The sequence below is a fragment of the Roseibium aggregatum genome (genome assembly GCF_014692675.1).
In the GTDB taxonomy this organism is placed as follows: domain Bacteria; phylum Pseudomonadota; class Alphaproteobacteria; order Rhizobiales; family Stappiaceae; genus Roseibium; species Roseibium aggregatum_C.
In genome coordinates this window covers 57,672-115,342 of record NZ_JABFCZ010000001.1, presented here as the reverse complement: position 1 = coordinate 115,342, position 57,671 = coordinate 57,672, and the positions used below count along the sequence as shown (strand labels likewise).

General features: G+C 64.7%; 16 protein-coding genes (2 of these 16 cut by a window edge). 13 read left to right on the top strand and 3 right to left on the bottom strand.

Going from position 1 to position 57,671, the window contains the following annotated elements; translation table 11 throughout:
• On the top strand, window positions 1-98 hold the 3' portion of the coding sequence (locus HK439_RS00305; protein WP_190289370.1) for a 4'-phosphopantetheinyl transferase family protein. The gene continues 712 nt to the left of window position 1, outside the view; 98 of the gene's 810 nt are visible here — the last part of the coding sequence; its start codon lies beyond the left edge, outside the window; it ends in the stop codon at window positions 96-98.
• Here the strand turns inward: HK439_RS00305 and HK439_RS00300 are convergent.
• Window positions 71-928: a metallophosphoesterase family protein gene (locus HK439_RS00300; protein ID WP_190289369.1), complete on the bottom strand. Its 858-nt coding sequence runs from the start codon at window positions 926-928 to the stop codon at window positions 71-73. The genes HK439_RS00305 and HK439_RS00300 overlap by 28 nt on opposite strands.
• A 125-nt stretch (window positions 929-1,053) precedes the next feature.
• Between HK439_RS00300 and HK439_RS00295 the strand changes: the two genes are divergently transcribed.
• From HK439_RS00295 to HK439_RS00275, 5 genes are all read left to right on the top strand, one after another.
• Window positions 1,054-2,307 (top strand): cytochrome P450, encoded by a 1,254-nt coding sequence (locus HK439_RS00295; RefSeq protein WP_190289368.1) that lies wholly within the window; start codon window positions 1,054-1,056, stop codon window positions 2,305-2,307.
• Entirely contained in the window at window positions 2,304-3,560 is a 1,257-nt protein-coding gene (locus HK439_RS00290; protein WP_190289367.1) for a hydroxymethylglutaryl-CoA synthase family protein, read from the top strand. The genes HK439_RS00295 and HK439_RS00290 overlap by 4 nt, the downstream gene beginning before the upstream one ends.
• Window positions 3,561-3,790: 230 nt before the next feature.
• The gene (locus HK439_RS00285) at window positions 3,791-4,036 is read left to right on the top strand and encodes an acyl carrier protein (protein ID WP_190289366.1); all 246 of its coding nucleotides are present in this window, start codon (window positions 3,791-3,793) and stop codon (window positions 4,034-4,036) included.
• A gap of 4 nt (window positions 4,037-4,040) precedes the next feature.
• Entirely contained in the window at window positions 4,041-5,267 is a 1,227-nt protein-coding gene (locus HK439_RS00280; protein ID WP_190289365.1) for a beta-ketoacyl synthase N-terminal-like domain-containing protein, read from the top strand.
• Entirely contained in the window at window positions 5,264-6,034 is a 771-nt protein-coding gene (locus tag HK439_RS00275; RefSeq protein ID WP_190289364.1) for an enoyl-CoA hydratase/isomerase, read from the top strand. Before HK439_RS00280 ends, HK439_RS00275 begins: the two co-directional genes overlap by 4 nt.
• On the opposite strand, the gene asnB is transcribed toward HK439_RS00275, so the two are convergent.
• Window positions 6,003-7,997, bottom strand: coding sequence for an asparagine synthase (glutamine-hydrolyzing) (gene asnB, locus HK439_RS00270; RefSeq protein ID WP_190289363.1), 1,995 nt, complete (start codon window positions 7,995-7,997; stop codon window positions 6,003-6,005). The two genes, HK439_RS00275 and asnB, sit on opposite strands and share 32 nt — an antisense overlap.
• A gap of 21 nt (window positions 7,998-8,018) precedes the next feature.
• Entirely contained in the window at window positions 8,019-8,297 is a 279-nt protein-coding gene (locus HK439_RS00265; protein ID WP_190289362.1) for an acyl carrier protein, read from the bottom strand.
• A gap of 485 nt (window positions 8,298-8,782) precedes the next feature.
• Here HK439_RS00265 and HK439_RS00260 point away from each other — a divergent pair, with 485 nt between their 5' ends.
• The 7 genes from HK439_RS00260 to HK439_RS00230 form a co-directional block, all read left to right on the top strand.
• Window positions 8,783-10,417, top strand: coding sequence for a cyclic peptide export ABC transporter (locus HK439_RS00260; RefSeq protein ID WP_190289361.1), 1,635 nt, complete (start codon window positions 8,783-8,785; stop codon window positions 10,415-10,417).
• Window positions 10,418-10,419: 2 nt separating this feature from the next.
• Window positions 10,420-12,066, top strand: coding sequence for an ATP-binding cassette domain-containing protein (locus HK439_RS00255; RefSeq protein WP_190289360.1), 1,647 nt, complete (start codon window positions 10,420-10,422; stop codon window positions 12,064-12,066).
• Window positions 12,066-14,420, top strand: a complete 2,355-nt coding sequence (fabD, locus tag HK439_RS00250) for an ACP S-malonyltransferase (protein WP_190289359.1) — start codon at window positions 12,066-12,068, stop codon at window positions 14,418-14,420. Before HK439_RS00255 ends, fabD begins: the two co-directional genes overlap by 1 nt.
• Window positions 14,421-14,433: 13 nt before the next feature.
• Window positions 14,434-35,244, top strand: a complete 20,811-nt coding sequence (locus tag HK439_RS00245; RefSeq protein WP_190289358.1) for an SDR family NAD(P)-dependent oxidoreductase — start codon at window positions 14,434-14,436, stop codon at window positions 35,242-35,244.
• The gene (locus tag HK439_RS00240) at window positions 35,241-36,575 is read left to right on the top strand and encodes a flavin-containing monooxygenase (protein WP_190289357.1); all 1,335 of its coding nucleotides are present in this window, start codon (window positions 35,241-35,243) and stop codon (window positions 36,573-36,575) included. The genes HK439_RS00245 and HK439_RS00240 overlap by 4 nt, the downstream gene beginning before the upstream one ends.
• The gene (locus tag HK439_RS00235) at window positions 36,572-57,127 is read left to right on the top strand and encodes a non-ribosomal peptide synthetase (RefSeq protein WP_190289356.1); all 20,556 of its coding nucleotides are present in this window, start codon (window positions 36,572-36,574) and stop codon (window positions 57,125-57,127) included. The genes HK439_RS00240 and HK439_RS00235 overlap by 4 nt, the downstream gene beginning before the upstream one ends.
• A 96-nt stretch (window positions 57,128-57,223) precedes the next feature.
• On the top strand, window positions 57,224-57,671 hold the 5' portion of the coding sequence (locus HK439_RS00230) for a prohibitin family protein (protein WP_190289355.1). Its footprint extends 419 nt past the window's final position; 448 of the gene's 867 nt are visible here — the first part of the coding sequence; its start codon is at window positions 57,224-57,226; its stop codon lies off the right edge, out of view.

Below are 57,671 nucleotides of genomic sequence, written 5' to 3'. Positions count from 1 at the left end.
TGATGGCGCTCGCCATCCGCCATCCGGAGCCGGCGGCTCTGGCCGTGGACACCGTTCCGGCACCGCTTGATTATCTTCTGGAACTGGCCGCTTCCTGAACGGTCTCTTCTTCCGGCAGGATATCGCGCAGATAAGGGGCAATGCCTCGGCTCTGGTCCCACTGGCGCGGATAGCCGAGTGAGACTTCCTCAAACCGCGTGCCGTCGCGCCAGTCGGTGCGGCGCGTATGCAGATGGCCGGAAATCACCACCCGAGCGTTGAAACGAATATGCCAGTCCTCGGTCCGCCGCGTGCCGCACCAGGGCGTGAACCGCGGCGCGCGCGGAATGTGGATCAGGTCGCTGCGCATCGGGAAATGGTTGATCAGGATCGTCGGCATGCCGTCGGGGATTTCGGCAAGTCTCCGTTCCGTTTCCGCGCACCGCCGCTCGCACCAGTGGTCGCGGCTTTCAAAGGGCGAATGGTTCAGGAACATCTCGTCGGCGCAGACCGCCCCTTCTTCCCGCGCCCAGGCCACCACTTCGTCGCGGCTCACGTGATCGGGGCGGAAGCTGTAGTCGTAGAGCAGGAACAGCGGCGCGACGACAATGGGTCCGCCGGGGCCGGTCCAGGTCTCGTAAGGATCTTCCGGGGTGACGATGCCGTGGTCGCAGGCGCATTTGACCATTGCCTGATAGCGTTCCTCACCGGCCAGCGCCGGCGTGTTTCGCTCCTCCGGGATCGCCCAGAGATCGTGGTTTCCCGGCACCCAGAACACCTTGGCGAATTTCCGGGTCAGCGTCGCGAAAGCAAGCTGCATGTGCTCGAACCGTTCGGCCACGTCGCCGGCGACGATCAGCCAGTCGTCTCCGAAGTCTGGCAGTTCGAGCAGGGCGTCGCGGTTGGCCGCGCTCGCCAGGTGAAGGTCGCTGATGGCTTTTATTGTCATTGTGTTGGAGATCGGGGTCTCGTTCCTTGACGGTATCGTGCACTTGGGGAACACTTCACCCAACTCTCGTCCTTGTCCACCCCGAACCGGCCGGTTTCCTGATCAATCCGGTAAAAGAGCAGGTTATGTCCGAGGTTCAGATCGAAAACGGCGGCGACATCGACTGGTGGTCGATTCTCTCAGACCAGACCTTTCTTGAAAATCCCTATCCCGAGTTGCACCGCTTGCAGGCGCTGGGCCCGGTTCACCTGGACAGGTCCAACGGGATCTATTTCATCCTCGGTCACAAGGCGTTTTCCAAAGCGGCGAAATCGTCGGCGCTCGGCCGGGACACCCGCAACTGGACCAACGGCTGGAACACGGAGGATTACCGCGCGCACGATCCGGTCGGCTACCGGCTTTTCAGCGAATTCCAGCCGCAGATGATCAACAATGACGGCGACATTCACCGGCGCATGCGCAAGGTCTATGAGCCGGCCTTCCGTGCCCAGGCGATGACGTCCATGGTGTCCCTGATCGAGGAGGAGGCCGGCGCCCTCTTGAAAGCGATGCCCGACCGGGGCGAGGTCGACTTCATCGAGGCCTTTGCCGGACCGCTGCCGCTGCGCGTCCTGTGCAAGCTGTTCGACATTCCTGAAAGCCTGGACGAGACCATTGCCCGCTGGAGCGCGTCGCTGATCCGGATCGGCGACATCCTGATGACGCCGGAGCAGAAGGTCGAGGCCATGGAGGCGCTCGGCGAATTCAAGACGTTCCTGCGCGAGCAGATTTCGACGCGCAAGAATCGTGACGAAGACAATCTCATGGGCCTTGCGATCGAGGCTCACAAGGACGGGACGCTGGACGAGGAAGAAACCCTGACCAACCTGGTCTCCATGCTGGTTGCCGGTCACGAGACTACGGTCACCCTGATCGGAAACGGCATGCTGCTCCTGATGCGCAATCCGGACGAAATGGCCCGGTTGCGCAAGGACCCGGAGCTGATGCGCACCGCGATCGAGGAGTTCCTGCGCGTGGAGCCCGGCGGCAACATGATCCTGCGCATCGCGCTGGAGGACGTCGAGGTCGAGGGCACGCTGATCCCGAAGGGCTCCCCGGTCATCGGCCTGATCGGCGCCATCAACCGGGACCCGGTCCGGTTTGAGCGGCCGGACGAGCTGGATATCGGCCGGCCTGCGAATGCCCAGTTCACCTTCGGTGGTGGCGCGCATTTCTGCATCGGCGCACCGCTCGCCCGGCTTGAGGCCCAGATCGCCTTTTCCGCGGTCCTGGATAAATACGGTACAATCGAGCTTGCCGGTAAGCCCGAGTGGCGGCTCGACCGGATGAATGCGCGCGGCCTCGGCCATCTGCCGCTGCGCGTGGAGCGAGCTGCATGAACCGTCCCGTCGGTATCGAGGCCATGAACGTCTTCGGCGGCATGGCCTATCTGGATGTGCGCGAGCTGTGCGATCACCGCGGCCTGGACATGCCCCGGTTTGAAAACCTGCTGATGCAGGAAAAGACCGTGGCGCTGCCTTACGAAGATCCGGTCACCTTCGCCGTCAACGCGGCAAAGCCTGTTGTCGACAGCCTGACGGCGGAAGAGCGCGGCCGGATCGAGATGGTCGTGACCTGTACGGAATCCGGCATCGACTTCGGCAAGTCGCTCAGCACCTATCTGCACCGCTATCTGGACCTGCCGTCGAACTGCCGCCTGTTCGAGATCAAGCAGGCCTGTTACTCCGGCTCGGCCGGTCTGCAGATGGCGGTGAATTTTGTGCTGTCCCAGACCTCGCCCGGCGGCAAGGCGCTTGTGGTGACCACCGATATCTCAAGGTTTGCGCTCGCTGACGCCAACGCGGTCCAGGAATGGGCCTATTCGGAACCCAGTTCCGGCGCGGGCGCGGTGGCGATGCTCGTCTCCGACACCCCGCATATCCTGCAGATCGATCCGGGCGCCTACGGCAACCATGCCTTCGAGGTCATGGACACCTGCCGTCCCGGCCCCGACACCGAGGCGGGTGACGCGGACCTGTCCCTGATGGCCTATCTGGATTGCTGCGCCGGGGCCTATGACGATTACGCCCGCAGGGTCGACGGGGTCGATTTCCGCGACACCTTTAGCCAGCTTTGTTTCCATACGCCCTTCGGCGGCATGGTGAAGGGCGCGCACCGGCACCTGATGCGCAAGCTCTACAAGGCGAAGCCGGCGGAGATCGCCGAGGATTTCGAAACCCGTCTCGGCCCGAGCCTCGCCTACGGCAAGCGGGTCGGCAACACCGCCGGCGGATCCGTCTTCGTTGCCCTGGCCGGCACCATCGACGCAATTGACCTGAGCGAGCCGCAGCGTATCGGCCTGTTTTCCTACGGCTCCGGCTGCTGCTCGGAATTCTTCAGCGGCGTTGTCGGTCCGGACGGCGCGGAGCGGCTGAAATCCATGGGGATTTCGAAGGCCCTAGACGATCGCTATCGCCTGTCCATCGCAGACTACGAAAAGCTGCTTTCCGGCGATGCGGTCGTCCGCTTCGGAACGAAGGATGCCGAACTCGACCATGATATCATTCCAGGCGCCTGGCCCGTCGCCGGCAAGGGCGACCGGCTTGTCCTCGACACCGTGGCGGGGTACCACCGGAACTACATATGGGTTTGAGATTGATGACAAAGCCCGATTTCGTCATCCCGGGCGAACGTCAGTGAGACCCGGGACCGGCGAGCCGAGGTCTAGCCGGCTCAACTCTGTCGAATTCGCGAGGCTTCTGCCTCCCCGGCCCCGGCTCGCGCTGTTGCCTGGCCGGGGTGACGATGGAGAGAATGAGACTTTGGCTGCAGTCTGTGGGTCCGAATGTTTTTTGCAAATTGGCCCGGTCAGGGGGAATTAAGTTGGACAGCGATCAAATCGTCGAGATCATCATTGCGGAGATCCGCGAGACCGTGCCCGAGCTGGCGGAACAGGCGATCGGGCGGGACGATTCCATGGCGGATCTGGGCGTCGATTCCATCGAGCGCAGCGAAATCATCCTTGCGGCCATGGAACAGCTGGGGCTGAAGATCCCGATGGTCCAGCTTCACGGACCCCGCAATATCGGCGAGCTCGCGGACCTGCTCCTGGCCAAGAGCAGCGGATGACCCTGTGACGATCGCGGTCATCGGAATAGGCGTTGCCTGCGGGTTGGGCCACGGCAAGGAAGCCTTCCGACAGGGGCTGTTCGAAGCACCCAATGTGTTTTCCCATCTGAAACGGGAAGGCCGCGAGCCGCCAGAGGGCGAGATCCCCTTCATCGGCGTCGAAATGCCGGATCCGCCTTCCATTTTGCCGGCACGCCTGGCGCGAACCGCGACTTTGAGCAGCCGTGCGGCCATCTCCGTGCTCGATGAAGCCTGGAACGAGGCCGGGCTGGAAACGGTCGATCCGGAACGCATCGGTCTGGTCGTCGGTGGCAGCAACCTGATGACGCGGGAACGGGTGCTTGCCCTTCGGGATTATTCCGAAAGGCTCGCCTACGTGCCGCCGCGCCACGGGCACATGTTCCTCGATACGGATATCTGCGGGCTGTGCACGGCGACGTATCCGATCCGCGGCTTTGCCTATAGCGTCGGGGGCGCCTCGGCGAGCGGATCGGTGGCGATCATTCAGGCGATGGAGGCGATCCGCTCCGGCCGGGTGGATGTCTGTATCGCTCTTGGCGCGCTGCAGGATTTGTCCGCTCACGATCTCCAGGCGATGCGCGCCATGGGGGCCCTGGGCTCGACCCGGTTTGCCGACAGCCCCGCCGACGCCTGCCGGCCGATGGATACCGATCATGACGGCTTCATCTTCGGCGAAGCCTGCGCTGCCCTGGTCCTGTGCCGGGCGGACAAGGTCACTGGCGGCAAACTCTATGGCGAGATCCTGGGCGCAAGCCATGTCGCGGACGGATCCCGCGGCCCGGAACCAAGCTCGGCGGGCCAGGTTCGCGCCGCTAATCTGGCCCTGGCCGAGGCAGAACTAACCGTCTCTGATATCGACACCGTCAACGGCCACGCGACGAGCACGCCGACCGGCGACGACACCGAACTCGAAACCTATCGGACCCTCGGCCTGGAGCACGCCCGGATCAATGCCACCAAGTCCATTCTCGGGCACGGGCTCAGTGCCGCCGGCGCAATCGAAGTTGCGGCCGTGCTGATCCAGATCGAGGAAGGTCGGCTGCATCCGAACCGCAATCTGGAAACGCCGCTCGATCCACGTTTCGGCTGGGTCGGGGCGAAATCCGAAACCCACGATATCCGTCACGCCTTGAAATTTTCCTTCGGATTCGGCGGAGTGGATACGGCCCTGGTGATCGGCGCACCGGGAACGGGGCGGAGGCGGCAATGAGTTTTGAAACGCTCAAGGTGACGACCGGCGACGGCATCTGCCGGATCGTCTTCGATCGCCCTCAGGTCGGCAATGCCATCAACGCGCAGATGATCGAGGACTTCGGCGCGGTGCTGGCGCAGTGCGCCAGTGAAGATACTTCGGACGGCAAGCCGGTGACGGTGGTGGTCATCGAGGGCGGTGAAGACGTGTTTTGTGCCGGTGGCGATTTCGAGGCCGTCACCGAAAACGGCTCGGCCGGCGATCCGGAACCGCTTTACGATGTCTGGCGGATGCTGGCCGAGGGCCCCTTCGTGACGATCAGTCTGGTGAAGGGCAGGGCCAACGCGGGCGGTGTCGGTTTCGTCGCTGCCTCCGACATCGTGATCGCCGGAAAGGGCGCGAGCTTCGGCCTGTCCGAACTGCTTTTCGGGCTGTTCCCGGCCTGCGTGCTGCCGTTCCTGATCCGGCGGATCGTCCGTCAGAAGGCCCATTACATGACCCTGATGACGAAACCGGTGAGCGCCGCCGATGCGCATGAAACCGGTCTCGTGGATGTTCTGGCCGATGATCCCGAAGCGGCCCTCCGTCAGCACCTGGCTCGGCTGAAACATCTCACCCGCCCGGCCATCGCGCGCTACAAGGCCTATATGGCCACCTGCAGCGGCAATCCGGACGCGGACAAGCCAGCGGCCCTTGCTGCCAATCGGGCGGTCTTTTCCGATCCCGATGTGCTTGCCGGCATCCGCCGCTATGTCACCGAGCTGAAGCTTCCCTGGGAGGAGTAGGTCTTTCCCGCTCTTCAACCAGATTGACCGCCTTTTCCAGCGGTGGCAGGACCGGGGTGCGTAAAGTCTCGCGCCGGACGAAGGCTTTGTGCAGCAGACAGATCGACAGCAGGTAGAGGAAGGTCTGGTTTTCCTTGGTGCTGATCTCGCTAGCCGGCTTGGTCAGGACCTTGTTCGCCAGGCGCTGCGCGAATTTCGCATTGAGGAACGGAACCTTTCCAAGTTCGTCCTCGCTCAGCACCAGGTCCAGATAGTCCGGGAGCAGGGCGGCGAAGGCGGCGGCGTCCGGCGCACGGTAGGGGAACTTGCGCTTGTCGATGATCCGGTCCGGCAGCCGGCCCCGGAAAGCCTCACGCAGCAGGCGCTTCTCGGTAAAACCGTCGTCGAATTTCAGGTTCACCGATGTCGCGAGCGCGAACAGGTCCGGGTCGAGGAACGGGCAACGGTTTTCAACCCCGTGGGCCAGGCTCATGCGTTCGCCCTGGGTCGACAGAAGATAGCCGGGCAAGAGCGTCTTGTATTCCAGCCACTGGGCTTTCTCGGTTGGTGACAGTCCGGCGTAATCGGGAGACCCGGCGACCAGGTCCGAGATCGCCTGGAACGGCGCGCCTGCCTCCTTCAGAAGGCGGGCGGAGAACTGGCCGTTCTGGAACCTGAGTTCATGGGAAAACAGGCCGGGCATCTTTTCGTTCGAGAACTGGTGGTAGAGCCCGGTGACCGCGGCGATATCCGCCGGCCCGTAGTGGGCCAGATGCGGATAAAGCTGTTCCAGCCGCGTGCGGCGGACGTCTTCCGGCAGCTTGTCCCAGGCGTCGCGCAGCAGGGTTTCCTTGAAGAGGTCATAGCCGAGGAATGCCTCGTCTGCGCCTTCGCCGCTCAGGATGACCTTGATGCCCTCGTCCTTCGTGCGCTTCGACAGGATGTACATCGGCACGAAGGCGCTGCGGAAGGCCGGCACTTCCGCGTGATAGACCGCATCGGGCGTGGCGTTGGCGATGTCGGCGTGGGTGATGCGCTGTGCATGATGGCGGGTGCCGAGATGCTCCGACACCAGCTTCTGGTCGCCGGATTCGTCGAACTCCGCGTCCTCGAATTCCACGGAGAAGGTGGACAGCGGCTTGCGCGAGATATCCTCGGCAAGGGCTGCGACAATGGCGGAATCGACCCCGCCGCTTAAGTAAACACCGACCTCGACATCGCTGCGCAGGCGCAGTTCCACGCTGCGGGTCAGCCGTTCCCGGACCAGGGCGAGGGTATCGGCTTCGCTCGTCACGTCCGGTCCCTGGTCGAAGCGTAGGTCGGCGTAGGTGTGCATGTTCACAGACCCGTTGCGCCAGGAAAGCCATTGGCCCATGGGAAGGCTCTCGATGCCCTTGAAGCCGGACTGGTCCGGCAGGGGCGTCCATTGGCCCAGGATGGAGGAAATCTGGTCGGGGTCCTGCTCGAAGGCAAAACCCGGAACGGCCAGAAAGGCCTTCATCTCCGACGCGAACAGCAGGCTGTCGCCGTGCCGGGCAAAAAACATCGGCCTCTTGCCGAACCGATCCCGGGCGAGAAACACTTCGCCGGTCGCACTGTCATATAGCGCAAAGGCGAATCCGCCGTTGAACCGCGTCAGGCAGTCCGGGCCCCAGGTGATCCAGGCGTTCAGGACGACTTCCGTGTCGCAATGGGTGTGGAATTGGCAGCCGAGGGCTTCGAGTTCGGCACTCAATTCCAGGTAGTTGTAGATCTCGCCGTTGTAGCAGAGCCAGTAGCGCCCGGTCGGATCGCAAAAGGGCTGCGCGCCCGAGGCCGGATCCATGATCGCCAGCCGGACGGTTCCCATGGCAAAGCCGTCATCGACCACATAGCCTGCCCCGTCGGGACCGCGGTGGCCGATATAGGCCAGCATGCCGCTGATCATGCCGGTCAACGGCTCGGCGGAGAGGGCTGGATTACTGATACCGGCAATGCCGCACATATAGAAACTGCCTGTTCAGGGTCAATCGTCCGAACGTTCAGATACTTGGCGCTCGGATACTGGAAGCTCGGATACTTTTTGCGCCACGGCCTTTTCGATCTGGGTCAGGCTGACCATAACGCCGCTGGTCATTTCCTGTTCGGTGAACTTGATGCCGAATTCCTCTTCCAGAAAGCGGACGAGCTGGATGTAGCCGAAGGAGTCCATCACGCCTTCCTTGAAGAGGTCGGAGCTTTCGGGGAAGGTGTCGTCGAATTCAATCAGAAATTGTTCTTCGATGAAGTCGCGTATCTTACTCATGATCTCCGACTGCGTCTGACGAAGGGCTTTGCCCGGTAAGGAGCCGGTCGAGTGCGAAGTCTCGCAACTTGCCCGGCCTTGAATTTACGGTAGCCAATTGAAACGCGGAGCAACAGCCTGAAGGAGCGGAATTTTCCCCTGACAACAGAAAAAATCATTGGAAAAAATAACCTAGGGTAAGCATTTCGTGAGCAGGAGACGGCAGAGGCCATTGCGATGCGGTAACGCCCGGATTTTTAAAGTGATGTTTTTGCCCGATATTCAATGGATGTAGGCCCGATCTGGCTTGCGTGGACCCTGTGAGGTGAATAGCATTGGCCGTCTCAATCGGCGGCGGGCCAGCCTGGAAATACGACGGTGCCCGGTGCGCCTTGCAGTTGGTCCCTGCAGGGCGGACGATGACGGTTTATCGGGACTGTGCAGTGACAAGGCGGGACGCCCGCGCAGGCGCCGGTCGGGGGACACGCCAAAATGGTAGGTTTTGCATGAATATCCTCCGCCTGCTCAAAGGTGGGCCGCCCGCAAGCCGCCGTTTTATCTTCACCATCACCAGCCTGTCGGGTCTCGGCAACGCCGGGCTGGTCGGCCTGATCAACCAGGCGGCGGAACAGACGCTCGTCGGCCAGAAGGTCGGGCTGCAGCTGATTGTCGTCTATCTTCTGACGCTGACCTTCTTCCTTCTGTCCAACCGCTCCTCCCTGCATCAGGCTAACCGTTTCGTGCAGTCGCGCCTTGAGGCCACGCGCCGACGGATCGTGAACAAGATCCGGAAGGCCGATCTCCGGTCCCTGGAGCGGCTGGGCCACGGCGATATCTACGTGACCGTGGCGCAGGAGACGGACCATCTGTCCCAAAGCCTGCCGCTGATGATCGGCGCGGCCCAGAGCGCATTCCTGCTGGTGTTCCTGCTTCTGTACATCGCGACCATTTCGCTCATCTCCTTCATTGTGGTCGGCGGTTTCTTTGCTCTGGGGCTCTATTTCTTTCTGGCGCGGCAGAAGGCGCTGACGGCGTCGATTGCGCAGGTGCATTACCGCGAGGCGGAAATGCTCGATACCCTGTCGCATTTTACCCTCGGTTTTCAGGAAATCCGCCTGAACGCGGACAAGAACGAGGCCCTGTTCAGCCACTTTTCCGATGTTTCCGACCGTTTGAGGGACGTGGTCATCGGGCTGGGCGGGCGATGGGTCGCGCTTCTGCAGTTCAGCAATGCCTTTTTCTACATGCTGATCGGTATCGTGGTGTTCGTGCTGCCCCTGTTTTTCGAAGGCTATACGGACACGATCTACAAGATCACGGCGGCCTCCGTCTTTTCGCTCGGCCCGATGGCGGCGATCACATCGGTCGTGCGCCTCGTCGGGCGCGCGGAATCCGGTCTGGGGCACGTTTACGCGCTGGAAAAGCGCCTGGACGAGCATGCACCGCCGCCGGCCGGGCCGTCGCCGCGGGAACGGTCGCCGTTCCGCTCGTTTTCCTCCATAGAGCTCGCCGGAGCCGTCTTCCGCTATGTGGACAGCGAAGGCGTCAGCACCTTTTCGGCCGGTCCGTTGAACCTGTCCCTGCAAAGGGGCGAGATCGTCTTCATGACCGGGGGCAACGGCAGCGGCAAATCGACCGCGCTCAAGCTGCTTTGCGGCCTCTATACGCCTGACGAGGGACGGATCCTGTGCGACGGCGTCGAAATCGGCGAGGAAAACCGGCAGGAATACCGGGAGATCTTTTCCAGCATCTTCACCGACTTTCATCTGTTCGACCGGCTCTACGGCATCGACGATGCGGAGCCTGAAGATGTGGAGCGGCTGATTGCGCGCATGGAGCTGAGCGACAAGGTCGGGTTCGAGAACGGGCGCTTCACCACCAGCGACCTGTCGACCGGCCAGCGCAAGCGGCTTGCCATGATCGTCGCCATGCTCGAGGACCGGGAAATCTATCTCTTCGACGAATGGGCGGCCGACCAGGACAGTCATTTCCGGGATATTTTCTACAGGGAAATCCTTCCGGACTTCAAAGCCCGCGGCAAGACGGTGCTCGCCGTGACCCATGACGATCACTACTGGGATTGCTGCGACCGCCGCGTGACGCTGGATCTCGGCATGATCCTCCCGCCCGGGGAGGTGTAACCATGGCTCTGATTGACTTCATCAAGGGCGCGGACGCCCGCCAGCTGCGGATCATGCTCGCCCTGACGCTGGTCGCGGGGCTTGCCAATGCCTCGCTGATCGTCGTGATCACGAAGGTCGCGGAAGAGGTCGCCAAGGCAGGGCGTCCCGGCACCATCGCCTGGGTCGTCTTCTTCGGCGCGTTCGCACTTTACTACCTCGCCAACCAGTTCGCCCTGGTCCGGTCCCAGGCGATCATCGAGGACCTGCTCAACCGCAAGCGTCTGGAAATCGCCGACAAGCTGCGCAAGACGGAACTCCTGATCGCCGACAAGCTCGGCCGGGGCCGGCTCTTCAATCTGGTGGCCAAGGAAACCAATCACCTGTCGGTCACCTTCCCGCTGATCATCGACGCCTTTCAGCAGATGATCCTCCTGACCATGGCTCTGCTCTACCTGCTCTATCTGTCGCCGGTCGGTTTCATCGTGTTTCTGGCGACGGTCTTTGCAGGCGTCCTCGGCTACAAGGCGATCGACAAACGCTACCGGGACATCCTCCAGCTGATCGAACGCATGCAGGCCCAGATGCTGGATGCGATCGGCGATATCATTCACGGCAGCAAGGAGCTTCGCCTCAACACACGGCGCAGCGACGCCGTGGCCGCCGCCTACCGGAAACGGTCGCATGTCCTAGAAAGGCTTCTGGTCCGGTCCGTCGAGCACTGGGTTTCACTGATCCTGCTCGGCAGCCTGGCGACGTTCCTGATGCTCGGCGTCGTTGTTTTCGTCTTTCCCGAATATGTCTCGGGCCACAAGACCATCATATTCCAGGTGATCCCCGTGCTGCTGTTTTGCATGGGCACCCTGTCGAAGACGGTGGCGCAGTCGCCCATGTTCATGCGCGCGGAGGTCGGCCTGCAGTCGATCCTCGAAGTCGACCGCGAACTGTCCGCCGCGACAAGCACCACGCCGGAAGAAGCGCGCCGGCTGTCCCGGCCGTTCCTGGATTTCTCGACGATTTCCTTCAACGGGATCCGGTTCAGCTACAACACCAAGGACCCGGACGCCTACACCGTCGGTCCGCTGGACCTGACGCTCACCCGTGGCGAGGTCGTCTTCCTCGTCGGCGGCAACGGCAGCGGGAAGTCGACCGCCTTGAAGATGATGACCGGCCTCTATCCGCTTCAGACCGGCTGGATCGGCGTCGGCGAGGCAGCCGTTTCCGGCAAGGCGGTTGCCGGGTACCGGGAGCTGTTCTCGTCCGTTTTCGTCGACTTTCACCTGTTCGACCGGCTCTACGGCGTAGAGGACATCGATCCCGGGCGGGTCAACCGGCTGATTGCCGAATGGGGGCTGGCCGACAAGGTGACCTTCGAGGACGGCCGCTTCAACCAGCTTCACCTGTCGACAGGCCAGCGCAAGCGTCTTGCGTTAATCGCTGCGGTCGTCGAGGACCGGCCGGTCTATGTGTTCGACGAATGGTCGGCCGAACAGGACGTCATTTTTCGCGATTATTTTTACACTTCATTCATTCCAAAACTGAAAGCGCAGGGGAAACTGGTGATTGCGACAAGCCACGACGAAAAATACTGGAATGTCGCGGACCGAGTGGTCAAGCTGGATCTGGGCAGGATCGAGTGGATCAAAGATAAGGTCGAGCTGGAGGCCTGATGAAGACCTTTATCTTCCCGGGACAGGGTGCGCAGCAGCTTGGCATGGGCCAGGACCTGTTCGCCCGGTTTGAGGATCTGACACGGCAGGCGGATGACATCCTTGGCTCCAGCATTGCAGAGCTGTGCCGGGTCGGTCCGATGGAAAAGCTGAGCCGGACGGACCATACCCAGCCTGCGCTCTTTGTGGTCAATGCGCTCCAGTATCTTGCGCACCTGGAAGAAACCGATGACCGCCCGGCCTACCTGCTCGGGCACAGTGTTTCGGAATATGTCGCCCTCTTCGCCGCCGGTGTTCTCGATTTCGCGGCAGGCCTCCGGCTGGTCAAAAAGCGCGGGGCGCTGATGGCTGAGGCTCGTGGCGGGGGCATGGCCGCCGTTCTCGGCCTGGAGGCCGCAGCCATCGAGGACCTGCTGCGAGCCAAGGGCATTACCGATGTTTTCCCGGCGAATTTCAATACCCCCAAGCAGATTGTCGTCTCCGGCCGCAAGGACGCGGTCGTTGCCGCCGAAAGCCTGTTCCTGGAAGCCGGTGCGAGCCACTATAAGGTGCTGCCGGTCAGCGGTGCGTTCCACACGCCTTTCATGGAAGACGCCTGCGCGCGTTTCGCCGAATTTGTGGCGGATACGGAATTCGCGCCACAGCAGGTGCCGGTGATTTCCAATGTCACCGCCCGCCCGCATGTGGATGGCGAGATCCGCCAACGGATGGTGGAGCAGATCACCGCGCCGGTGCGCTGGTCGGAAAGCCTGCGTTATCTGATGGCCAAGGGCGTTGCCTTCGCCGATACCGTTGAGATCGGTCCCGGCGGACCGCCGGTCGTACGGCCCATGTTCAAGCGCACCGAACTGGAAGCCGGCCCGCTCGACGCCGCCGTTCTGGAGGCGGAAGAGACCGCTCGCCTGGAAGCCATGCAGAAAGAAGCTCTGCAGACACAGTCTCCGGAACCGGAAAAAAGTCCTGCCGACGAGAAGCCGGTCGCCAGGGCCAACGGTGCCGCGTCCGGCTTCGGACGGTTTTCCATGGAAAACCTCGGGTCCCGCGCCTTCTGCGACATGTTCGGCCTGCGTTATCCCTATGTCAGCGGGGCGATGTACCGGGGCATCGCCTCCACGGACATCGTCATCCGGATGGCGCGTGCCGGACTGCTCGGCTTTTTCGGCGCGGCCGGCCTGCCGGTTTCCCAGACGCGGGAGGCGATCCGCAAGATCCGTTCGCAAATCCCGGAGGGTGCGGCCTTCGGCGTCAATTTCATTGCCCATCTCAACCGCCCCCAGCTTGAGGACGACCTGACCGACGTGCTGCTGGAGGAAGGCGTGACCGCCGTCGAGGCCTCCGCCTTCATGGAAGTCACGCCCGCGCTCGTCCGGTACCGGGCGAAAGGGCTGAAGCGGGATGGAGGCAAGGTCCGGGCGGCGAACAAGGTCATCGCCAAGGTCTCCCGGCCGGACGTTGCCGCCCAGTTTTTGAGTGCCGCGCCCGAGCCGGTCATCGCCAAGCTGCTGCAGGCCCGTGCGATCACCGAAGACGAGGCGGAGCTGCTGCGCAATGTGCCGATGGCCGATGCGATCTGCGTGGAATCCGATTCCGGCGGCCATACCGACCAGGGCATGCCCTTCGCCCTGATCCCGCCGATCCTGAAGCTGAGGGACGAGGCCGAACAGCGTTTTCCGGAGTTCGGCAAGCTGTTTGTCGGCGCCGCCGGCGGCATCGGCGTGCCGGAAGCCGCCGCCGCCGTTCTGGTTCTCGGCGCGGATTTCATCGTTACCGGCTCGATCAACCAGTGCACCGTGGAGGCAGGCACCAGCGACGCGGTCAAGGAGATGCTGGAAGGCATCAACGTCTATGACACGGCCTATGCCCCGTCAGGCGAGATGTTCGAGCTGGGCTCGAAGGTGCAGGTCCTGAAGAAGGGCGTGTTCTTCCCCTCCCGTGCCGAACGGCTGGTTGCGCTTTACCGCCAGCACGAGGCACTGGATGCGATCGACCCGAAGCTGCGCAAGCAGGTCGAGGAGCGTTATTTCGGCCGCAGCTTCGACGAGGTCTTCGCCGATGTGGCGCGCACCTATCCGGCGTTCGAAATCGAGCGCGCGGAGAAAATGCCCAAGCACCGCATGGCGCTGGTCTTCCGGCGCTACTTCCGCGACACCTCCGACTGGGCGCTGAAAGGCGATCTGGAACACAAGGTGGACTTTCAGGTCCATTGCGGCCCCGCCCTTGGCGCTTTCAACCAGTGGGTCGCCGGGACCGGGCTGGAACCGTGGCGGGCACGCCATGTGGACGATATTGGTCTCAATCTGCTCGAACAGACGGCGGATCTTATGAACCGCCGCCTGTCGGTCATGGTCGGTTAGGGGGAGACCGGTCATGGCCAAGGGAGGAACGCGGGAACCGGTTGCCATCATCGGCCTCGGCATGCGTCTGCCCGGCGCCAACGGTCTAGACGCATTCTGGGACCATCTGGCGGCTGAACGCTCCCTGATTTCGGAAGTGTCGGCCGACCGCTGGGATGGCGAAGCCCTGATGGGCGACCCGGCCAAAGGCAACAGGACCAACAGTATCTGGGGCGGCTTCGTCGAGGATGCGGATTGCTTCGATGCGGGCTTCTTCGGCATTTCCCCGCGCGAGGCGGCCTGGATGGATCCGCAACAGCGGTTCGCGCTCGAAATGTCCTGGCATGCGATCGAGGATGCAGGTTACCGGGCGTCGGATCTCGCCGGCAGCCGCACCGGCGTCTACATGGGCGTCTGCCACTGGGACTACGCCGAGCTTCTGGAAAAGCACCTGGCGCAGGTGGATGCCTATACGCCGACGGGGATCGCCTTTTCGATCATCGCCAACCGGGTGTCGCACTTCTTCGATTTCCAGGGACCGAGCATCACCAACGACACGGCGTGCGCCGCGTCCATGACCTCGATTTACGAGGCGGTCAGGGCGCTGCAGGACGGGACCTGCGACCTGGCGCTGGCCGGTGGGGTCAATCTCATCTGGTCGCCCAACCATTTCGTTGCCTTCTCCAAGGCTGGCATGCTGTCCAAGGACGGCAAGGGCAAGGCCTTCGATGACGCTGCCGACGGCTATGTCCGTGGCGAGGGCGGTGCCGTCCTGCTGCTGAAACCCCTGTCGCGCGCGCTGGCGGACGGCGATCCGATCCATGCCATCATCCGCGGCATCGGCATCAATCACGGCGGCCGCACCAATTCGCTGACGGTCACCAATCCTCTCGCCCAGGCGAAGCTGATTACCGAAGTGCACCGGGAAGCCGGCGTCAGCCCGGACAGCATCGATTACGTCGAGGCCCATGGTCCGGGAACGCCGCTCGGCGACCCGATCGAGATCTCCGGCCTCAAGCAGGCCTTCGCGACCCTGGCTGAGGAAAACGGCGTCACCTTCACAGGCGAGAGCTGCGGCATCGGCTCGGTCAAGACCAATATCGGCCATCTGGAAGGGGCCGCCGGCGTGGCCGGCATCGTCAAGGTCCTGGCGGCCCTGAAACACGGACAACTGCCGGCAAATGTCGGCTTCAGGGAACTGAACCGGCTGATCGACCTGTCGGGAACGCCCTTCCGCATCCAGTCGGAAGCGACCGCCTGGCCGCACGAGCAAGGCCGGTCAAGACGGGCCTGCGTCAGCTCCTTCGGCTTCGGCGGCAGCAACGGCCACGTTGTGCTGGAAGAACCGCCGGTCCAGAAGCCGGTGGCGGCTGACGGCGAAAAGTCTCTCCATGTGATTCCGCTTTCGGCTGTGACCGAGGCACGCCTGTCCGAATATGTGGCAGCGCTGCTGCGCTTCGTCGAACAGGCCGATGGGGAACGGATCTCCTTGGCCGACATCGCCCGCACCTGGCAGGCCGCGCGTGAGCCGTTGGAAGCGCGGTGCGCCTTTTTTGTCCGGACCCTCGAAGGTCTTGCCGACGCGCTGCGCGCCTCCCTGATCGGCGATGGCCTGTCCGGTCGCCTTTTTCCGAAAGGCATTGATGAAGCAAATGTACCTGAGCCGGCTAAGGAAATGGAATTCGCCAGCCGCTGGATTGCTGGCGAAGACGTCCATTGGCCGACCGGCGGCAAGGCCGAAGGCAGCCGCATCCATGCTCCGGTCTATCCGTTCGAGCGGGAACGCCACTGGATGGATCTGTCGCTTGGGGCGAAGGACCAGCATCCGGTTCCCCATCCGCTCCTGCACTGGAATACATCCCGGTTTGACGGCTGCAGCTTTACGACCCGCCTGACCGGCGACGAATTCGTACTCTACGATCACCATGTCGGCGACAGCCAGGTGCTGCCCGGCGTCGCTTGCCTGGAAATGGCGCGCGCGGCGGTCGATGTCGCCGGCGGCCTGCAGTCGCCGTCCTTTGCCATAGAGGATGTGGTCTGGAGCAAGCCGATCCGGATAGCGGACCGGCGCGCGGTTACCGTTGAAACCGCACTCGAGCGCCGCGAGCCAGACCGGATCAGGTTTTCGATCCGGACGGCTGAAGAGCCAGGTGACCGCGTTTCGAATGTGCCGAATGCGCAAGGGACGCTCCTGCCTTTGACGGAGGCCCCGGCAACGTCTGTAAACCTGGACGAGTTGAAAGCCCACATGTCTGGTCGGGTGGAGCCGCAGACCTGTTACGACCGGCTGCGAACGAGCGGTGTCGATCACGGGCCGTCCTTCCGGGCACTGGCGCAGGTCCATCGGGGGACAAGCGAAGCGTTGGCCCAGTTGAAACTGCCGCGCCGCCTGCTCGCCTCGCTGGACGCCATGCCCCTGCATCCGGTGCTGCTCGACGCTGCCATTCAGGCCTGGGTTGCCATCGGCGACGACACGCCGTCCGGCGCGGCCGTGCCATTCTCCTGCCGGCGCATCGAGGTGTTTGGCGCCTGCGAGCCTGTCATGTGGGTCCATGTGCGCCTGACCTCGGGTGCAGCCCCGGACGCGCCGATGCGCCATCTCGATATCGATCTCTACGACAAGACCGGTGTCAAAAAGGCTGCCTTTCACGATCTTGCCCTGCGCGTTCTGAAGCCGGGGGTGGAGGTTACAGCCGAAGTGACAGGGGACGCCGCGGATCCGTCCCTGTCCATGGTCGTCACAGATGGCAACTGGCAGGAGGCACCGCTTCAACTCAGGACCGGCGGCGCAACCGGGCAGACCCGCATCCTGCTCGCCGGCGCGACCGCTGAAACGGCGGCGGTCATCGGCGAGCGCACCGGTTGGGGTGTCGACCGTCTCCCGGATGTTGCGGAAAGCGGCATAGCCGAAGCCGCGGAAACCCTTTTCATCGCCGCCCACCGGATTGTCGCCGATATCCTGCGCGCGCGCCCGGCGGAACCCATTCGTATTCTCATCCTGGCAACGGATGCGGTTCCGGTTCCTGCCGTCGCACCCCTTGCCGGGCTCCTCAAAACGGCTGCGATTGAAAATCCGAAAATCGGCGGCCGGGTCATCACTTTGGCGGGCGAGTGTTCGCCCGACCGGCTGAGTTCCATCGCTCTCGCCGAAGCCCGCGCGAGCGACACGCTGGTGGAACTGCGCTACAGCGCCGCCGGCATGCGTCAGGCCTGGATGCCCGTTTCGGAAACATCGCTGGAGGAACCGGAGCCCTTTTCGATCGATCCGGACGGCGTCTACTGGATCACCGGCGGGTTGGGCGGACTAGGTCTGATCTTCGCCGACTGGCTGGTCGCCAGAGGCGCGCGCAAACTGGTGCTGACCGGGCGGCGGGAAAAGCCGGATCGGGACGGACAGGCCCGGCTGGAAGCCCTGCGCGAACAAGGCGCGGATGTGGCCTACTTCGCCTGCGATATCGCAAAGCCGGAAGAGGTAGAAGACGTCGCTGCGCGGATCGCCCGGGAGCAGGGAGCGCTCAAGGGCATCATCCATACGGCCGGTATTCTGGACGACGGCTATATCCTGACCCAGGAGGTGGCGAAGGCGGCGGGCGTGTTTGCGCCGAAGGTCGCAGGCACGGTCAATCTGGACCGGGCGACGCAGGATCAGCCGCTCGACTTCTTCGTGCTGTGTTCATCGATCGCCTCTGTCTTCGGCAATGCCGGGCAAGCCGCCTATGCGGCCGCCAATGCTTTCATGGACGCGTTCGCCGAAACCCGCAGCGCGAATGTCGCTTCGGGCGCGCGCAAGGGTAAAACGATCGCCGTCGCGTGGCCGCTCTGGAGCGAGGGCGGCATGTCGGTCGACATGGCGACGCTGGAGGCCATGAAGCGCCGCCTCGGCCTGACGCCTCTGCCGACCGAGGCCGGTCTCGCAGCACTGGAGACGGTTCTGTCCGGCAACGGCTCGCCACGCAGCACCGTCCTCCACGGCGATCTGGAGAGGATCGACGCGGTGCTTGCCGGCTTTGGTGAAAGCCCGGACGTCGAACCGGTCGATGTTGCGCCGGAACAGACCGCAGATACCCCCGTCGCCGCCGGGATCGACGACGCCACGCTGAAGCGGAAGACCGTCGACTACGTCCGCGATATCCTGGCCGATGTTCTGGAGATGGACGCCGCCCGCATCCGCGCCAACCGCAAGCTGGAGGAATACGGCCTCGACTCCATCGCCATCGTCGAGAGCACCAACCGGCTGGAAGAGGCGCTCGGGCCGCTGTCGAAGACCCTGTTCTTCGAATATGTCGATCTCGAAGGCGTGGCGGATCATCTTGTTGCCGAACACAAGCCGGCGCTTCAGAGCCTCTTTGCCGAAGACGAGGTTGCGGTAAAGGCAGAGGCTGCACCTCCGCCTCCGGCTCAAAAGACCGCTGCCATGGAGGCCCGCCCGGCCGGCGTGGTCTCGTCCGCACCGGTGCAGGAAGAAGAGAGCCAACGGCCTGCCGAACCGGCACGGGACGACCGGCACGACATCGCCATCGTAGGCCTGTCGCTGCATGTCTCCAAGGCCGACGATCAGGACGCCTTCTGGAAGATGCTGTCGGAGGGGATCGACGGTTTCGAACCGGTCCCTTCTGAACGCTGGGACAATAGCGCGCTGCATCACGGCGAGCGCGACGTTCTCGGCAAGACGGTGGTCAAGACCGGCGCCTTCCTGAAAGATATCGACAAGTTCGACCCGCGCTACTTCCGCATCTCCCAGGCCGAAGCCGAACTGATGTCGCCGGAAGTGCGGCTGTTCCTGCAGGCAAGCGTCGAAGCATTCGAGGATGCCGGCTATTCCCGCGAGACCATGGCGCGGCGCACCGGCGGCGACGTCGCGGTGATCGTCGGTTCCATGACCAACGAGTATGACCTCTACGGCTTCCAGAACATGCTGATGCGCGGCTCGCTGGCGAGCGGCAGCTACACCGGCACCGTGCCGAACATGGTCTCCTATTATTACGGTTTCACCGGGCCGTCCTATTTCCTCGACACCATGTGTTCGGCTGCCTCAACTTGCGTGCATGAAGCGGTTCACATGCTTCGGGCGGGCCGTTGCAGGATGGCGCTCGCCGGCGGGGTCAGCCTGCTCCTCCATCCGCAGAAACTGATCGCCACCTCCCAGGAGCATTTCACCACCAAGTCCGCCGACGTCATTCGCGGCTACGGGCTCGGTGCGGAAGGCACGATCCTGGGCGAGGGCGTCGGCGCCCTGGTGCTGAAACCGCTCGCCGATGCAGAGCGCGACGGCGATCACATCTATGGCGTGATCACCGGATCGGGCATCAGCAACGCCGGGGTGCGCAACGGCTTTACCGTGCCCAATCCGAACCAGCAGGCCGTCGCCATCGAGCGGGCGCTGGACGATGCGGGCATCAGCCCGAAGACCATCGGCTATATCGAAGGGCACGGTTCGGGCACCGCGCTGGGCGATCCGATCGAGGTCAAAGCCCTGACCCAGGTGTTCCGCAAGCACACCGATGCGGTGCAGACCTGTCCGATCGGAACGGTCAAGAGCAATGTCGCCCATCTGCTCGGCGCCTCGGGTCTGGCGGGCATCGTCAAGGTGCTCGCCCAGTTGAAGCACGGCCAGCTTGCCCCGTCGCTCCACGCCGAAACCCTCAATCCGGATATCCCGTTCGCGGCATCGCCCTTCTATGTCCAGCGCGAGTTGTCGCCCTGGACAAGGCTGAAGGATGAGGCGGGACGCGAGCTGCCCCGGCGCGCCGGCGTCACCTCGATCGGCGCCGGGGGCATGAACTCCCACATCATTATCGAGGAATATCGGACGCCCGTCCGCCCTGCCGCGCGGCAAGAGCCGGACCTGCTGGTGTTCTCCGCGCTGACCGCGGACCGCCTGCGCACGGTTCTTCAGAGGTTCAAAACCTATCTGCAAGGCCATCCGGACAACCGGCTCGCCGACATCGCCTACACGCTCCAGTCCGGCCGGAACGAACTCACCTGCCGTCTGGCGCTGATCGCCCGGGACAGGGCAGAAGCCCTTGCCGCCATCGACACCTTCCTGGCGAGCGGCGAGTGCGCGCCCGGTATGGTCCCCGGTATGGTTTATGTGCCGTCCATTCTGGACTGCGACCCGCCGGAGGATCGCGACGCGTTGATTGCCGATTGCGCGGCCCGCCGGCTGGAGGCGGTCGCTTCCGCCTGGTGTGCCGGCGCATCGGTCGACTGGGACGTGCTCAACGAGGGCCGTGATGTGCGGCGGGTGTCGCTGCCGGCCTATCCGTTTGAAAGGATCCGCTGCTGGTGCCAGGAGGAACCGGACGCGCCGTCTGTGGTCAATCCGATCGGCGCGCGCTCGAAACTGCATCCCTTCATCGGCCTCAACCGCTCCGACGTGACCGGCCTGCGCTACACGACGGCGATCCACCTGAAGGAACTGCGCGACTACGTTTATACGGATGGCGGGCGGGACACCGTTCTCCCGACCGTTGCCGCCGAAATCGCAGCCGCCGCCGCGCGCATCGCGGGAATGGCGGAGCATCCCTTCGTGCGCGAACTCCAGATTACCGCAAGCCCGAACTGGTCGGAGGTTAGGGACCTCGAAATCGCGGTGGAACCGGGAGCAGCGGGCGGCACCGTTCGTGTCGAGACCGTTACCCAAACGGATCAGCGGTTGCCGTGGCTTCGTGCAACCGTAACCGAAACGGCCGGCAGAGCGGAACGACATAAAGATATCGCTGCCTTGCGCCGCGCGGCTACGGAGGTACTGGACAGCAAGGCCGTCTACGATGCGTTGAAAGCCCGGCGGCTTGCTTTCGGGCCCTATCTGGAAGGCATCGATCAGGCCTGGCGTCTGGCAGATGGCGGGGTGCTGTGCAGGCTGAGAAAAGAACCGCCGCAACAGGATTTCTTCAAGAAGAACATCTTCTGTCCGGCACCCGCGCTGGGCGCGGCCTTTGAGGCCTTGCTGCTTGCCGCTCCGGACCTTGCCGATCACACAATCCACGCCATCGACAGTGCCGAGCTTGCAGGCGCTGACATCTCAGATGTCCTCTGCCTGCCAGAAGCGGACGGCCGGTTCAGCGTGCAGTTTCTCGACAGCAACGGCCGGATCATGGCGGACATGTCGGGCATCGCGTACGGGGGGCAGGCGGTAGCACGCGCCGTCGAAACCCGTTCCGAAACGCCGCCTTCCGATAACCCGGTGCTCCTGCTCCAGCGGGATCTCCGCGAGAAGGCCGTGGCGATCCTGAAGTTCGCAGCCTCCGATCTGGGCGCGCGCGAGGCCTTCCACGACCTCGGCTTCGATTCCATCTCGCTGACCCGCTACGCCAACGACATCAGCGCGGCCTACGGCATCGACCTGTCGCCGGCGATCTTTTTCGAATGCGAGCATATCGAGGCCCTGGCCGAGCATCTGGTGAAACGCCACGGCGTCGTGCCGCAGACAGCAAAGACTGACACCGCTCCGGCCCAGGCAATTCCCGCTCAGGCTGCCGCTGATGTTGTGTCCTCACCACCTTTGCCTGATCCAGTGACCGCTCCGGCGCCGAAGCGAAGCGGTGGTCCCGCCGACGACCGGATCGCCATCATCGGCATGGCCGGGCGCTTCCCGCAAAGCCCGGATGTGGAGAGCTTCTTCGACAATTTGCTCGCCGGACGGGACCTGACCTCCGACCTGCCGCTGGAGCGCTACTCGCTGGCCTATGCCGAACGTCTCTGCAAGGCCGGATTTACCGGTCACGGCGGTTTCCTGGAGGATGTCGACCGGTTCGATGCCGCCTTCTTCAAGGTCTCCCCGGTCGAGGCCGAGCGGATGGACCCGCAACAGCGCCTGCTGCTGGAGACCGCCTGGCGGGCGCTGGAGGACGCCGGCTACACACCGGAGGACCTGCCGCGCAGAACCGGCGTCTTCGTCGGCATCACCTCGCTCGACTACGCCGACCTATGGCACGCAGAAGGTTTGGCGGCGGACGGCTATGTCGCCACCGGCAATTCGCTCGCCATGGCCGCGAACCGGCTGTCGCACCAGTTCAATCTTAGCGGTCCGAGCCAGGCGATAGACACCGCCTGTTCCAGCTCTCTGGTCGCCCTGTTGCGCGCCCGCGATGCGCTGCGTGCCGGCCAGTGCTCGGCGGCTCTGGTCGGCGGGGTCAACCTGTGCCTGTCGCTGGAAGGTTTCGAAGGCCCGCATCAGGCGGGCATGCTGTCGCCGACCGGCCATTGCCACACCTTCGGCAGCGCCGCTGATGGCTATGCCCGCGGCGAAGGCGTGGCGGTTCTGCTCCTGAAGCGTCTGGCGGACGCAGAGCGGGACGGCGACCGGATCCTCGGCGTGATCGCAGGCGGTGCGGAAAACCACGGCGGCCGCTCCGGTGCGCTGACCGCACCCAATGCCAAGGCCCAGGCGCAACTGATCGTCGAGGCCATGGACGGCATCGATCCGCATACCGTCAGCTTTATCGAGGCCCATGGCACCGGCACCGAACTCGGCGACCCGGTTGAAATCAACGGCCTGCGCCGGGCCTATGCGGCACTGACCGGAACCGAACGGGCCTCCGCGCCGCCCGTCGGGCTCGGCACGGTCAAATCGAGCATCGGCCATCTGGAGGCAGCCGCCGGGCTTGCCGGCGTCATCAAGATCCTGATGGCCATGCGCCGGAACGAGCTGCCGCCAACCCTGAACAGCACCCCGCTCAATCCGCATATCGATCTGGACGGCAGTCCGTTCCGGATCGTGACGGAACGTGAACCGTGGCCGGCCGGAAATGCGACGGCCCCGCGCCGCGCGGGCGTGAGCAGCTTCGGCTTCGGCGGCACCAACGCCCATGTGGTACTGGAAAGCTACGATGCGCCCAGCAGCGGGTCCCGGCAGCCGCTTGCGCCCCACAGCTTTGCCCCCACCCGCTTCTGGCTGCCGACCGTCAAACCGGCGCAGACCGAACGGGACAGGATGCTGTTCGCCGCGGACTGGGTGCCGGCCGAAGCAAGCGGCCAGCCCTATGTCGGACGTCGGCTTGCCGTCGGCTGCGGCGTGCAGATTGGCCAAGGTCACGGTGCGGAGGTCGTCCACCTCGCTCCGGTGGGGCGGGGGATCGGGGAAGCCTATGCGGATGCGGCCCGCCAGCTTCTGGAACTGCTGCAAAGGGAGATGGCGTCTCCGGCCCACGATGATCTCCTGATCCAGCTTGCCGTTCCCGCAGACGGCGACGGCACGCTTTATGCCGGCCTGTTCGGCATGCTGATGACCGCAGCGCAGGAAGAGCCGCGCATCAAAATACAGATGCTCGAGGTTCCGTCAGCCTCCACCGCCGAAATGGTGGCGGAATGGCTGCTGGCCGAAGCCGGAGCGCCGGGCGGCACCCACAGCCGGTATCAGAACGGACGGCGCACCATCCGCACCTGGAGGGAACTGCCCCACAGCGCGCCGCAGCATCGCTGGCGCGACGGCGGTGCTTATCTGATCGCCGGTGGCATGGGCGGCCTTGGCCGTCTGGTCGCCGAGGACATCGCCCGGACCGCAAAAGGCGCCGTGCTGGTGCTGACCGGGTCGAAACCGATCGATGACGACCGGCAGGACGTTTTAAAGAGCCTGCGCGAGCTTGGTGCTGTGACGGCCTATCGTCAGGTCGATATGGCCGATGCGGCAGCGGTCAAGGCACTGGTCGGACACATTGTCGAAGTGCATGGCGGTCTCAGCAGCGTGATCCATTGCGTCGGCACCTTGCGCGACGGTTTTTTAGCCGGCAAATCGAATGAGGATCTGCAGGCGGTTCTCGCGCCCAAAGTTGCCGGCGCGATTGCCCTGCACGACGCCTGCGCCGGGCTCGATCTCGACGCCTTCGTCCTGTTCTCCTCCCTTGCCGGGCCGTTCGGCAATGCGGGGCAGGCCGACTATGCGGCGGCCAACGGCTTTCTCGATGCCCTGGCCCGTTCCTCCGGCGGAGCCATCAAATCCATCGACTGGCCGCTCTGGCAGGAGGGCGGCATGCGGGTCGATGAAGCGACCGAACAGGCGCTGTTCCGCAGGATGGGCCAGCGGCCGTTGCAGACCGCGGCCGGTCTCGAGGCGCTGCACCTGTGCCTTGGTGCTGGAGCCTCGCAGGTTGCCGTGGTTGCCGGCGAGCAAACACGGATCAGGAATTTCTTTGCGGCGGGGCAGGCGGACACTGCCGCGAAACCGCAGATCCAGCCGCCTGCGGTCGAGACAACAAACGCAACGGTTCCGTCAGCAGCACTCACGGCAAAGACCCGGTCGAAGCTGAGTGGGTTGTTCGCCCGCATCAGCGGACTGGCGGCAGAAGCCATCGATCCGCAGGCGCTGCTGGAAGACTACGGCATCGATTCCCTGATGATCACCCGGCTCAACAACGAGCTGGGAGATATTTTCCGGGATCTGCCCAAGACCTTGTTCTTCCGCCACCGGACCCTTGCGGCCGTGAGCGATTATCTGGTCGAAACCCAGCCGTTGGCTTGCGCGGAGTGGGCCGGGGTTTCGGAAACCGCTGCCGCGCCGGGCGAGCAAAAACCCGCTCAAACCTCCACTTACAATGCGGTCGTACAAAGATCTCAACACCCGGCACAGGACGAGCCGATTGCCATCATCGGTATCAGCGGCACCTACCCGGATGCGCCGGATCTCGACGCCTTCTGGGAGAACCTGCTTGCCGGCCATGACGCCGTGCGCGAAATTCCGGAAGACCGCTGGTCGCTCGACGGCTTCTTTGAATCCGATCCGGACGAGGCGGTAGCGCAGGGCAAGAGCTACTCCAAGTGGGGGGCGTTCCTGGACGGCTTCGCCGATTTCGATCCCCTGTTCTTCAAGCTGTCGCCCAGGGACGCGGCGGCCATGGACCCGCAGGAACGGCTGTTCCTGACGAGCGCCTGGCAGGCGCTGGAAGATGCCGGCTATACAAGGGACCGCCTCAAGGCATCCGCCGGCACAGAGCATGGCGGTGCGCGGGTCGGCGTCTTTGCCGGGGTCACCAAGACGGGCTACGCGCTCTACGGTCCGTTTACGAGCGAGGGCGGGGCGCGGGTGCGCCCGTCGACCTCCTTCGCCGGCATGGCGAACCGCGTGTCGCACATCCTCGACCTTTCCGGTCCGAGCCTGCCCGTCGACACCATGTGTTCGTCGTCGCTGACCGCGATCCACGAGGCCTGCGAGCACCTGCGGGCCGGAAGCTGCGCCATGGCGATTGCCGGCGGCGTCAATCTCTATCTGCATCCGGCGAATTATGCGGAACTGAGCGCGGCCCATATGCTGAGCCCGTCCGGCCAATGCCGCAGCTTCGGCGAAGGGGCGGACGGTTTCGTGCCGGGCGAAGGCGTCGGCTGTGTCCTGCTCAAACCCCTGTCGCGCGCCCTTGCCGACGGCGACCGGATCCACGCGCTGATTAAGGGCAGTGCGGTCAATCACGGCGGGCGCACCAACGGCTACACCGTGCCCAGTCCGGCGGCCCAGCGGGACGTGGTGCGCGCGGCCCTCGACCATGCCGGTCTGAGCGCCCGCGATCTCGGTTCCATCGAGGCCCATGGCACGGGCACCGATCTCGGCGATCCGATAGAGGTTGACGGCCTGACCCAGGCCTTTGCTGCCGACACCACCGACACCGGCTTCTGCGCCCTCGGCTCGGTGAAATCCTCGATCGGTCATCTTGAAGCCGCCGCGGGCATCGCAGGCCTCACCAAGGCCGTACTGCAGATGCAGCACCGCACGCTGGTGCCGAGCCTGCACGCGGAGCGGACAAATCCGAATATCGATCTGGCGAAGTCTCCGTTCACGCTGCAGCGCGACGCGGCCCCGTGGGTTTCTGACGAACCGCGCCGGGCGGGCATATCGTCCTTCGGCGCGGGCGGCGCCAATGCGCATGTGATCGTGGAGGAATGGACCGAACCGCAATCCGCCGACAGGTCCGGTGCGACCGGAACCGGGCCGCAAGCCATCATCCTGTCGGCTCGCGACGGCGACCGTCTCATGGAGGCTGCCGAACGGTTTCTTGCCTATCTGCGCAAGGCCGACACGGCAAAGCAGCCGGACACTGCGCCGGATCTGGCCGCAGTCATATCCGACCTCTGCATGAAGCTCGGCAGCCTTCTGGATGTCGATCCCTGCGACATCGATCCAGAGGAAAGTTTCGACGCGCTCGGGCTGGACGCGTCCCATGCCTCTGCCATGACACGATGGATCGCCAGTTCGTTCAGCGCTTCGCTGAACCTCTCCGATGTCGAGCTGGCCGGTTCGGTGAAGGGACTGGCGTCGATCCTCTGTGCCAACGGCGGACAGGGCGCAAAGCCGACTAATGCGCTTGATCTGGCGGACATCGCCTACACGCTGCAGGTCGGCCGCGAGGCGATGGACTGCCGGCTCGGCATTCTCGCGCGCGATATCGGCGAACTGGCGGAGATTCTCGAAGCCTGGATTGCCGGGTCCGATCGTGACCTGCCGGTCTTCGTCAGCCATCCTCACGGCAAGCGCGGCGTGCTTTCCTCCTTGAGCGATGACGAGGTCATCGCGGAAGTGGTCGCACGGGCGTGGGAGACGGACCGTCTCGAAACCGTGCTCCGGCTATGGGTCGAGGGCGTTGACATTGCCTGGTCCGCGCTGCCGCAGAAGCAGCCAGCGCAGATCGTTTCCCTGCCGACCTATCCGTTCGAGCGGAACCGGTACTGGATCCCGGCCGAGATACGGGGCGGGCTGCTGGGCGTTGACGAAAGCACCGGACTTCGGCAGGCGGTCGAAACCCCTGCCGGTGACGCCGCGCTGCTGGCCGAACAGGAAACGCTGGAAATGGCGGTCGCCCGTGTTCTCCGGGTGGTTCTGAACGAGATCCCGGAGACCGACGTCATGTCGACCTTCTGGCCGTGGCTGGAGGCGGCGAAGGCCCTGCTCGATACGCAAGGCCGTGACAACGCAGCATCGAGTGAAGACGCCTGGGCGGCATGGCAGGCGCAGAAACAGTCCGGCCAGTCGCTGGCGCAGATGGAACTTGCGGAAACGGCCTTGCGCGCCTTGCCGGAGATCCTGACCGGACGCCGCCGGGCAACGGACGTGCTTTTCCCCGATGGCCGCCAGACGCTGGTCGAAGCGGTCTACAAGGAAAACGCCGTCGCCGCCCGCTTCAGCCGGACTGTGGCGGACGTGGTTGCGCAGGTCGTCGCGGACAGGACGCCCACGCAGGGCAAGCTGCGCATTCTGGAAATCGGCGCAGGCACCGGCGGCACCAGCGAGTCGGTCTTCGAGGCGCTGCGTACTCACGCGGACCGGATCGGTGAATACGCCTATACCGACGTGTCGCGGGCGTTCCTGATCCATGCGCAGCGCGCTTACGCGGACAAGGTACCTGGCCTGACGACTGCACTGTTCGATGTCGAAAAGCCGCTCGAGGATCAGCAGATCGCGCCGGGCCGCTACGATCTGGTCATCGCCGCCAACGTCCTGCACGCGACAGCAGACATCGGGCGGACCCTGGCGCGGGTGCGCGAGACCATGGCGCCGGGCGGCGTGCTGCTGATGAACGAGACCAGCAAGCCGACCCTCTTCACCCATGTGACCTTCGGCCTGCTGGAAGGCTGGTGGCGGTTCACCGACCCCGAGCGCCGCATTCCGGGAACACCGTCGCTGACGCCCAATAGCTGGCGGACCGCGCTCGCACAGACCGGCTTCTCCTGGATCGCGGGCTCGTCCAAGCCGGAACTTTCGCTCGGCCAGCAGATCATCGCCGCACGCGCCGAAGGCCCTGCCGCAACTGAAGCGGCTTCGCCAATGACAGCAGCGGTCAAGGCTGCCGCGAATGATGTCGGTCCAACGGTCGCCGCAACGCCGGTCCGTGCGTCCTCCGAAAACCCGTTACGCGCGATCCTGCTGGCGGCCCTCGCCGAAACACTCAACGTTGCGCCGTCGGCGATCGACGTGGAGAAGAGCTTCGCCGATTACGGACTGGATTCGATCCTCGGCGCCGAACTCGTCCACCGCCTGCGCAAGGCGCTCGGCATCGATCTTGATCAGACCGCCCTGTTCGATTTCACCAATGTCCTCCGGCTGGAAAGTTACCTGACGAAGGAATTCCCGCAGGCGGTCGCGACTGTGCAGATCACGCCCGTCGAACAGTCGGCCGCACCCGCAAATATAGCGCCCGCACCGGTCTCGCAGCCGCAGCCTTCGCGGAAAGGCGACAGCCATGAACCCATCGCCATCGTCGGCGCCAGCGGCCGCTTTGCCAAATCCGATACCATCGATGAACTCTGGGCCCATCTGGCGGCGGGTGACGATCTGGTGGAGCCGGTCAGCCGGTTCGACCTGGCGCCGTTCTATGAAGGTGCGGAACCGGGCAGCTATGGCCGCCACGGCAGTTTCCTGGACGGCATCGACCGTTTCGATCCGGTCTTCTTCGGCATCTCCGGCCTCGAGGCCACCTACATGGACCCGCAGCAGCGGCTGTTCCTGGAGGAAGCCTGGAAGACGCTTGAAAATGCCGGCCATGCCGGAGACGACATGATCGGCCGCCGCTGCGGCGTCTTCGTCGGCTGCGCCCATGGCGACTATCAGGAACTCTTCATCGAACAGCCGCCGGGGCAGGCGTTCTGGGGCAACACCACCTCCCTGATCCCCGCACGGATCTCCTACTGGCTCGATCTGAAGGGCCCGGCGGTTGCGGTCGATACCGCCTGCTCCAGTTCCCTCGTCGCCCTGCACCTGGCCTGCCAGGCGATCCGCAACGGCGAATGCGAGATGGCGCTTGCCGGCGGCGTCTTCGTGCAGTGCTCGCCGCGGTTCTTCCGCTATGCCAATGCAGCGCAGATGCTGTCGCCCTCCGGCCATTGCGCCGCCTTCGGCGCCGGTGCCGATGGTATCGTGCCTGGCGAGGCCGTGGGCGCCGTACTTCTCCGACCCTTGTCCGATGCGCTTGCCGACGGCGACACCGTGCTCGGGGTGATCGCCGCGTCCGGCACCAATCAGGACGGCACCACCAACGGCATCACCGCGCCGAGCGCGGCCTCGCAGGAACGCCTGATCCGGCAGGTCTATGACGACTACGGCATCGACCCGGCGAGCATCGACTTTGTCGAGGCTCATGGCACCGGCACGGTGCTCGGCGATCCGATCGAACACGCCGCGCTCGTCCGCGCCTATGCGGATGCGGAGCTGAACGGACATGAGATTTTCCTTGGCTCAGTGAAATCGAACATCGGCCACGCCACCACGGCCGCGGGCATCGCCGGTCTCGCCAAGGTGCTGTGGAGCCTGAACCATGAGACCATCCCGCCGACGCTGCATTTTGCCGGCGGCAATCCGGCCATCGATTTCGCGAAAGGCCCGTTCCGGGTCAATGACGCCCCGGTCGCATGGCCGGTCCGGCCCGGTGGCAAACGGCGGGCGGCGATCAGCTCCTTCGGCTTCAGCGGCACCAACGCCCATGTCGTCATCGAGGAAGCACCGGAGACAGCGGCCGTTCGCGAACCGGCAAGCAGCCAGTTGTTCGTCCTCTCGGCCCGCACGCCGGAGCAATTGCGGACTCAGGCCGAACATCTGGTTTCTCAGCTTGAGGCCGATCCCGACCTTTTGCCGGAAGATGTCGCCTTTACCCTGATCGCGGGCCGCAGGGCCTTCGCCCATCGGCTGGTGCTGGTCGCCGGCGATCTGAGCGAGCTGGTGACACGCCTGAAGGCCTGGCTCGCAGGCGCGACCGAGTCCTGCGTTGAGACTGGTGAGGCCGGCCCGTCGGGTGAAGAAGCCGGAAGGCAAGTTTCCGGATCTGTAAGCGTCGCCGACGAAGGCCAAAGAGCGGATCAACTGCGTGCCCTTGGCCGCGCATTCCTCACGGGCGGTCATCTCGATGTACGGGATATGTTCTGCGAACCCCGTCGCCGTGTGCCGCTTCCGACCTATCCCTTTGCCGCCAAGAGCTACTGGGTGAAGGCAACTAAGCCGGTCGTAGATCAGCGTCCTGAACCTAAGCTGGAAGCCGCTGCTCCCGTCGCGCCTCAGGAAGGTCAACCGGCACCGCGTGTGCGTCTTGCCGCTCCTGCTGCCATGGCCGCCTCGGCGACTTCGGCCGACGTAGTGCGTTCGCCCAAGGTCACCCTGCCGTCCATCGGAAAGGCCGGGGCACCGGCGGAACCGGAAGGCGAGGTGACACGTGGCACAGACCGGGACGGTGTCCGGCGTCTGAACCTCACCGGTGCGTGGGGCAAGCCGCTTGCATCGAGGCTGACCGAAGAACTGGAAGCCGCAAGCCGCGACGAAACCGTTCGTGCGGTGGTCCTGACCGGCGATACGACGTGGAAGGGGAACGGACGAACTGTCGGCGGCTTCGACCCGGAAGCGGTTCTGAACTGCGCCGTTCCGGTAATCGCATCCGTTCGTGCGACTGCATCGGAGCAGGCTGCGGCGATAGCGTTATTGTCCGACTTCCTCGTGATGGCCGATACGGCCCGCCTCGAGGATGTGCCCGCGCCCGCATCGAAGCTTGCCGCCTGTCTCCGCGATCGCCGCCTGGGCAAAGACCGGGACGGCATCCTGCGTGTTCCGGTCGGACAGGAAGACGAAGCAGCCCTGCGCCTTGCCGGGGAAATCGCAAACGGGCCGCGCGAGGCGCTCGCACTTCTGAAAGCACACATGCGCTGCGAGCTGCCGCTCCTACTCACCGATCTGCCACAGACAGAACTGCAGCTGGATTTTGCGGGTGGACCTCAGCCGGGCTTTGCCGGTTCCTCGCGAAAGATCCCGCTCAAGACGGACGTCATGGACCTGGAGCTCTTTGACGACGGCGTCGTGCTTCTCAGGATGACCGAGCGCGACGGCCGCAACATGTTCACGCCCGCCTTCATGGACGGGCTGGAGGAAGCCTTCGCCAAGGTCGCGGAGCTGACGCAGGCGAAGGTCGTCGTCCTGACCGGCCATGACACCTGGTTTGCCTGCGGCGGAACGGCGGACGGTCTGGCGGATCTGCAGCAGGGCGGCAGCCGGTTCACCGACCGGCGCATCTACTCGCTGCCGCTCGAATGCGAGCTGCCGGTCATTGCCGCCATGCAGGGTCACGGCATCGGTGCCGGCTGGTCGCTGGGCATGTACTGCGACCGGGCGGTCTTCGCGGCCGAAGGCATCTATCACAGCAATTATCTCTGGTACGGTTTCACGCCGGGCGCCGGTGCGACCCTGATCTTCCCACATCGTCTCGGCGATGATCTCGGCCGGGAGGTCCTGTTCACCGCCCGCGAATACCGCGGCCGGGAGCTTGGCGAGCGCTCGGCGCGGGTATTGGTGAAGCCGGGGCGGGAAGTTCTCGGAACGGCGCTGACCGCGGCACACGCTCTGGCGGGCAAACCGCGTGCCGAACTCCTGGCCATGAAGGCGGAGATGGCCGCACCGCTGCGGGCCCTGCTTGACGCCGTTCTAGAGCGGGAGCTGGCGATGCACGAAAAGACCTTCATCGGCAATGACAGCGTCCGTGCCCGCATCGCCGAGAAATTCGGGGAGGCCGATCGCGCGACGGAAACCACCGAAGCTTCGAAGCCGTCTTCCATTGATGCCACGGCCCTGCGTACAGACATCGTTTCGTCGCTTGCGGAAGACCTCATGATCGATGTCGCCGACATCCGCGACGGTGACAGCTTCCTCGATCTCGGCCTGGATTCCATTCTGGCCGTGACCTGGATCCGCAAGCTAAACACGTCCTACGGCATCGACCTGCCCGCGACCGCGGTCTACGCCCATCCGACTGTCGGCGCCCTGATCGCTCATGTGGCGGAGCTGGTCGGGGAGCAGCCGGTTACAGAAGCAGCCGCACCCGCTACGCTTCAATCCCCGCCTGTTCAAGCCACGCCTTCGCCGACAGAAACCGCCACCGGCGACCATCGCCGGAAGTTGCGCACCGAAATCGTGTCCTCTCTCGCCGAGGACCTGATGATCGAGACGAGCGAGATCGCCGACAGCTCCGGCTTCCTGGATCTCGGTCTCGATTCCATCCTGGCTGTGACCTGGGTCCGCAAACTCAACACCCGCTACGGCATCGATCTGCCCGCGACCGCCGTCTACGCCCATCCCACCGTCGGCGGGCTGGTGGATCATGTCGCGACGCTGGTGCCGGTGGAAGTTTCGCAAGTCGTTGAGCCCGAGCCGGTCCCCGTTGAAGCCGATCAGAGCCCGGCGGCTATTCCGGCATCTGTCCCTGCCCAACCATCCGTAGATCGCCACACATCCACCGACGCCATCGCCATCATCGGCGCGTCCGGCAAATTCCCCAAGGCGCGGAATCTCGGCGAATTCTGGGAGAACATCCGCTCCGGCCGGGACTGCATCGACGAGGTTCCGCCCTCCCGCTGGGATATCGACCGCTACTACGACCCGGACCCGCAGGCGCCGGGCAAGAGCTATTGCAAGTGGATGGGCGCACTCGACGGGGCTGGGGAGTTCGATGCCCGGTTCTTCAACATCACGCCGCTCGAGGCGGAGCTGATGGACCCGCAGCAGCGCCTGTTCCTGGAAACCGCGTGGCATGCGATCGAGGATGCCGCGATCGATCCGGCGAGCCTCGCCGGCAGCCGCTGCGGCGTCTATGTGTCCTCCGGCCCGAGCGGCTATGAGGACCTGATCAGCGAACGCAACACCTACAGTCTGCTCGGCAGTTCCGGCTCGATCCTGGCGGCGCGCATCTCCTATCTGCTCGACCTGCGCGGGCCCTGTCTTTCCATCGACACCGCCTGCTCCAGCTCGCTGGTCGCCCTGGCCGAGGCCTGCGAAAGCCTCGTGTCGGGAACCTGCGACATGGCGCTTGCGGGCGGCGCCTGTGTTCTGGTCGGGCCGAACATGTTTATCGACACCGCCAAGGTCAGCATGCTGTCGGCCGACGGCCGCTGCTTCTCCTTCGACGAACGGGCCAATGGCTTCGTTCCGGGTGAGGGCGTCGGTGCGGTCCTGCTCAAGCGCCTGGCCGATGCGGAGCGGGACGGCGATCCGATCCATGCGGTGATCAGGGGCTGGGGCATCAACCAGGACGGCCGCACCAACGGCATCACCGCGCCGAACCCGAAGGCCCAGACGGCCCTTCTGAAAGACGTCTACGAGCGCTTCGAGATCGACCCGGCGACCGTCGGCCTGATCGAGTGCCACGGCACCGGCACGCCGCTCGGCGATCCGATCGAGGTCGAGGGGCTGACGGATGCCTTCGAGGGCGTGCCGGCCGGCGACCGCTGCGCCATCGGCTCGGTGAAGAGCAACATCGGCCATCTGCTGGCTTCCGCCGGTATCGCTGGGGTACTGAAGGTCATGCTGGCGCTGGAGCACCGGCAGGTGCCGCCGTCGATCAACGTGGAAACCCTGAACAGCCATATTCCCTTCGAACGCACGCCCTTTGCCGTCAGCCGATCCCTGTGTGACTGGGACGGCCCGTCTGGTACCCCGCGCCGCGCCGGCGTCAGCGCCTTCGGTTTCAGCGGTACCAATGCCCATGCGGTGCTGGAGGAATACGTTCCGGACGCGGTCGCCACGGACGGCGGCACGCCGAAGATCTTCGTCCTGTCGGCCCGCAATAGAGACCGTCTGATCGCCTATGCCGGAGACATGGAACGGTTCATCACCGCCCGGCCGGATCTGGATCTCACCGCGCTGGTGCACACGCTGCAGACGGGCCGCTCCCAATTCGGGGAACGTCTGGCTTTCGCGTTCACCGGCCGCGACGATCTCCTGCGCAAGCTGTCGTCGGTCGTTGCCGGCAGGCCGCTCGAAGGCGTGTATCTCTCTGCAGGCGATGCGGACGCCGTCGCTCTTTTCGGCTCGGACGACGATGCCAGGGCACTCGTTGCAAAATGGCTCCGGTCGGGAGAGGCGAACGGCCTCAACAAGGTGTCCGAGCTCTGGGCCAAGGGGCTGGCGGTCGACTGGCCGGCAATGTCCGCGGCGCGGCTGCATCTGCCCGGCTATCCGTTCGAGCGGACCAGCTATTGGGTGGAACCGGCGGAAGAAGTGCAACCGTCCGGCACCTCCGAAACCCGGCCGGTCGCTGGCTCCCTTCTGGGCACTCCGCCGCAGGAAGGCGAAATCGGACAGGTCGCCGTACGCATCAATGGCGATGAGCCGTTCCTGACGACCCACACAAGCGGGACGGAGCGGTTGATGGCGGGACTGTTCCTGCCCGAAATCGCCCGCAACGCGCTGGAGCGGCTGTCCGGCGAACCCGTGCGCAGCCTGCAGCATCTTCTCTGGGGCCGGCCGGTACCGGTCAACGGCAAGCCGCGCGACCTCACAGTGATCGGCATGTCCGACAGCGAAGGCCTGCTGTACCAGGTCGAGGCCGACGGCGACGAGGGGCGGCCCTGGCATCTCGGTACGGTCGCGGCAGAGCCCGACGGTCTCCGCGAGCGCAAATCCCTCGATGAGACCGGTTCGCTTCCGGGCGCGGACATCACCCCGGTGTTCCGCGACTTCGCAGAACGCTGTGCGATCTACTCCGGTCCTCCGTCGGCCGAAATGGCGACGGTCAGCGAAGTGCGCCGCGACGGCGATGCCCTGCTGGCGCGGCTGGTTCTGCCGCGCGGATCCGCCGAAGACCGGCAGGGCCTGCTGTTCGACCCGTTCGTGCTGGATGCGGTCTGGCGGCTACTGACCTTCCGCGCCGGCGGCTGGGTCGCGGATGCGGGGGCGGGCAACGCGCTCGCCTTCCCGCTGAGCATGGAGCGAATGACCGGCTTTTCCTCGCTCGAGGATAAGGCGATTGTCAGGATCGACGGCGGGTCTGATTCTGTGGGCCTTACGGTGGAACTTTACGGTGCGGACGGCCGGGAATGTCTGCACCTGGAAGGGGTCAGGTTGACGAGACTGGAGCAAAGCCGGGACATCCGGATCGGGGAGGAGGTGCAGCCATGAGCAGCTTGCCGCAGAAGGTGGCGATTATCGGCGGTGGCCCGACCGGCATTGGCGTGGCGCGCGAGCTGATCGAAGGGGGGATCACGGTCGACCTCTACGAGGCGGAAGCCGATTTCGGCGGCGTCTGGAATGGCGATGCGCCGTGCGGGCGCGCCTATGAGTCCCTCCACCTGATCTCGCCGAAGTTCAACACCCAGGTACCCGACTTCCCGATGCCGGAGGAGTATCCGGCCTATCCGAACCACCGCCAGATGCTGGCCTATATCCGCTCCTACGCGAAGGCCTTCGGCGTCTACGAACGGGCGCATTTCAATGCCGCGGTCAAGACATTGACGCCGGAAGGCGACGGCTGGCGGCTGAAAACCACTGCCGGAGACGACGAGGTCTATCCGCTGGTGATCGTCTGCAACGGCCTGCAGCGGGTGCCGCGCTATCCCGAGCCGCCCTATCCGGGGAAGTTCGACGGCGAGGTCATGCATGTTCGTGACTACAAGTCGGCGGAGCAGCTGAAAGGCAAGCGTGTCCTGGTGGTCGGCGGTGGCAACTCCGGCTGCGACATCGCCGTCGATGCCATCCGCACGGCGGCCTCGGTCCTGCACAGCACCAGGCGCGGCTACTATTACCAGCCGAAATTCATCGATGGAAAGCCGACCCCGCAATGGATGATGGAGCTTGGCAACAAGTTCGCCACCAAGGAGGAGACCCTCGCCTACATCGAGGAGGTGTTCCGTCTCGCCGGCTATGACGGCGCCGATTACGGCCTGCCGCGGCCCGATTATCCGCTCGACGGCGCACACCCGGTGATGAACTCGCTGCTGCTCTATCACATCGGTCACGGCGATATCACGCCGAAGGGCGACATTGCCGGCTTTGAGGGCAAGACCGTGCGGTTCCAGGACGGCAGTGCGGCCGAGGTCGATCTGGTGCTCTATGCGACCGGCTACAGCCGCGACTTTCCCTTCCTCGACAGGACCCTGCTGGAATGGAAGGGCGACATTCCCGATCTATTCCTGCATTCCACGCCGCGCAACCTGGACAACATTCTCTTCATGGGCTTCATCAACGCCGCCGGCGGGCTGGGCGACGGCCTGAAGACCCAGGGCCTGTTCGTCCTGAACTATGCACGGGCGCTCTTCGGCAAGACCCGGGGGCTTCAGCGCTTCCTGGCAGCGAAGAAATCCGATACTCCGGATCTCGGCCAGACCTATTTCATCGACAGCTACCGTCATCAGTGGGAAGCCGACCTCTGGAAGCTGCTGAACCACATGCGCCGCTACCGGGATATGCTCGCCGACACTGCGCCTGCGCAACAGGAGGAGCCGGCCGAATGAGTTCTGGCCCCCGCGACGACCTGCGCGCCCGGATGGCGCAGCTTCTCGACCGGGAACTGGTCGAGCGGGCCCGCGCGCATCTGTCGGCGCAGGCACAGCAGGCGGGGGCACAAGCAACGCCGGATGAGTCGAAATCGGAATTGAGCCCGCAGGATCGTCTGGCGCGCGATGTCTGGCAGATCGCGGCAAAGGCCCTGCGCATGCCGGAGGACCAGCTCGATCCTGAGGAGAACCTCGCAAATCTCGGCATCGATTCCATCGCCATTACCGAGGTGATGGTGCAGATCTCCCGCCACTTCGGCATTTCCGTCGCGCCGACGACCTTCTTCGAGGCAAAGCATCTCGACGATCTGAGCTCGATCCTGTTCGACCGTTATGGCAAGGCCATTGCCGGACACTACGAACGGCTGGCTGCAGAAGAGGCCCCGGAACCAGAGCCGGTTGAAGCCGCAAGCGCTCCGGCTGCAGCCGGGGACGGGCAAGAAAGCTGGACGGTTCGTCATCGCGCCGCTGCCCGTCGGCGCCCGGCAAAGGCCGCATCGGTGGCAAGTGCTGAGCGGAAGTCTTCCGAGAAAGCCGGCGACGCCGTGCCGATCGCCATCCTGTCGATGGAAGGCATGTTCCCGCAAAGCCCGGACCTGGAGGCCTTCGAGGCCCATCTGGCGGCGGGCGACGACTGTATCGAGGAAATCCCGGCGGACCGCTGGGACTGGCGGGCGGTCTACGGCGACCCGAAGAAGGGGGCCTTTACAGATGTGAAATACGGCGGTTTCGTTCCGGATGTCGACCGCTTCGACGCCGCCTTCTTCAACATTTCGCCGCGCGAAGCGGAACTGATGGACCCGCAGCATCGCCTGTTCATGGAATGCGTCTGGAGCCTGATCGAAAAGGGCGGCTACGCCCCCGGATCGCTCGCAGGCAAGAACATCGGCCTGTTCCTCGGCATCAACCTGCTCGACTATACGGACATGGTGAACCGGGCGGGCATCATGGAAGCCCAGCAGCTGACCGGCCTCGGTCATGCCTTCTGCCCGAACCGCCTGTCCTTCCTGCTCGATATTCACGGGCCGAGCGAGGTGGTCGACACCGCCTGTTCCAGTTCGCTGGTGGCAATCCATAGAGCTGTCATGAGCATCCGCCACGAAGGCTGCGAGATGGCCATCGCCGGCGGCTCGAACCTGATGCTGTCTCCGACCCAGCACATCATGTTCTCCAAGGTCGGGATGATCGCCCCGGACGGGCGCTGCAAGACCTTTTCCAAAGACGCCAACGGTTATGCCCGCGCCGATGGGGTCGGAGCAGTGCTGCTCAAGCGGCTCGATCTCGCCGAGCGCGACGGCGATCCCATTCTCGGCGTGATCCGTGGTTCGGTGGAACACCACGGCGGTGGCGCCACCTCGCTGACTGCGCCGAACCCGAAGGCCCAGGCACGCCTGATCGTCGAGGCGCACCGGCAGGCCGGCACCGATCCGCGCAGCATCGGCCTGATCGAATGTCACGGCACGGGCACGCCGCTCGGCGATCCGATCGAGATCGAAGGGCTGAGGTTCGCCTTCGAGGAGCTTTACCGCGACCGCGATCTGGAACCGCCGGCGGAACCCGCAATCGGTCTCGGCTCGGTGAAATCCAACATCGGCCACGCGGAAACGGCGGCGGGTGTCGCCGGCCTGATCAAGGTCCTGCTCGCGATGAAGAGCGGGACCCGCTACCGCACCCTCCATTGCGCCGATCCCAACCCGCTGCTGGACCTTGCCGGGAGCCCGTTCCACCTGCTCCAGCAGGAAACCCCCTGGCAACGGCCGGTGCTCGACGGAACCGAGCAGCCCCGCCGGGCCGGTCTCAGTTCCTTCGGCGCCGGCGGTGCCAATGTGCATCTGGTAATCGAGGAATACCGGCAGGCGCAGAAGAGCACCGCATCCGCTCCGGAACATCCGGTGGTGGTACCGGTGTCGGCGAAGACCGACGGCGCACTCATGGATGCAGTCGCCCGTTTGAGGAAAGCCGTCGCCAAGGCCGATCTCACCGAACTGGCCTATACGCTTCAGATCGGCCGGGATGCCATGCGTTGCCGGGCGGCCTTTGTCGCAACCGACAGGGATGACCTCCTGCGCAAGATGGATGCGTTCCTTGCCGGCGACAGGACCGTCGCCGCTACGGGCGAGATCCCGCCCGGACGCCGGGAGAAGTCGGAAGCGCTCGATCCCGCAGGCAAGGATGCCGCCGCCATTGCCAGCCATTGGGCTGGTGGCGGCGATGTCGACTGGCTCAGGCTTTACGGCGATGACCGCCCGCATCGCATTGCCCTGCCGGGCTACGCGTTCCAGCGCAAACGCTACTGGTTGCCGGAAGAGGCGAAGCCGGCTCAGGCACAGACTGTGGCCTTGGTACCGTCACCGGAGGGTGAAGGCCGGTACGGCCTGAGACTAACCGGGCGGGAGGTCTTCCTTGCCGATCACAGGGTCGGCGGCACGCCGGTCCTGCCGGGCGTTGCCTATCTGGAACTCGCCCGCGCTGCTGCCGAACGGGACGGCATTGCCCACCTCGAACTCCGTCAGGTCGTCTGGATGGCACCGCTCAAGGCGGAGCGGCCCGTTACGGTTGCCTGCGAGATATCCCGCCTGGACGGCGGCGGCGCACGGGTGGAAATCGTCACCCGGACGGACGAGGGCGAGCGGGTTGTTCACGCCCAGATGCGGATCGCAGCGGGCGCGGAAGCGACTAAGCGGACGCTGGACCTTGAAGCGCTCCGGAACGCGCCCGCACGCCATCTGCAAGCGTCCGAAATCTATGCCGCCTTCGACGCGATGGGCCTCGGCTACGGACCGGGCCACCGGGTCATTTCGGATCTCGCGGTCGGCTCAGAGGTCCTTGCCCGGCTCGAGCTGCCGGAAGCCCTTCGGCCTGCGCTTGCCGACTATGGACTTCATCCGAGCCTGATGGATGGCGCCCTGCAATCCGCCATCGGCCTGGCGCTTGACGCGGCGGGCGATGCGCCCAAAACCGCGGCACTGCCGTTCTCCGTCGATGCGGTCGAGATCCTCGGCCCGTGCGAAGCGACCATGTGGGCCCATGTCCGGGGCGGCCCGGCAACCGGGTCCGGCCTGCGCAAGATGGATATTGATCTGCTCGCGGATGACGGCAGTGTGCGCGTCGCCCTGCGCGGCTTCACGACCCGGGTGCTCGAGAAGACCGACGATTCGGACCTGCTCTGCTTTGAACCGGACTGGCGTCCGTTCTCCAGCGCCGTTGAATCGGTAGACGACAGGCGGCGCATTGTTCTCCTTACGGCTGGAACAGGCGACGCCGATGCCTTGGGCGGAAGACTGCCCGGCTGGGACTGCCGGCAACTGGGCGACCGGTCCGGTCTCCTACTGGAACAGCGGTATGTCGGTCTTGCCAATCAACTCCTCAAGATTGCGCAGAAGGAATTGAACAGCGGTCCGGTCTCGCTCCAACTCGTTCTGAGTGAAGGCGAAGGATCGGAAGCCCTCAGTGGCCTCGGCGCCATGCTGCGTAGCCTGCACCGCGAGCATCCGAAGATCGGCAGTCAGGTCCTCACCATCGGCGCAGGAACGGATGCGGACACCCTTGCTCGGCTTCTGCGCGACGCCACAGCGGCCCCGGCCGGCGCACATCTGAAGGCGGATGGCGACAGCCTGTCGATGGAAGTCTGGGACGAGGTCGAGACGGCTCCTGAAACACCTTCAGCTCCCTGGCGTCCGGGCGGTGTCTATCTGATCACCGGCGGCACTGGAAAGCTCGGCCGGCATCTGGCCGGCGACATCCTTGAAAAAGCCCCGGACGCCACCGTCATTCTCGCCGGCCGTAACGATCCAGATTCGGACCTTTCGGCCTGGCTCGAGGCCGAACCGCGCCTGCACCACATGTGCGTCGATCTCACCGACGAAAGCGCCGTCGCGGAGATGGTTGCAGCGATCCGGCGGGACCATGGCAGTCTCGACGGTGTCATTCACGCAGCCGGTGTGGTGCAGGACGACGCTTTTATTCGAAAGACGCCGGAGCAGGTTGCCGCCGTCCTTGCGCCCAAGGTGACGGGCGCGGCGGCGCTGGACAAAGCTATCGGCGATGCGCCGCTCGATTTCCTTGTCTTCTATTCGTCGATCTCCGGCGTCACCGGCAATGCCGGACAGGCGGATTATGCCGCGGCCAATGCCTTCCTGAACGGCTTCGCCGAAGCGCGCGAAGCCCGGCGTAAGAAGGGTCTATGCCACGGCCGCACGCTTTCGATTGCCTGGCCGCTGTGGCTGGACGGGGGCATGGGCCTCGACCCGGCCCGGCAGGATCTCATGCGCCGGACCACCGGGCTGGTGCCGCTGGAAACCGCTACCGGCATCGAAGCGCTTTATGCCGCGTTGGCAGGGGCGTCTTCCCGGCGTCTGGTCACGGTCGGCAACGCCGAACGGATCCGCCGCTTCATCGGCAGCTTGCGGGACCGGGACGTTGTGCCCGATCGGCCCGCCGCCGCTTCGCCGGTCAAGACCGCGCCCGCGCCATCCGCCGATCTGCGCCGTCTCGTTCTGGCAGGCCTGGTCGACGAGGCCAGTACCCAGCTCAAGGTCTCGGCCGACGATCTCGATCCGGATGTGGAACTCACCGAATACGGTTTCGATTCCATCGGCTTCACCCAGTTCGCCAACCGGCTCAACGACCGCTTCGATCTGGATCTGACGCCGACCCTCTTCTTCGAGTATCCGACCCTCGATGGCTTGGCCGGTCATCTGAGCGAGGAAGAAACCGGCGCCATGGCCGCAGCACTTGGCGCTAGCCTGCCGGTTGAACCGGAACAGGAAGAGGCAACCCTATCGCCTGAACCGGTGCCGGAGCCGCCGGCCCGCCGAGCCATTGTCGAACCGAGGGCCGCTGCGCCTGCCGAGAACCAGCCTGAAGTTGGTCTCGTTGCCATCATCGGCATGAGTGGACAGTTCCCGGGCGCGCCGGATGTGGATGCCTTCTGGCAGGTGCTGAAGGAAGGCCGTGACTGTATTTCCGAGGTGCCGCCGGAGCGTTGGGACTGGCGCGCCTATTGGGGCGATCCGCTGTCGGAGCCGGGCAAGGGCAATGCCAAATGGGGCGGCTTCATTGACGGTATCGCCGCCTTCGACGCGCCGTTCTTCGGCATCTCGGCGCCGGAAGCGCGGATGATGGATCCGCAGCAGCGGCTCCTGCTCACCCAGGCCTGGCGGGTGATGGAAGATGCCGGCTACGCGCCCTCGGCCCTTGCCGGTTCCAGGACCGGGGTCTTCATCGGTACGGCGGACACCGGCTACAGCCGGCTGATCGCGCAAGCCGGGGTCGGTATCGAGGGCTATTCCATGACGGCGCTCGCCCCGTCGCTCGGCCCGAACCGCATCAGCTATACTTATGATTTCCACGGCCCCAGCGTTGCCGTCGAGACCGCCTGTTCCAGCGCCCTGATCGCCGTTCACCGGGCGGTCGAGGCAATCCGCTCCGGCCATTGCTCGGCGGCAATTGCCGGCGGCATCAATGCCCTGCTGCTGCCGGAAGCCTTCGTCGGTTTTTCCAAGGCGGGCATGCTGTCGCCGGAAGGCCACTGCAAGCCGTTCTCGGCCAACGCGGACGGCTACACGCGGGGCGAAGGCGTCGGCCTGGTGTTCCTTAAATCCCTTGCCGATGCCGATCGCGACGGCGACCGAATCCTGGCCGTTATCCGCGCCAGCGCGGAAAACCACGGCGGCCATGCGGCGTCCCTGACCGCACCCAATCCGAAGGCCCAGGCGGAGCTGCTGCGCACCGCCTATGCCCGCGCCGGCATCGATCCGCGCACGGTCGGCTATATCGAGGCCCATGGCACGGGCACGCCGCTGGGAGACCCGATCGAGGTCGAGGCCCTGACCAGCGCCTTTGCGGATCTCAGCTCCAATGCGGAAGCGACCTTCGGCCCGGCACCGGCGCAAAGCTGCGCCATAGGTTCTGTGAAATCCAACATCGGCCATCTGGAACTGGCAGCCGGTATCGCCGGGCTGATCAAGGTTCTGCTGCAGATGCGCCATGGCGAAATCGCCAGGACGCTCCATTGCGACGCGCTCAATCCCTATCTGAAGCTCGCGGGCAGCCCGTTCCATGTTGCGCAACACGAAACCGACTGGTCCCACCTGATCGATGCGGACGGCAATATCCTGCCGCGCCGCGCCGGCGTCAGCAGCTTCGGCTTCGGCGGCAGCAATGCCCATGTGGTGCTGGAGGAATATCCGGCTCCGCAAGATCAGGCGCACGCTTCGGAACCGTCAGCCGATCCCGAGCTGATCATTCTGTCCGCCAAGTCGGAAGCGCAGCTCAAGGAAATGGCAGACCGACTCGTGGCGTTCCTGTCCGCGCCCGATCAGGCAGCAAGTCTGTGCGATATCGCCCATACGCTGCAGATTGCGCGTGACCCGATGGAATTCCGCCTGGGCCTTGTCGCGCAAAGCAAGGCGCAGATGCTGGAGCGTCTCAACGCCTGGCTGGCAGGGGAAACGGACACGGGCCTCCAGACCGGCCGGGTGAAGACCAACCGCAAGACCATGTCGGTTCTCGAAAGCGACGGACCGTTGCGCGAAGCTGCAGCCGGACTTGCCGAAAGAGGCCGGGCGGAGGATCTCCTGGCGCTCTGGGTCGGCGGCTTCAATGTCGATTGGCGAACGGTGCGCAAGGAACGTCCGGGGAAGCGGATCTCCTTGCCCGGCTATCCGTTTGCGAAAACGGAATTCTGGGTCGGCAAAGGGCCACAGGCTTCGGCCAGGGAACCGGCAGCTTCAAGCACATCGACGTTTGCCTTCGACGGCTCGGAAAGTTTCCTGCGCGATCATCTGGTCGAGGACGTCAAGGTCCTGCCGGGCGTGATGTCCTTTGAACTTCTGCGCCGGGCCTTCGCCGGTTCCGGTTCGAAAGGTTTCGAACTCATCGGGCACACCTGGACCAGCCCGGTCTCGATAACCGCAGGACCAGAGCGTCTCGAAGTTTCGCTGCAGGAGGAACCTTCGGGGAGTTCCCGGTATTCCATTTTCACGACCGGACCGGCGGGAAAGCGTGCGCATGCGCAGGGTGCTGTCCGTGCACTCGGCGGGGAAACAGCTCCGAAGATCGATCTTGGCGCCGCAAGGGCGGCGGCCACCCGCACGCTCGATGTTGCGGACATCTACCGCCGCTTCGAAGACTTCGGGCTTCGCTACGGTCCAGCACAGCGCGCGATCACCGGCCTGTGGCAGGGGCCGGGTATTGCCGTCACCCGGCTGGAGCTTCCGGCGGAAGCCGACCGTGATCCTGAGCTGAATCCGTCCATTCTCGATGGTGCCCTGCAGGCGCTGATCGGGCTGGAACAGGACGCGGCAAACGGAACTGCTTTGCCTTACGCCGTGCGCCGGGTCGCCGTCTATGGCCGGACCGGCGAACGCATGTGGGCAGTCGTTCGGGCGGGAGACACCGGCGCGTCCATCGATGTCTGCGATGACGACGGCACCGTCGTGATCCGGCTGGAGGGTTTCGCGGTCCGTGCCGTTGAACAATCCGGCAAGACCGTTCCGGCAAGTCCGGCTGTCGAGACCGACGCCGCCGTCATCGGTGAGGAAGCGAGACACGCCGCGACGCTTCGGCTTGTCACCGGTATTGCCGCACGCACCCTGGAAGTCGATCCCTCGGAGCTGGACGTGGAGGCTGAACTCGGCGATTTCGGCTTCGACTCGGTGACGATGACCGCCTTTGCCTCGCGGATCAACGCGGAGCTCGGCCTGTCGCTGACACCCGCCGATTTCTTCGAATACGCGACCCTGGAACGGCTCGCGCGCCACATCGCCGGCGACCTGTCGGAGGAGCAACTGGGAATTGTCGCGGAGGCGGAAAAGGAACCGGTCGCGCCGGTTGCCTCGGCGCAAGCTTCCGAAACAGGCTTCGGCACCGATCGGCGGGCAGCAGCCGATGACGACGATCCCGTCGTCATCGTCGGCCAGAGCTGCTGCTTCCCGATGGCGGAAGACGCCGACGCCTTCTGGTCCAACCTGATTTCCGGACGCGATTGCATCACCCGCATCCCGGCCGATCGCTGGGACTGGAAAGAGATCGACGGCGATCCGCGACAGGACCCGGGCAAGACGAACATCCACTGGGGCGGCTTCATCGACCGGGTGTTCGAATTCGATCCGCTGTTCTTCGCCATTTCGCCGCGCGAAGCGAAACTCATGGACCCGCAGCAGCGCCTGATGCTGATGCATGCCTGGAAGGCGATCGAGGATGCCGGACATTCGCCGAAGAGCCTTGCAGGTCAAAAGGTCGGCGTCTTCGTCGGCACGTCGTCCAGCGGCTATTGCGAGAGGATTGGCGAGGATACCGGCGGCGAGGGCTATGTCGCGACCGGGTCCGTTCCCTCCGTCGGCCCGAACCGGATTAGCTATTTCCTCGATCTGCACGGGCCCAGCGAACCGGTCGAGACGGCCTGCTCCAGTTCGCTGGTGGCCCTGCACCGGGCGGTGCAGGCCATCCGGGCCGGCGACTGCGACATGGCGCTGGTCGGCGGCGTCAACACGATCATCACGCCGGACGCCCATATCAACTTCGCCCGCGCCGGCATGCTGTCGCCGGACGGGCGCTGCAAGACGTTTTCCGCTTCAGCAAACGGCTACGTGCGCGGCGAAGGCGTCGGCATGCTGTTCCTCCGCCGCCTGTCGGATGCCGAGCGCGATGGCGACCCGGTTCTTGCCGTCGTGCGCGCAACGGCGATCAACCACGGCGGTCACGCCAATTCCTTGACCGCGCCGAACACGGAAGCCCAGGCGGACCTCCTGCGCACCGCCTATTTACGGGCCGGGATCGATCCGCGTTCGGTCGGCTATATCGAGGCCCATGGCACCGGGACAGCCCTCGGCGATCCGGTCGAGGTCAATGCCCTGAAATCGGCCTTCCGCTCCCTGCCGGAAACAAACGACCGTCTCGACAGCGACGGCTGCCGGCTTGGCTCGGTGAAGACCAACATCGGCCACCTGGAACTGGCCGCCGGTGTCGCCGGGGTGATCAAGGTCCTGCAGCAGTTCGGGCACCGGCAACTGGCGCCGAGCCTCCACTGCGAGGACATCAACCCGTATATCGACCTGAGCGACAGCCCGTTCGAGATTGTTCGCAGCGCATGTGAGTGGACCCCGGTCCGGGACGAAAACGGCAACCCGCTGCCGCTGCGTGCCGGTATCAGCAGTTTCGGTTTCGGCGGTGTCAACGCGCATGTGGTGCTTGAGGAATATCGTCCGGCGAAAACGCTTTTGCGGGCGGAGCCGGATGGTCCCGTCGTTGTCGTTCTTTCCGCACGTGATCCGGAGAGTCTGAAGGAAAGCGCCCGCAATCTGCTTTGCATGCTCGAAAGCGGCCGGATCGAAAACAGGGACCTGGGCGATCTTTCCTTCACGTTGCAGGTCGGCCGGGCCGAACTGGCAGACCGGCTGGCAATCGTCGCCGGAACCGTGGACGACCTTGTCGAGCGCCTGAAGACATTTCTGGAAGATCGCGCCGCACCGGGCATCTGCCGCGGCCGTGCCAAACCGAGCAGTGAAGGGGCAAACACGCCTGTCGGCGAGGCAGGGCCACATGGCATCGCGGAACAATGGGTTAGCGGTGGCAAGGTGGATTGGAACGCGCTCAATACCGGATCGCACCGGCGCCTGAGGCTGCCGACTTATCCGTTCGCGCGCGATATCTATTGCATCGATAATGCCGGTCGGCCGAAAACGGTGGCGCATCAGACGCCGACGCCACAATCCCTGATCGCTTCGGCACCCGGCGATGACGAAGGCGGGGATTTCAAGGTTCACCTGAACGCAGACGCCTTTTACCTGCGGGATCATCGGATCCGCGGCAGCCGCATCCTGCCCGGGGCCATGAGCCTGGAACTCGTCCGTGAGGCGGCCTCGAAGAAAGTTCACGCCGATGGCCTGCCGCTGGTCCTCGCGAATGTGACCTGGCGCAGACCGGTGGAACTGGACAGCGGCGAGATGGATCTCCGCGTCCGGATGAGCGAAACCGGCGAACAGGCCTGGTCGTTCCGGCTGACGGCCGATGACGGTTCACAGTCCGATTACATGCGTGGAAATACCGGTATCTCCGACACGACCGGTCCGATGCCGCACATGGATCTGGAGGCCCTGAAGCGTTCCTGCCGGACGGAACACGACCCCGACTGGCTCTATGCCTCCTATGCCGCTCTCGGCATCGACTACGGACCGGCCTTTCGCGCGGTGACCGAACTGAAATCCGGAGCTGACGGTGTCTTGGCGCGGCTGCAACTGCCCCGGGCCGCAGAAGCGGAAGGTGGCGGCTTTGTCCTGCATCCAAGCCTGATCGATGCGGCCTTCCATGCCGCTCTCGTTTCCTTCTCCGATGACGGCGGAACCGGCCCGGCGCTACCCTTCGGTATCGACCGGATGGAGATCCTCGGGCCGACAGAAAAAACCATGTGGGCGCATCTGCGAACCGTCTCGTCAGCCAACAGCATCCACAAACTGGATATCGATCTTGCCGATGACAGCGGCCGGACCTGTGTCCGGATCGCGGGCTTTTCGCTGCGTCTGCTGCCGCAGGTGTCCGGGGATCGGCCGCTGCTCACGGAAAAGGCATCGGACACCGTTCCCCTCCGGAGCGCTGCCGAACGGTATTTCATCGATCTGGTTGCGCGCGAAACCGAGATCGACGCCTCCGCCATATCCTTGTCGGCTCCGCTCGAGGACTACGGCATCGACTCCGTCCTGATCATACAGCTGACCGATGTGCTGGAGCGCGATTTCGGGCCGCTGTCCAAGACCCTGTTCTTCGAGCACCAGACGCTTGACGCGCTCCTCGATCATTTCTTGGATGAGCATTCGGAGAGACTGAGTGCCATTGTCGGCTCGGCGGAAGAGACCCCTGCAAAGTCGGTCCCGGCAGAGGCGCGCGAAGAAAAAAGGCGCGGACCACTGGCAGCGGATGAGCCGATTGCGATCATCGGCGTTGCCGGCCGCTATCCCGGCGCGCGGACCCTTTCCGAATTCTGGCGGAACTTGGCGGCCGGTCGCGACAGCGTCACCGAGGTGCCGGCCGGCAGGTGGGACCACAGCCGCTTCTTCGACCCTGTCCGGCAGCCGGGCAAGACCACCTGCAAATGGGGCGGCTTCATCGACGGTCATGACCGGTTCGACCCGATGTTCTTCAACATCGCCCCCCGGGAAGCACAGTTGATGGACCCGCAGGAGCGCCTGTTCCTGCAATGCGCCTGGGAAACCCTGGAGGACGCCGGCTATACGCGGGCAACCGTGGCGCCGGACCGGGAAAGCCTGCGCGGCGGCGATGTCGGTGTCTTTGTCGGTGTCATGTGGGAAGAGTACCAGCTCAACGGTCCGGAACGCCAGGCGCAGGGCCAGCCGCTTGCGATCGGCACCAGCCCGGCCGGTGTTGCCAACCGGGTCTCCTATTTCTGCAATTTCCACGGGCCGAGCATGACGGTCGACAGCATGTGCTCGTCGTCCCTGACGGCGATCCATCTTGCCTGTGACAGCCTGCGCTCGGGCAGTTGTTCCGTGGCTCTGGCCGGCGGGGTCAACCTGACGCCGCATCCGAACAAGTACCTGACGCTGGCGCAGGGCCGGTTCCTGTCCACCACGGGGCGTTGCGGCAGTTTCGGCGAAGGCGGCGACGGCTATGTGCCTGCGGAAGGTGTCGGCGCGGTCCTGCTCAAGCCCCTGAGTCGGGCGGAGGCCGATGGCGACCGGATCCACGGTGTGATCCTGGGCTCGGCGCTTAATCACGGCGGCAAGACCAACGGCTATACGGTTCCCAATCCGGCTGCCCAGACGGCGGTCATCGAAAAGGCCATGGAACGCGCCGGAATTGCGCCGGAAGAGGTAAGCTACGTTGAGGCCCACGGCACCGGAACGACCCTGGGCGACCCGATCGAGATCGCAGCCCTTACCAAGGCCTGGCGCGGGCAGGGGAGCGGGAACCACATCTGCGCCATCGGCTCGGTGAAATCCAATATCGGTCACGGCGAAAGTGCTGCGGGAATTGCCGGTCTGACGAAAATCCTGCTGCAACTGAAGCACGGTCAGCTCGCTCCGTCGCTCCATGCGGAGACCCTCAATCCGAATATTCCGTTCGAAACTTCGCCCTTCCGTGTCCAGCGTCGGCTGGAAGGCTGGCCGCAGCCTGTGGCAGCTGACAGGTCTCTGCCGAGGGTCGCAGGCCTGTCGTCCTTCGGCGCCGGCGGCTCGAACGCGCATATTGTGATTGCCGAACATCTCGGACAGGCGCGGCCGGCCGTTTCAGCAGGTCCCGCGATCTATCCGTTCTCGGCACGCGACCCGGAACGGCTGCGGGTTCTGCTCAATAATTTCCGTTCGACCCTCCAGGACCTGGGCGAGAAGGACTTGCCGTCTGTCGCCTTCACGCTGCAGGAGGGCCGGGAGGCGTTCGAGGAACGCCTTGCAATCGTTGCAAGGGACAAGGCGGACCTGGCGGCGAAGCTGGAACGGGCTCTTGCCGGTCAGGCCGATGGTGACGGCATCTTTCGGTCACGCGCCGCAGTCGGCCAACCGGCCGCAGACCTCTCGCTCTCGCTGGCGGTGATCGCGGAAAAATGGGTGCAAGGCGCGCTGGTCGACTGGGCGGCGTTGCGGCCGGGTCCGAAACCGGTGCCGATCAGCCTTCCCACCTATCCCTTTGCCGAGGACCTTTGCTGGCTTCCGGATATCGAGGGAACGGCAAATCCCCCGAAACCGGAGATGAATCCGGAACCGGCGCCATTGCCGCTTCTGTTCGCGCCTGTCTGGCGGGACCAGGTCCCTGCTATCGGGACAGATTTGCCGGCTAAAGACAGAATTATCGTGCTTTGCGGTTCTCTGGCTTCGGATCCCGGCGTCGCCGGTCGTCTGAAAGGGCCTGATACCAAGGTTGTTGCGCTGGAGGCACCGGATGGCCCAGTCGATAACCGGTATGAATTCCATGCCGTGCGGCTGATGAAACTGCTGCAGGACCTGGCCCGGAGACGGCCGCAACAGGCCGTCGTGCAGGTTGTCGTTCCCGCAGATGGCGAGGACAGCCTCCTGGAAGGTCTCGACGGTCTGTTGCGCTGTGCCGCCCTGGAACACCGGAGCCTGTCCTGCCAGCTTGTTGCGGTGGACAGCGGTGACGATGTCGTAGCTCGGCTGACTACGGACGCCGCCTGTGCCTCCGAGCGGACTTATATCCGCTACCGGAAAGGCCGCCGACTGGTCCGGTCCTGGGGCGAGGTGGCGCCAAAGGCAGGGCCGGAGCGGTCGCCCTGGAAGCAGGATGGCGTCTATCTCCTGACCGGCGGGGCCGGCGGTATCGGCCTCCATGTCGCCGAAGCGATTGCCGGAAGCGGCGTGCGGCCTTCGCTGTGGCTGACCGGGCGGTCGCATCTGAAGCCGGAGGTCGAACAGCGCCTGAAAGACCTGGAGGAAATGGGCGCGACCGTTCACTACCGCCGCATCGACGTGACGAGCCGGGATGCGGTGTCGGATCTGCTGGCCGAGATCGATGTCATTGACGGGCACCTGGACGGGGTCTTCCACGGCGCCGGACTGACCCGCGACGGCCTGCTGGCGACCAAGGACGAGGCGACGCTGCGCGAGGTCCTGGCGCCCAAGGTGACCGGCACGCGGATTCTGGACGAAGCGCTCGGCAACCGGCCGCTCGATTTCCTGGTGCTGTTCGCCTCTGCCGCCGGCGCGCTCGGCAATCCGGGCCAGTCCGACTATGCGGCGGCCAATGCCTTCCTCGACCGTTTCGCGGCCTTGCGCAACGCACGCATGGCCGGAGGCGCCTGCCATGGCCGGACGATTGCCATCGACTGGCCCTACTGGCGCGACGGCGGCATGCACATGGATGCCCGCACCATCGAGACCATGGAACGCGAAGCCGGCGTCCGTCCGCTGGAAACCGCTCCGGCCATCGCCGCCCTGAGCGCGATCCTGTCTGCATCGGACGAGGATCAGGTTCTGGTCCTGGAAGGCGACCATGATCGGCTTCGCCGCCTGATGGGGCCTGCGGAGCCGGAAGCCATAAAAACGCAACCGGCATTGGTCGAGGCAGCGGTGGAGGACGTCCGGCGGTCCGAGCCGGTCGAGGCCTCCGGTGCACGCGAAGAGGTCGTCGCTCAGATCAAGGCCTGCTTTTCGACCTGTCTCGGAATTCCGGCAGATAAGCTTGCATCGGAAGACACCATCGACCGGTTCGGGGTGGATTCCGTTTCCTCGCTGGAGATCGTCGAGGCCCTCGAAGCGGCCTTCGGTCCGCTGCCGCAAACGATCCTGTTCGAGTTCCAGACCATCAATCGTCTTGCCGATGAACTGATGACCCGGCAGGAGCCGGTCGCGAAGGTAGACCCGGTCGCATCGGCACCGCAGCCACCCGTTGTTGCATCTGAAAAGGCCGAAGAACCGGAACCCGAGCCGGACAGGAACACCGGCGATATCGCGATCATCGCCGTCGCCGGCCGCTATCCGGGTGCGGACACGATAGAAGCTTTTGGCGAGCTGCTCCGGAAGGGCCGCGACTGCGTCACTGAAATTCCGCCGGAGCGGCTGGACCTGCTGCCGCGCTATTCGCCGCGCAAGGGCGAACCCGGTGCCAGCTACTGCAAGTGGGGCGGGTTCCTTTCCGACGTCGATTGCTTCGACGCGGAGTTTTTTGGGTATTCATCCCGCGCGGCCGATCTGGCCGACCCCCAGGAACGGCTGTTCCTTGAAACCGCCTGGCACCTGTTCGAGCGGGGAGGACACACGCGCCCCTATCTGGCCGAACACTACGACAAGCGCGTCGGCGTCTTCGTCGGTTCCATGTACCAGCAATATCCCGGTCTGGCCGCAGATCCCGAAACCCGGGCAATGCTGGCCCTGTCGTCCTATTCCGGCATCGCCAACCGCACGTCGTTCTTCTTTGACCTGCAGGGACCGAGCGTTGCCGTCGACAGCATGTGTTCCTCCGGCCTGCAGGCGGTGCACCAGGCCTGCCAGAGCCTGCGTGCCGGCGAATGCCGGTTGGCAGTCGCCGGTGGCGTAAATCTCTCGATCCACCCGGCCAAATACGAGGCGCTGAGTCGCGGTGGTCTCGCCGGCAGCAGCGCCGACAGCCGTGCCCTGTCCGGCGGCGATGGCTATCTTCCGGCCGAAGGCGTCGGTGCGGTCCTTCTGAAGCCGCTTGGCGATGCCCTGCGGGACGGGGATCGCGTGCTCGCGGTGATCAAGGGCAGCCTTGCCAATCACGCGGGCCATTCCGCCGGCTATGCCGTCCCCAATGCGGATGCGCAGGTGCGTTTGCTCGAGGATGCCTTTGACACTGCCGGTATCGATCCGGCGACCGTTAGCTATGCCGAGGTGGCGGCCAACGGCACGCAGGTCGGCGATGCCATCGAGCTGCGGGCGCTCGGCCGGGTCTATGCGGACCGGCCGGGCGAGGTTCCGCTCGCCGTCGGCTCGGTCAAGACGAACATGGGCCATGCGGAAGGCGCTTCCGGTCTGGCGCAGCTGACCAAGGTGCTGTTGCAGTTCGAACGAAGGGAGCTGTTCCCGTCCTTTGGAACTTCCGCATCCGAAACTGCCGAATTGCTTCAGGGCACGCCGTTCCGGCCGCAGACGGAGTTGGCGCCCTGGTCCGCGCCCGTCGTCGACGGCACGGTGCAGCCTCGGCGCGCGACGGTCAGTTCCTTCGGCGCGGGCGGATCGAACGTGTTTCTCATTCTGGAGGAAGCCCCGCCGGTTCCGGTGCAGCAATCATTGTCGGCGGAACGGCAGCCTCGCCTGTTCCCGGTTTCTGCCAGAACGGAAGACCGGCTTGCCGAGCTGCGGAAGTCCCTGGCCGCCTATGTACGCGAGACCAAAGACCTCGATATGGCGGCCCTGTCGCGCACGCTGCGATATGGCCGCGAGGCGTTTGCCTCTAGCGTCGAGATCGTCGCCACGGATGGGGACGAACTGGCGGCCAAGCTGGAAGACTTTGAATATCGGGCTGATATAGAACCTACGCTGGCCGCCGCCGAAGAGGATGAAACCCACATTGGCCCGATGCTGGTCCTGCCGGGCTATCCGTTCGTCCGGGAGAGACACTGGCTGCCGCAAGCGGTCGCTCCGGACAGTGTGCCGCAAACAACGCAGGCCGAGACAGCGCCGACCCCCGAAACGGTCCAGCAAACCGAACACGCCGAAACCGCGCTTCAGCTTATCTGCCGAACCCTTGCCGCGGAACTGGGCTGCTCCGCAGATGACCTCGATCCGCAGAGGACCTTCGAGGATCTCGGCGCCGATTCCATGGTCCGCATGCGGCTGATTTATGCGGTCGAGGAAGCATTCGGCCGGGTGCTGTCGCAAAAGGCGCTGGAAACACATGCGACGCCGCAGGCGCTGGCCCGTTTTCTGGATTCCGAAGCAAGTGATGCTGCACCGGTTGCCGGGCCAGCAGAGCAGAAACCGTCAACCACCGGCCCGTATCGCTGCCCCCTCGGCGAGGCGCAGAAGGGCCTGTGGGTGCTGCAGTCCCTTTACCCCGAAAGCGGCGAATATAATGTCCCGTTGGCCTTCCGGGTGAAGTCTGCCGACGGCGCGGCCCTTGCAAAGGCGCTCGACTGGCTGGTGGCCGAATATCCGGTCCTCGGTACCCGGATTGTCGAGGAGGACGGCGACCCGGTGCTGAAGGCAAGGCCGGAAGGCGTGGAGCTTCACTCCCTCGTCATGCCCAAGGAGGTCGAGACCGCCGGCTTCCTGCGCCAGCGCGTCCTGCTGCCGTTCGATTTGGGCGAAGCCGTCTTCCGGGTCGAGCACCTTTCCGGCGGCAAGCTGGGGCCGGACGAAAGCATCGTCCTCATCGTCGCCCACCATATCGTCACCGACGGCATTACCTCCGCCGTGATCACGCGCCGGTTCTGGACGGCATACGCGTGCTTCTGCCGGTCGGAGCCGGTTCCGGAGAAGGGCGACAGCGCGGATTATTCCGAATTTGCTGCGTGGGAGGGAGAGTTTGCAGCCTCGGAAGAAGGACAGGCCCAGAAGCATTACTGGCTGGAGAAACTCGCCGATCCCGCGCCGGTCCTGAAGCTGCCGGCAAGGCCGGGCTCCGGGCGGGCTGCCGCAACGAACGGGCAGGACCTGGAGGTCCGGCTGCCCGAGGATCTCAGTGCAAGGCTTCGCGACCTGGCAAGACACTTGGGCGTCAGTCCGGCCTCGATCTATCTCACCGCCTTCTCGGCACTCCTTTACCGCTATACAGGCGAAGAGGATCTCGTGATCGGTGTGCCGACGCTGCGGCGTCCCTCGCGCCGGTTTGAGGAAACCGTCGGCTATTGCGCCAACATGATCGCGTTGCGTCTTGCCGCCGATCCGGATCTGTCCTTCGGTCAGTTGTCTAAGCATGTTCATGCCGCCCTTGGCGAAGGGCTTGGCAACAGCGACATTCCCTTTGCGGCCATCGCCCGCGAACACGGCGGCACGGCGACCGGCGAACCGCCCTACCAGGTGAGTTTCGCCTATCAGAACTTCATCCTCGATGCGGCGGAGCTGGATCTGTTCGCGCGCGGTGACGTGACCCTTCTTCCGGAAATCCGGCAGGCCGGCGGCGCGCAGTTCGCCATGGAGGTCCAGGACGACCCGAAAGGGGCGTCGATCATTGCCGGTTATGACGGCGACCGCTTTGCCCGCGGCACCATCGAACGCATGCTTGCCCATTTCCGCCGGCTTCTGGAGGCGGCGGTAACCGGTGACGAAACACCCGTTTCCGCGCTGCCCATGCTGACCCGGCCGGAAACCGACCGGGCCCTGCATCACTGGGCGAGGGGCGAACGCCTTCACGCGTCCGGGGAGCTTGCCCATGATCTGGTCTTTGCCGCAGCACAGGAGCACCCGTCGGCAACGGCGATTGTCAGTGGCGCGAAACGCCTCAGCTACCGGGACCTTGCCCTCCGCTCGAAGCAGATTGCCCTTGCGCTGACAGAGCATGGGGTCGGCACCGGTGATCGGGTCGCCGTTCTTCTGGAGCGTGAGCCGGACGGCATTGCCGCTTTGCTGGCGGTGATCGCCATCGGCGCCGTCTGGGTCCCGCTCGATCCGGAACATCCGGACGAGCGCCTCGCCTATATTCTGCGCGATGCGGAAGTTGCGCTGGTCCTGAGCCGCGGCGTCCTGGCAAGCCGCCTGCAGGACTTCAAGGACCGGCCGGCGGATGTCATCGACCTGGACAAGACGCGTTACCTGCTGCGCAGCCGGTTCTCCCGCTTCCCGGAAGCAGAAATCGCCCCCGACGATCCCGCCTATATCATCTACACCTCAGGCTCCACGGGCGTTCCCAAAGGCGTCGTCGTTTCCCACGGGGCGCTGTCCGGTCATTGCCAGGTAATCATCGGCGAGTACGGCCTTTCGGCGAGCGATGCGGTGCTGCAGTTCGCGCCGACCGCGGTCGATACTGCGATCGAACAGATCCTGCCGCCGCTGGCCGCCGGTGCCCGGTTGGTGCTGCGCTCTCCCGATCTGCAGACGGCAGACGAATTCCGCCGTTTCTTGAGCGACATGAGGCTCACCGTCGCCGACCTGCCGCCGGTCTACCTGCATGAACTGCTGCGGTCCTGGGAGCGCAGCGGCGCCGATCTTTCCGGCCTGGATCTGCGGCTCATGATCGTCGGCGGAGAGGCGCTGACCCCGGAAGTGGCCGCCGCATGGCAACGCAGCCGGCTTTCCGGGTGTCGACTGGTCAACGCCTACGGGCCGACGGAGGCGACGGTCACCGCCCTCGTTCACACCGTGAAGCCCTCCGACGGCGGCGATACCATTCCCATAGGTCGGCCGCTGGCCGGAACGGAGATCTATATTCTCGATCCAAGCGGCAACCCGGTACCGGACGGTGTCATCGGCGAACTGCACATCGGCGGCGGGCGTCTTGCGCTTGGCTATCACAGGCGGGCAGATCTCACCGAAGACAGGTTCCGCAGTCACCGTCTGGGACAGAAGGATATCCGCCTCTACGCAACCGGCGATCTTGCCTGCTTCCGCCCCAACAGCGGCGGAGTGGTCGAGTTCCACGGTCGGGTCGACGATCAGGTGAAAATCCGCGGCCACCGCATCGAACTGGGCGAGGTGGAAGCCGCAATTGCCGCATGCGGGGTGGCGGAGGCCGCCGTTCTGGTCGAGCGCAACAAGGCGGGCGACCCGGTGTTGACCGCCTATCTGGGTGGCACGGCGGAACCCTTCGACGATGCGCTTCTGCGCAAGCAGCTTTCCGGCCGGTTGCCGCCGCATATGGTGCCCTCGGTCTGGATCCATTCCGGAAGTCTGCCGAAGACCACCAGCGGCAAGATCGACCGGCAGGCGTTGCAACGGGCGGAGAGGCGGCATGAAGGCGAAAGCCGGTCCGGAAGATCGCCGCGCGACCGGGTCGAGGACCGTCTTCTGGATGTCTGGATGGAGGTCCTGGGCCGGGATCCCAACAATGCCACGGTCGGCATCGAAGAGGAGTTTGCAGATGCCGGCGGTCACAGCCTGCTTGCGATTCGCCTCCTGAACCGGATCGAACAGACATTCGGCTGCAAGCTGTCGGTGACGGATCTGGCACAGGCCGGAACGATCGCAATGCAGGCGCGTCTTCTGCGCCAGCGCGGAATTTCCGGGGCTGTCTCCGAACCCCGGGCGACAGGGGAGGCGGCTGACGGGACAGAGGCCTCGCTGCTGGTCTCCCTGAAACTGCCCGAGCCGGGCGGCAAGGGCGAGAACCGTCCGCCGGTGTTCCTGATCCATCCGATCGGAGGCACGCTCGCCTGCTATCAGGCCCTGGTCGGCGAACTGAACCTCGACCGCCCCGTTTATGGCATCCGGGCGGAAGGGTTGGAGGCGGGGGAAACCTGCCGCACTCGTACGGTCGGAGAACTGGCCGCCCGCTATTGCGATGTCATCCGGAGTGTTCAGCCGCACGGTCCCTATACGCTTTGCGGCTGGTCCTTCGGCGGGATCGTCGCCTGCGGGATGGCGCGGCACCTGACCCGGCAGGGGGAAGAGGTCGCCTTTGTCGGACTGATCGACAGCTACCTGCCGGGAGAGGTCGCACGCCTGGAGGATGCGTCCGGTCCTGCCGATGCCGATTTCGACACCCGGAGCGGGCAGGCGTTCCTTCGCGATCTGTTCGGGGCCGACGTCCAGGTGGAGAAAGGCGAGGATATCGTCGAACGGGTGATGACCCTGCCGCAACTGCCCGTGGTCCTGCCCGGAGCGGATCGCGATCAGCTTCAGCGGCTCCATGATGTGTTCACAGCCAATTATGCAGCTTTTGCCGGCCATGTTCCGCAAAAGAGCGAGGCGCCGATCACGCTGGTATGTGCCGCGGGACGGGACCCCGGCGATATCGAAGACGCCTGGAAGGAGGTTGCCGGCGGTTCGCTCGCTATTCGGCAGGTCGAGGCCGACCACTACACCATTCTCCGGTCCCCTCATCTCGGCGATTGGGTCCCGGACTTCCGCGACGCGCTCGAGAGGACTGAAGGGCTGGAAAAACAGGGGAAAGGGCCCTCGTCGAGCGCCGGTGAGACGGCATGAAATCGATTTGGGCAAAGCGGGTTACGTACTGGAATGCGGGCATGTCCCGCCGTATAGTCCGGGTTCGCTCCGGATCTGAAGAGGTGAGTCGGCCGAATGGCTTATGAGGACGATTTCGACGACTACGAAGAGGTGCTTAAAAGCGAACGCCGGCGTCGCCTTCAGCTCTATTTCCTGATTTTTCTTATCGGCATTGGCGTCGGTCTGGCGCTGCTCTGGAACCGGATCGTCATCACCGTTCATTCCGGCGAGGCGGGCGTCCTCTACCGCTGGGTTTCGGGCACGGAGATGAACCGGATCTACGGCGAAGGGCTGCATGTCATCTGGCCGTGGAACCGGATGTATATCTACAATGTCCGGCTGCAGACCAAGGAACGCAACTACACCATGCTGACCCAGGGCGGCCTGCCGATCGATTTGCAGATCGCGGTCCGCTACCGGCCGGATCTCCGGCTTCTGCCGCTGCTTCATGTGACCGTCGGCCCGGAATACCTGGACAAGGTCGTCTTTCCCGAAACCGAAGCCGTTCTGCGTCGCGCGGTCG

Bases quoted from the DNA above. Each gene is read 5' to 3' on its own strand.
- HK439_RS00300 (WP_190289369.1), bottom strand. From the start codon at position 928: ATGACAATAAAAGCCATCAGCGACCTTCACCTGGCGAGCGCGGCCAAC.
- HK439_RS00295 (WP_190289368.1), top strand. From the start codon at position 1,054: ATGTCCGAGGTTCAGATCGAAAACGGCGGCGACATCGACTGGTGGTCG.
- HK439_RS00290 (WP_190289367.1), top strand. From the start codon at position 2,304: ATGAACCGTCCCGTCGGTATCGAGGCCATGAACGTCTTCGGCGGCATG.
- HK439_RS00275 (WP_190289364.1), top strand. From the start codon at position 5,264: ATGAGTTTTGAAACGCTCAAGGTGACGACCGGCGACGGCATCTGCCGG.
- asnB (WP_190289363.1), bottom strand. From the start codon at position 7,997: ATGTGCGGCATTGCCGGTATCAGTAATCCAGCCCTCTCCGCCGAGCCG.
- HK439_RS00265 (WP_190289362.1), bottom strand. From the start codon at position 8,297: ATGAGTAAGATACGCGACTTCATCGAAGAACAATTTCTGATTGAATTC.
- HK439_RS00260 (WP_190289361.1), top strand. From the start codon at position 8,783: ATGAATATCCTCCGCCTGCTCAAAGGTGGGCCGCCCGCAAGCCGCCGT.
- HK439_RS00255 (WP_190289360.1), top strand. From the start codon at position 10,420: ATGGCTCTGATTGACTTCATCAAGGGCGCGGACGCCCGCCAGCTGCGG.
- fabD (WP_190289359.1), top strand. From the start codon at position 12,066: ATGAAGACCTTTATCTTCCCGGGACAGGGTGCGCAGCAGCTTGGCATG.
- HK439_RS00245 (WP_190289358.1), top strand. From the start codon at position 14,434: ATGGCCAAGGGAGGAACGCGGGAACCGGTTGCCATCATCGGCCTCGGC.
- HK439_RS00240 (WP_190289357.1), top strand. From the start codon at position 35,241: ATGAGCAGCTTGCCGCAGAAGGTGGCGATTATCGGCGGTGGCCCGACC.
- HK439_RS00235 (WP_190289356.1), top strand. From the start codon at position 36,572: ATGAGTTCTGGCCCCCGCGACGACCTGCGCGCCCGGATGGCGCAGCTT.